The organism is Cryobacterium sp. TMT1-66-1, from assembly GCF_004403435.1.
GTDB classification, from domain to species: domain Bacteria; phylum Actinomycetota; class Actinomycetes; order Actinomycetales; family Microbacteriaceae; genus Cryobacterium; species Cryobacterium flavum.
Genome location: NZ_SOGP01000009.1, coordinates 461,374 through 509,230, shown reverse-complemented (window position 1 = coordinate 509,230; position 47,857 = coordinate 461,374). Strand labels below are relative to the sequence as shown.

51 protein-coding genes, 3 tRNA genes and 2 pseudogenes (1 of these 56 cut by a window edge) are annotated in these 47,857 nt (G+C 61.7%); 21 read left to right on the top strand and 35 right to left on the bottom strand.

Annotated features, from left to right (window positions below; all coding sequences use genetic code 11):
* Positions 1–242 precede the first annotated feature (242 nt).
* The 6 genes from E3T29_RS08210 to E3T29_RS08180 all read right to left on the bottom strand — a co-directional run bounded on the left by E3T29_RS08210 (position 243) and on the right by E3T29_RS08180 (position 5,904).
* Positions 243–893: a recombinase family protein gene (locus E3T29_RS08210; RefSeq protein WP_134344984.1), complete on the bottom strand. Its 651-nt coding sequence runs from the start codon at positions 891–893 to the stop codon at positions 243–245.
* Between the two features lie 202 nt (positions 894–1,095).
* Entirely contained in the window at positions 1,096–2,100 is a 1,005-nt protein-coding gene (locus E3T29_RS08205; RefSeq protein ID WP_370449129.1) for a YhcG family protein, read from the bottom strand.
* 270 nt (positions 2,101–2,370) lie between these two features.
* Positions 2,371–2,961: a recombinase family protein gene (locus E3T29_RS08195; protein WP_134344983.1), complete on the bottom strand. Its 591-nt coding sequence runs from the start codon at positions 2,959–2,961 to the stop codon at positions 2,371–2,373.
* A 589-nt stretch (positions 2,962–3,550) separates the two neighbouring features.
* The gene (locus tag E3T29_RS08190; protein WP_134344982.1) at positions 3,551–4,246 is read right to left on the bottom strand and encodes a GntR family transcriptional regulator; all 696 of its coding nucleotides are present in this window, start codon (positions 4,244–4,246) and stop codon (positions 3,551–3,553) included.
* Between the two features lie 33 nt (positions 4,247–4,279).
* Entirely contained in the window at positions 4,280–4,972 is a 693-nt protein-coding gene (locus E3T29_RS08185; RefSeq protein WP_134345026.1) for an N-acetylmannosamine-6-phosphate 2-epimerase, read from the bottom strand.
* 2 nt (positions 4,973–4,974) lie between these two features.
* A complete protein-coding gene (locus tag E3T29_RS08180) occupies positions 4,975–5,904 on the bottom strand; it encodes an N-acetylglucosamine kinase (protein ID WP_134344981.1) in 930 nt (309 codons plus the stop codon).
* A gap of 150 nt (positions 5,905–6,054) precedes the next feature.
* Between E3T29_RS08180 and E3T29_RS08175 the strand changes: the two genes are divergently transcribed.
* Genes E3T29_RS08175 through E3T29_RS08160 form a run of 5 tightly spaced genes read left to right on the top strand, consistent with a single transcriptional unit; the run spans position 6,055 to position 10,360 of the window.
* The gene (locus E3T29_RS08175) at positions 6,055–7,386 is read left to right on the top strand and encodes an ABC transporter substrate-binding protein (RefSeq protein ID WP_134344980.1); all 1,332 of its coding nucleotides are present in this window, start codon (positions 6,055–6,057) and stop codon (positions 7,384–7,386) included.
* 60 nt (positions 7,387–7,446) lie between these two features.
* Complete coding sequence (locus E3T29_RS08170) at positions 7,447–8,277, top strand: carbohydrate ABC transporter permease (RefSeq protein ID WP_166790006.1); 831 nt, start codon at positions 7,447–7,449, stop codon at positions 8,275–8,277.
* Positions 8,277–9,146, top strand: a complete 870-nt coding sequence (locus E3T29_RS08165; RefSeq protein WP_134344978.1) for a carbohydrate ABC transporter permease — start codon at positions 8,277–8,279, stop codon at positions 9,144–9,146. The genes E3T29_RS08170 and E3T29_RS08165 overlap by 1 nt, the downstream gene beginning before the upstream one ends.
* A 21-nt stretch (positions 9,147–9,167) precedes the next feature.
* On the top strand, positions 9,168–9,338 hold the full coding sequence (locus E3T29_RS19615; RefSeq protein ID WP_166790007.1) for a hypothetical protein: 171 nt from the start codon (positions 9,168–9,170) through the stop codon (positions 9,336–9,338).
* A gap of 23 nt (positions 9,339–9,361) precedes the next feature.
* On the top strand, positions 9,362–10,360 hold the full coding sequence (locus E3T29_RS08160; protein WP_134344977.1) for a Gfo/Idh/MocA family protein: 999 nt from the start codon (positions 9,362–9,364) through the stop codon (positions 10,358–10,360).
* A gap of 246 nt (positions 10,361–10,606) precedes the next feature.
* Here the strand turns inward: E3T29_RS08160 and E3T29_RS08155 are convergent, their stop codons facing one another.
* Entirely contained in the window at positions 10,607–11,167 is a 561-nt protein-coding gene (locus tag E3T29_RS08155; RefSeq protein WP_134344976.1) for a recombinase family protein, read from the bottom strand.
* Positions 11,168–11,363: 196 nt separating this feature from the next.
* Between E3T29_RS08155 and E3T29_RS08150 the strand changes: the two genes are divergently transcribed.
* Entirely contained in the window at positions 11,364–12,107 is a 744-nt protein-coding gene (locus E3T29_RS08150; protein WP_134344975.1) for a DUF5677 domain-containing protein, read from the top strand.
* A gap of 517 nt (positions 12,108–12,624) precedes the next feature.
* On the opposite strand, the gene E3T29_RS08145 is transcribed toward E3T29_RS08150, so the two are convergent.
* The 3 genes from E3T29_RS08145 to E3T29_RS08135 all read right to left on the bottom strand — a co-directional run bounded on the left by E3T29_RS08145 (position 12,625) and on the right by E3T29_RS08135 (position 15,969).
* Positions 12,625–13,383 carry a GNAT family N-acetyltransferase gene (locus tag E3T29_RS08145; protein ID WP_134344974.1) on the bottom strand — a complete coding sequence of 253 codons (759 nt, stop codon included), beginning with the start codon at positions 13,381–13,383 and terminating at the stop codon, positions 12,625–12,627.
* A 229-nt stretch (positions 13,384–13,612) separates the two neighbouring features.
* Positions 13,613–14,953 (bottom strand): SNF2-related protein, encoded by a 1,341-nt coding sequence (locus E3T29_RS08140; RefSeq protein ID WP_370449132.1) that lies wholly within the window; start codon positions 14,951–14,953, stop codon positions 13,613–13,615.
* A gap of 943 nt (positions 14,954–15,896) precedes the next feature.
* Positions 15,897–15,969: transfer RNA gene (locus E3T29_RS08135), tRNA-Arg, on the bottom strand.
* 453 nt (positions 15,970–16,422) lie between these two features.
* Here E3T29_RS08135 and E3T29_RS08130 point away from each other — a divergent pair.
* From E3T29_RS08130 to E3T29_RS20180, 3 genes and pseudogenes are all read left to right on the top strand, one after another.
* Positions 16,423–16,665, top strand: a complete 243-nt coding sequence (locus E3T29_RS08130) for a hypothetical protein (protein ID WP_134344972.1) — start codon at positions 16,423–16,425, stop codon at positions 16,663–16,665.
* A gap of 125 nt (positions 16,666–16,790) precedes the next feature.
* The gene (locus E3T29_RS08125; protein ID WP_134344971.1) at positions 16,791–17,528 is read left to right on the top strand and encodes a flavodoxin family protein; all 738 of its coding nucleotides are present in this window, start codon (positions 16,791–16,793) and stop codon (positions 17,526–17,528) included.
* 123 nt (positions 17,529–17,651) lie between these two features.
* Positions 17,652–17,939: pseudogene (locus E3T29_RS20180) on the top strand (carboxylesterase family protein); the annotation flags it as partial.
* Positions 17,940–17,987: 48 nt separating this feature from the next.
* Here the strand turns inward: E3T29_RS20180 and E3T29_RS20175 are convergent.
* Complete coding sequence (locus E3T29_RS20175; RefSeq protein WP_241987709.1) at positions 17,988–18,158, bottom strand: hypothetical protein; 171 nt, start codon at positions 18,156–18,158, stop codon at positions 17,988–17,990.
* A gap of 23 nt (positions 18,159–18,181) precedes the next feature.
* Between E3T29_RS20175 and E3T29_RS20170 the strand changes: the two genes are divergently transcribed.
* Both E3T29_RS20170 and E3T29_RS08115 read left to right on the top strand, forming a co-directional pair.
* On the top strand, positions 18,182–18,457 hold the full coding sequence (locus E3T29_RS20170; RefSeq protein ID WP_241987708.1) for a hypothetical protein: 276 nt from the start codon (positions 18,182–18,184) through the stop codon (positions 18,455–18,457).
* 16 nt (positions 18,458–18,473) lie between these two features.
* Positions 18,474–18,872 carry a DUF1294 domain-containing protein gene (locus E3T29_RS08115; RefSeq protein ID WP_134344970.1) on the top strand — a complete coding sequence of 133 codons (399 nt, stop codon included), beginning with the start codon at positions 18,474–18,476 and terminating at the stop codon, positions 18,870–18,872.
* Here E3T29_RS08115 and E3T29_RS08110 read toward each other — a convergent pair.
* Entirely contained in the window at positions 18,869–19,438 is a 570-nt protein-coding gene (locus tag E3T29_RS08110) for a hypothetical protein (RefSeq protein ID WP_105035441.1), read from the bottom strand. The genes E3T29_RS08115 and E3T29_RS08110 overlap by 4 nt on opposite strands.
* A gap of 235 nt (positions 19,439–19,673) precedes the next feature.
* Here E3T29_RS08110 and E3T29_RS08105 point away from each other — a divergent pair, with 235 nt between their 5' ends.
* The gene (locus E3T29_RS08105; RefSeq protein ID WP_134344969.1) at positions 19,674–20,156 is read left to right on the top strand and encodes a pyridoxamine 5'-phosphate oxidase family protein; all 483 of its coding nucleotides are present in this window, start codon (positions 19,674–19,676) and stop codon (positions 20,154–20,156) included.
* A 51-nt stretch (positions 20,157–20,207) separates the two neighbouring features.
* Here E3T29_RS08105 and E3T29_RS08100 read toward each other — a convergent pair whose 3' ends face one another.
* From E3T29_RS08100 to E3T29_RS08090, 3 genes are all read right to left on the bottom strand, one after another.
* A complete protein-coding gene (locus tag E3T29_RS08100; protein ID WP_134344968.1) occupies positions 20,208–22,736 on the bottom strand; it encodes an MMPL family transporter in 2,529 nt (842 codons plus the stop codon).
* A gap of 109 nt (positions 22,737–22,845) precedes the next feature.
* Positions 22,846–23,490: a TetR/AcrR family transcriptional regulator gene (locus E3T29_RS08095; protein WP_104088132.1), complete on the bottom strand. Its 645-nt coding sequence runs from the start codon at positions 23,488–23,490 to the stop codon at positions 22,846–22,848.
* A gap of 312 nt (positions 23,491–23,802) precedes the next feature.
* The gene (locus E3T29_RS08090) at positions 23,803–24,810 is read right to left on the bottom strand and encodes a TerC/Alx family metal homeostasis membrane protein (RefSeq protein WP_134344967.1); all 1,008 of its coding nucleotides are present in this window, start codon (positions 24,808–24,810) and stop codon (positions 23,803–23,805) included.
* A 658-nt stretch (positions 24,811–25,468) separates the two neighbouring features.
* Between E3T29_RS08090 and E3T29_RS08085 the strand changes: the two genes are divergently transcribed.
* On the top strand, positions 25,469–26,218 hold the full coding sequence (locus E3T29_RS08085) for a GntR family transcriptional regulator (protein ID WP_166792356.1): 750 nt from the start codon (positions 25,469–25,471) through the stop codon (positions 26,216–26,218).
* A gap of 620 nt (positions 26,219–26,838) precedes the next feature.
* Here E3T29_RS08085 and E3T29_RS08080 read toward each other — a convergent pair.
* The 6 genes from E3T29_RS08080 to E3T29_RS08055 all read right to left on the bottom strand — a co-directional run bounded on the left by E3T29_RS08080 (position 26,839) and on the right by E3T29_RS08055 (position 30,560).
* Complete coding sequence (locus tag E3T29_RS08080) at positions 26,839–27,042, bottom strand: hypothetical protein (protein WP_134344965.1); 204 nt, start codon at positions 27,040–27,042, stop codon at positions 26,839–26,841.
* Positions 27,039–27,878, bottom strand: coding sequence for a cytochrome c biogenesis CcdA family protein (locus E3T29_RS08075; RefSeq protein WP_134344964.1), 840 nt, complete (start codon positions 27,876–27,878; stop codon positions 27,039–27,041). Before E3T29_RS08075 ends, E3T29_RS08080 begins: the two co-directional genes overlap by 4 nt.
* A 2-nt stretch (positions 27,879–27,880) precedes the next feature.
* Positions 27,881–28,816, bottom strand: a complete 936-nt coding sequence (locus E3T29_RS08070) for a DsbA family protein (RefSeq protein ID WP_241987702.1) — start codon at positions 28,814–28,816, stop codon at positions 27,881–27,883.
* Between the two features lie 274 nt (positions 28,817–29,090).
* Positions 29,091–29,465, bottom strand: a complete 375-nt coding sequence (locus E3T29_RS08065; RefSeq protein ID WP_134344963.1) for a rhodanese-like domain-containing protein — start codon at positions 29,463–29,465, stop codon at positions 29,091–29,093.
* Positions 29,462–29,923 carry a hypothetical protein gene (locus tag E3T29_RS08060; protein WP_134344962.1) on the bottom strand — a complete coding sequence of 154 codons (462 nt, stop codon included), beginning with the start codon at positions 29,921–29,923 and terminating at the stop codon, positions 29,462–29,464. The genes E3T29_RS08065 and E3T29_RS08060 overlap by 4 nt, the downstream gene beginning before the upstream one ends.
* 61 nt (positions 29,924–29,984) lie before the next feature.
* Entirely contained in the window at positions 29,985–30,560 is a 576-nt protein-coding gene (locus E3T29_RS08055) for a hypothetical protein (RefSeq protein ID WP_241987701.1), read from the bottom strand.
* Between the two features lie 116 nt (positions 30,561–30,676).
* Between E3T29_RS08055 and E3T29_RS08050 the strand changes: the two genes are divergently transcribed.
* Entirely contained in the window at positions 30,677–30,967 is a 291-nt protein-coding gene (locus E3T29_RS08050) for a metal-sensitive transcriptional regulator (RefSeq protein WP_104088176.1), read from the top strand.
* A 15-nt stretch (positions 30,968–30,982) separates the two neighbouring features.
* On the opposite strand, the gene E3T29_RS08045 is transcribed toward E3T29_RS08050, so the two are convergent.
* The 3 genes from E3T29_RS08045 to E3T29_RS08035 all read right to left on the bottom strand — a co-directional run bounded on the left by E3T29_RS08045 (position 30,983) and on the right by E3T29_RS08035 (position 33,861).
* On the bottom strand, positions 30,983–31,747 hold the full coding sequence (locus E3T29_RS08045; protein WP_092338706.1) for a sulfite exporter TauE/SafE family protein: 765 nt from the start codon (positions 31,745–31,747) through the stop codon (positions 30,983–30,985).
* Positions 31,744–32,304, bottom strand: a complete 561-nt coding sequence (locus E3T29_RS08040) for a rhodanese-like domain-containing protein (RefSeq protein ID WP_255575141.1) — start codon at positions 32,302–32,304, stop codon at positions 31,744–31,746. Before E3T29_RS08040 ends, E3T29_RS08045 begins: the two co-directional genes overlap by 4 nt.
* A 180-nt stretch (positions 32,305–32,484) precedes the next feature.
* Positions 32,485–33,861, bottom strand: coding sequence for a rhodanese-like domain-containing protein (locus E3T29_RS08035; protein ID WP_134344960.1), 1,377 nt, complete (start codon positions 33,859–33,861; stop codon positions 32,485–32,487).
* 125 nt (positions 33,862–33,986) lie between these two features.
* Here E3T29_RS08035 and trxA point away from each other — a divergent pair, with 125 nt between their 5' ends.
* Positions 33,987–34,343 carry a thioredoxin gene (trxA, locus tag E3T29_RS08030; protein WP_134344959.1) on the top strand — a complete coding sequence of 119 codons (357 nt, stop codon included), beginning with the start codon at positions 33,987–33,989 and terminating at the stop codon, positions 34,341–34,343.
* Positions 34,344–34,750: 407 nt separating this feature from the next.
* Here the strand turns inward: trxA and E3T29_RS08025 are convergent, their stop codons facing one another.
* A complete protein-coding gene (locus E3T29_RS08025) occupies positions 34,751–35,173 on the bottom strand; it encodes a DUF302 domain-containing protein (RefSeq protein WP_104131199.1) in 423 nt (140 codons plus the stop codon).
* Between the two features lie 47 nt (positions 35,174–35,220).
* Positions 35,221–36,735, bottom strand: coding sequence for a multicopper oxidase family protein (locus E3T29_RS08020; protein WP_134344958.1), 1,515 nt, complete (start codon positions 36,733–36,735; stop codon positions 35,221–35,223).
* 461 nt (positions 36,736–37,196) lie between these two features.
* Between E3T29_RS08020 and E3T29_RS20685 the strand changes: the two genes are divergently transcribed.
* Both E3T29_RS20685 and E3T29_RS08005 read left to right on the top strand, forming a co-directional pair.
* On the top strand, positions 37,197–37,682 hold the full coding sequence (locus tag E3T29_RS20685; RefSeq protein ID WP_198417732.1) for a DUF2243 domain-containing protein: 486 nt from the start codon (positions 37,197–37,199) through the stop codon (positions 37,680–37,682).
* A 72-nt stretch (positions 37,683–37,754) separates the two neighbouring features.
* Complete coding sequence (locus E3T29_RS08005; RefSeq protein ID WP_134344956.1) at positions 37,755–38,450, top strand: hypothetical protein; 696 nt, start codon at positions 37,755–37,757, stop codon at positions 38,448–38,450.
* Between the two features lie 957 nt (positions 38,451–39,407).
* Here the strand turns inward: E3T29_RS08005 and cynR are convergent.
* Entirely contained in the window at positions 39,408–40,280 is an 873-nt protein-coding gene (gene cynR, locus E3T29_RS07995) for a transcriptional regulator CynR (RefSeq protein ID WP_206750606.1), read from the bottom strand.
* 115 nt (positions 40,281–40,395) lie between these two features.
* On the opposite strand from cynR, the gene E3T29_RS07990 reads away from it, so the two are divergent.
* The 3 genes from E3T29_RS07990 (at position 40,396) to E3T29_RS07980 (ending at position 41,981) form a co-directional block, all read left to right on the top strand.
* The gene (locus E3T29_RS07990; protein ID WP_134344953.1) at positions 40,396–41,055 is read left to right on the top strand and encodes a carbonic anhydrase; all 660 of its coding nucleotides are present in this window, start codon (positions 40,396–40,398) and stop codon (positions 41,053–41,055) included.
* Between the two features lie 34 nt (positions 41,056–41,089).
* On the top strand, positions 41,090–41,560 hold the full coding sequence (gene cynS, locus E3T29_RS07985) for a cyanase (protein ID WP_092452497.1): 471 nt from the start codon (positions 41,090–41,092) through the stop codon (positions 41,558–41,560).
* Between the two features lie 193 nt (positions 41,561–41,753).
* The gene (locus E3T29_RS07980; protein WP_166792355.1) at positions 41,754–41,981 is read left to right on the top strand and encodes a transposase; all 228 of its coding nucleotides are present in this window, start codon (positions 41,754–41,756) and stop codon (positions 41,979–41,981) included.
* 10 nt (positions 41,982–41,991) lie between these two features.
* Here E3T29_RS07980 and E3T29_RS20165 read toward each other — a convergent pair whose 3' ends face one another.
* The 3 genes and pseudogenes from E3T29_RS20165 to E3T29_RS07970 form a co-directional block, all read right to left on the bottom strand.
* Complete coding sequence (locus E3T29_RS20165; protein WP_241987700.1) at positions 41,992–42,183, bottom strand: hypothetical protein; 192 nt, start codon at positions 42,181–42,183, stop codon at positions 41,992–41,994.
* Positions 42,184–42,294, bottom strand: a pseudogene (locus E3T29_RS20680) (integrase core domain-containing protein); the annotation flags it as partial.
* A gap of 60 nt (positions 42,295–42,354) precedes the next feature.
* Positions 42,355–43,713 (bottom strand): IS256 family transposase, encoded by a 1,359-nt coding sequence (locus E3T29_RS07970; RefSeq protein ID WP_370449127.1) that lies wholly within the window; start codon positions 43,711–43,713, stop codon positions 42,355–42,357.
* On the opposite strand from E3T29_RS07970, the gene E3T29_RS07965 reads away from it, so the two are divergent.
* Positions 43,706–44,587 carry a hypothetical protein gene (locus tag E3T29_RS07965; RefSeq protein WP_134344949.1) on the top strand — a complete coding sequence of 294 codons (882 nt, stop codon included), beginning with the start codon at positions 43,706–43,708 and terminating at the stop codon, positions 44,585–44,587. The genes E3T29_RS07970 and E3T29_RS07965 overlap by 8 nt on opposite strands.
* A 230-nt stretch (positions 44,588–44,817) precedes the next feature.
* Here E3T29_RS07965 and E3T29_RS07960 read toward each other — a convergent pair.
* The 5 genes from E3T29_RS07960 to serS form a co-directional block, all read right to left on the bottom strand.
* Positions 44,818–44,908, bottom strand: a tRNA-Ser gene (locus E3T29_RS07960).
* 102 nt (positions 44,909–45,010) lie between these two features.
* The gene (locus tag E3T29_RS07955; RefSeq protein WP_134344948.1) at positions 45,011–46,294 is read right to left on the bottom strand and encodes an LCP family protein; all 1,284 of its coding nucleotides are present in this window, start codon (positions 46,292–46,294) and stop codon (positions 45,011–45,013) included.
* Between the two features lie 83 nt (positions 46,295–46,377).
* Positions 46,378–46,462 (bottom strand) — tRNA-Ser (locus E3T29_RS07950).
* 119 nt (positions 46,463–46,581) lie between these two features.
* Positions 46,582–47,397 carry an HAD family hydrolase gene (locus E3T29_RS07945; protein ID WP_255575134.1) on the bottom strand — a complete coding sequence of 272 codons (816 nt, stop codon included), beginning with the start codon at positions 47,395–47,397 and terminating at the stop codon, positions 46,582–46,584.
* On the bottom strand, positions 47,394–47,857 hold the final stretch of the coding sequence (gene serS / locus E3T29_RS07940; protein ID WP_134344947.1) for a serine--tRNA ligase. It continues 817 nt past the right edge of the window; the window shows 464 of its 1,281 coding nt (coding positions 818–1,281); the start codon falls outside the window, past its right edge — the gene reads right to left on this strand; its stop codon occupies positions 47,394–47,396. Before serS ends, E3T29_RS07945 begins: the two co-directional genes overlap by 4 nt.

The following is a 47,857-nucleotide window of genomic DNA, read 5'->3' as shown; positions in this document are numbered from 1 at the left end:
GCCCAGAAAGGCTACTGGGAATAACCCCAAGGCGGCCCGGGCACCACTCCCGGGCCGCTACCACCTCGTCAGAACTTTGTTACCAACTACCTGGACTGGCGCTACCATCAAGCGCTACTCGCCAGTACTGTCGGCGGAGCCGCGATCGCGCTTCATAACTTCGAACGTGATCTGACGGTAGGAACAGTCAGGAAACTATGGGGCGCTGGGGTCGAATTCTCGATTGACACCCGGCCGAGAGCCTAGAGCTGACCTGATATTTGGACCGCAGCGCGCACCTTAGCTTTGCCCAGTAGCTTCGCACCATCAGGTCGAAGCTCCCCCGTCGGGAAGACATGGCGGTACAGCGTTTGCCGGCTGATCCCGAGTTCCTTGCTGAGTTCGCCGACCTTCGTTTCTTTTTGACCCATCGCGGCCATCGCCAAGCGAATCTTTGCCGGCGTCATCTTGAACGGACGCCCACCGGTCCTTCCCCGTGCTCGCGCGGCGGCGAGCCCAGCAACGGTGCGCTCAGAAATGAGTGCTCGCTCAAATTCGGCCAATGCGGCGAAGATCCCAAAGACGAGCTTGCCGGATGCGGTGGTGGTGTCGATCGCCGAACCCTCGCCGGTGAGCACTCTAAGGCCGATGCCTCGGTCGGTGAGGTCATGAACTGTGTTGACCAAATGGCGTAGATCACGACCCAGCCGGTCAAGTTTCCATACAAGAAGAGTGTCACCGTTGCGAAGTGCTTTCACGCATGCCAGCAACTGAGGACGGTCGTCCTTCTTGCCGGAGGCGTGGTCTTCGTACAGGTGGTCCGGGTCGACGCCGGATGCAACAAGGGAATCGCGTTGCAGGTCGGTGCTCTGGGAGCCGTCAGTTTTGGAAACGCGCATGTATCCGACGAGCATGCTCAACCCCTGTCATTTATACGTTCGATTACGTGACACCACGATCAGATCTTCGTAAGAACTCAAAGTTGTCACTTATCCAGTCATCTATTCTGCGTGTCCCAAAGGTCACTAATTGAGCTTGCGTGATGGAAACCGAGAGGGGTCCACATCAAGCCTGTTTACTGATGGTTACGCCGACTCTGGGGCGTGGTCGTCGAACTCAAGGGCGACCGCGCGCGTGAGAGCGTCCTCGGCGGGGAGCGCAGCCTGCTCGGCAGGCGAGTAGATCGTAACGAGAGACGGCGATCGGCTGGCTGGTGCCAGCGAGTGCGTACCGCACAACGGACTCGTTCTTGTCGGCAACCAGCAGCATCCCGACCGTGGGCTGGTGCTGTGACCCCCGCAGCCGGTCCTCGACGAGGGCGACATAGAAACCGAGCTGACCGGCGTCGCGCGGCTCGAATTTCGTGGTCTTCAACTCGATAACCACATACCGAAGTTGATCGACGTGAAAGAACAGCAAATCCACGAAGAAGTCATCGCCGTCGACATCGAAGTGGACCTGGCGGCCAACAAACGCAAACGCAGGGCCGAGCTCACGGAGCGTGTCAATGATGCGCTCGCCGAGCCGGTCCTCCAGCTGTCGCTCGGCAGCGTCCCCGTCGATGGCGAGGAACTCGAGCGTAAACGGATCCTTCGTGATCTGCTGAGCGAGCTCCGAGTCGGCGCGTTCGAGAGCGTGCGGAAAGTTGGAAGGGGCTGCCCCCTCACGAAGGTGAAGGAGGGACTTGATCTGGTGTGCCAGGACGGGTCGGCTCCAGCCCTGCGCGACGTCCTTAGCGCTATACCAATTGCGCAGCTCGGCGTCGTTGAGCTTCTCGATCAGCTCGATGACGTGGCCCCAGGGCAATTGGCCAACGGATCGTTGACCGATTGCGTCCTGATCGGGCCACGCCTCGGCGAACCTCCGCATGTACTTGAGGTTGGCCGGCGAAAACCCTTTCGCGGTGGGGAACTCTGCACGCAAATCCACGGACAGCTGAGAGAGGACCTTGCTACCCCACGGAGCTGTCTTCTGTCGCTCGATGATCATCGCTCCGATCTGCCAGTAGAGCCGGAGCAGTTCAGTGTTCACTCGGCGCTGGGCGATGTAGCGCGCCTCATGCACGAGCCGCTTAATGCTCTCGAGTGTGGTGGCGTAGTCCGTGGGAACGAGAGAGCTCATTCTTCAACGCTAATGGAGGCCAGCTGGCCTGCTAGTTAGCTTCTCGGAATCCTTCGTTATCGAGCGAGCGCCGCGGTGCGTCGCGTTCCCGTGTCGGCGCGCGGGCGAGGGTCAAGCGCCACGATACCGCCGACCCGGTAGAGCTGGTGCCAACGTTGCAACGTCCGCGCACTGACCCAGTGTCGCGGGCGACAGCCGCAAGCGGTACCTGGTCCTCGACGTGAAGTCCAGGAACCCGCCACCGCTCGTCGCCGTCCACGGTTGGCTACATCACTGGCCCTCGCGGGCGGCGAGGGCATGTTGGTGGCGATAGAGGGTCGCGCGGCTCCATCCGACGAGGTGGGCGGCATCGGCGGCAGTGCGTCCGCCCTTCCGTGCGGCGTTGACGATCCCGAGCTTGTCGGCGATCACTGTCGGGTCCACGGCTGGGCGGCCGAAGCGGGTGCCGGCAGTGCGTGCGGCGGCGATGCCCGCATTGACGCGTTCGACGATGAGTTCGCGCTCATACTCCGCCAGTGTCGCGAGCATATTCAGCATCAGCCGACCGTTCGTCGTGGCGGGGTCGATCCCATCCGAGATCGAGCGGACGAGCACACCACGCTCCCGCAGCAGGTTCACCGTGTTGAGGACATCGATGAGCGACCGGCCGAGCCGGTCCACCCGCCACACGACAATAATGTCGCCGGGTTCGGCGTAACCGAGGAGCTTCTTCATCCCTGGACGCTCAATGGCCGTCTTGCTCCCCGAGGTGATATCCGCAAACACGTCGCGCTTCTGCACCCCGGCGGCAACCAGAGCATCGAGCTGCAACTGCGCATCTTGACTCGCCGTACTCACTCGCGTGTAACCCAGCATCCTCATAAACTCATTCTGCCTCAAAAAATCCCTTCGAGGATAGTGAGACACCACGAATGGCGAGACGACTTTCCGAGACAAAATCGGAGCCCGCGATTCCGCGCCTTTCTGCACTTTTCCCACGACTCGATTTGGGTAGGTCTCGTGTCTTGTAAACCTTTAGTTTTCTAAGACACCAAGTGGTCTCCGTTACGGACCCACACAGAACCGGCGACGCCGGCAGACCTCCCGAACTCCAACCCTCCTTCTCCCTGCCAAGTCTCAACCCGGCGACGATACGACGGACGACGCAACCACAATCACCGGCGGCGTCATCGGAAATAGGGACACAGAGCGATCACAGAACGCCGCCAAAGAGCGCCGAAGTCCACAGTCCAAGCCGACGCAAATGATTTCGACCTACTTTTATCCGTGCTTCCCCTCGGCGCCTGGACAGTCGACACCTGCGCCCACACAGCTGGAGCGGCCAAAGATACTGCCGCGAGGACGCAGTCATCGACAAACTAACCGATCAGGTCGCTTGCTCGCCATTCGGATCCGGTTCGCGGCTAGACGTACGTCCACGAGATGCGGGCGCAGCGGAAGAGTTGGGCACTCAGCGTTGCACAGTAAAGCTGTAATCGTATCGGTCCCCGCGATAGATGCTCACCGCGTACTCAACGAGACGCCCCTTCCCGTCCACTCCTTGGCGGCTCACGACGAGGGCTGGCGCGCGATGCGGAACGCCCAGGAGGTCCGCGTCGGCGCCGGAGATAAGCGCACTCGACACCCGTTGAGTGGCGTTCTCCACCCGTACACGGAATTGCTCTGCCATCAATTTATACAACGAGCTGCTTAGGTCAAACTGAAGCAGATGGGGGAACAAGTGTGCGGGAAGGTAGATCGTTTCTCGGCACATAGGAACACCGTCCGCGAGCCGAAGGCGCTCGATCGCGAAGACTGCGGACTTCGGTGCGAGCTCGAGCTTTAGCGCGACTTCGTTGGTCGCGATCATCTCTGTGGCACTCAGAACTCGCGACGACGGCTCCATGTCGCGGCCGCGCATATCCTCGGAGAATGACGTCAGCTTGAGTCCCTTCGAAATTCGACCGCCGGAGACGAATGTGCCCATTCCTCGAATGGAGTAGATCAGACCGTCTTCGGCCAGACCTCGCAACGCCTGCCGCACAGTCGTTCGGCTCACGTCAAATCGTTCCGCGAGCTCGCGTTCCTGCGGAAGTGCGTCGTCTCTGTGCATGGCGGATATTTCGGCCAGCAGTTGCTCGCGGATGAGAAGATGTTTGGGCGCCATCGTCGAACTCCTGGGGTGGTAGTGCGGGGCTGGTTACTGTGCTGAACGCGGGGTCACGGCGACCATGCGGCGGGTGATCATCATCGGGTTGGTGACGGCACTGCCAACCACTACAGAGTAGGCCCCCACAGCGTAGGCCGCGGCGACATTTTCACGCGTCCAGTATCGACCCTCTGCGATAACCGGGCGGTCGAGCCGGGCAACAAGGGACGCCACTAGGTCGACGTCGGGGACGTCGGGTATGGGGCCGGCGGCCGTGTATCCAGAAAGGGTGGTACCGATCACGTCAGCTCCCGCGTCCTCCGCGTAGAGGCCGGAGTCGACGCTGTCCGTGTCTGCCATCACAGGGAGTCCGAGGTCGTCATGAATTCGCGTGATGATCTCGGCGAGGGTCTGACCGCCCGGGCGCGGTCGCGGGGTACCGTCGAGCGCGATGACGTCCGCGCCTGCCGCCGCCATCTCGGTCGCCGTTTCGAAGGTCGGTGTGATGAAGACGCCGCCGGCCGCCGAACGACTGGTCTTGCGGATACCGATAATCGGCAGCGCGGTAGTGGCGCGGATAGCGGCGATATCGATCGCTCCCTCTGCGCGGAATCCGACAGCCCCGCCCGTCGCAGCGGCAATCGCCATGAGTGTCATGGATTCGGGGCCCATCACTGGGTTGCCGGCAGAGGTTTGGCAGGAAACGACGAGACCGTTCTTGATGGACAGGAGCGAAGGGTGCATGGTCACTTTTCGTTACGGTACGCGCGGGTGACCTCGCCGTACAGTGGATGGGTTGCGGGAAGGTTGATGAGAGCGCGGGCGCCGTCAAGCGGTGTCCCCACCGGGGCGACGAGGCTGGCAGCGACGGGGAGTGACGCGAGTTCCGTGCGGATGAGGCGTCGCACGTAATTGCTGCCTTGAATGAGGTTGCCTGACCAGGACACGACACGGCTGTCCTCCGCGAGGCCGACGGCTTCCAATGCTGCCTGGGCCGAGCGGGCGAGCTGGCGTGCGCCTTCCGTGAGTATCCCGTCAGCGAGCGAGTCCCCGTGTTCCGCGCAGGCGACGACATCGATGCAGAAGGCAGCGACCGCGGCGACGCGGTCGGGGTTCTCGTAGACGATGCTCGGCAGGGTGTCGATGGCGCCGAAACGTGCAATGGCCGCGGCAGTGAGACTTGTCGATAGTGCTCGACCGTCCTCCGCCTCCAATACTGCGGTGAGGCCTCGTGAGCCGATCCAAAATCCGCCCCCGGCGTCGCCGAAGAGGTGGCCCCAGCCGTCGACGCGTGCTGTGGTCGCCGCAGCGCATGCTGTTACGACGACTCCGGTTCCGACGGCTAGGACCGCGCCAGGTGCATTGCCCAGAGCTCCGAGATAACTTGTCGCCGAGTCGTGTCCGATGACCACGCGCGTGACGGATGTCGGCAAAGCTAACAACAGGGTATTGGCGCCGCCGTGGATCGCGGTGAGCCCGGTGATTCCCGCCGCGACTGTCCAATCATCATGGCTGCCAAAATTGCCGATCGATTCGGCGACAACTTGCGCGACCTGGAGGAGGACGTTATCGTGCGCGCGAACGCCGGGAAATTCGAGCGATACATCAGTTCGACCCGCCTTCGAGAGATAGACGCGGATGCCGCTTTGCCCGGCATCAACGATGGCCTGGCCCATAAACCGCCTCCAAAATCTGTAGTGAGAATCGTCCTAACTCCTGCTAGGCTACAGTATCAGGTCTAGACCTGCGTAACGTTGGTTTGAACCAAAAGCTAAATTGTCAAAAGTAAACAGTTCCCAAACGCGCCACTTCACCTTGGAGATCTCATGACATTTGCATTACGGGCGGTCAAGCCCGCCATCGCCGTTGGAGCGGTGACCGCCATCGCACTCATCCTCTCGGGATGCGCTCCGGTTGCAAGCGAGGGATCGGACACTACGACGCTCAAAATGGTGTTCGAACCCGGACCGGAGGCCGACGCGATGAGCGTCCTCGTCGACGCGTTTAACGCCGGGGCAGGTAAAGACGATGGCATCTCGGTCGAGATAACGCAGCTCAGCCGCACCGACACGTATGCCAAGGAGGCTGCGGTGATGTCCACAAAGTCGTCGGACTACGATCTGTACCGCACCGCCAGCTATCTCGTCGCACAGCATGCTCCCTATCTGGAGCCGATCGATATCGACGAGTCGCAGTACTTCACGACGGCCGTCGACTCGCTCAAAGTGGACGATAAGCTCTACGGCGTGCCGCTCGATGTCAGCAATCACTTCCTTTACTACCGTATCGACTTGATCGACACGATGCTGGCCGACGAAGCGGGGTTCGAAGCGATCAGCCTGGAGGCATTCGGGACCGCGCTCCAGCCAAAAAGCCCGGACGACTGGACCTGGGAAGACTACCTCGCATCGGCGGCGTACTTTACGAAGAAGTACAACGCCGACTCGCCCACCGAGTACGGCACGATTCTCCAGGCCAAGAACCTCGTCTACAACGCCATGGTCTGGGATGACGTGCTCTGGAGCTTCGGCGGAGGATGGCTCGACTCCGACGGCAAGCCCGACTTGAACAGCGATGCGGCTAAGAAGGCCGTGGCCGTGTACTCGGACGCTTACACGGCGGGTGTCGTCTCGGCCGACTCCTCACAGGCGGAGTACCCGGAGACGCAGGCGGCGCTCACATCGGGTAACGCGGCCTTCGCCATCCAATGGGGCGCGGCGTTCGCCGGACTGAACGATCCCGACCAGTCGCCGCTTACCGCGGGCAAGATCGGCGTGGCGCCGATCCCCGGCGACATCCACCAGACCCATGTACACACTCTGTCCGTGGGTATCAATAAGTACGGTGAGAACAAGGACGCTGCGAAAAAATTCATCGAGTACCTCGCCATGGCAGATACTATGACGACCTACGTAGGGGCAGGAGGCATCGCGGCGATGCCGACAGTGCTCGACGCCAACGCTGAGGTGAACCCGCTGTTCCCGTACCTGTCACGCGACATGACTGAAAATAGTTTCGCGGAGCCGAATGTGCCTCGCGCGTTCGACATCTACACGATGATCGCCGACAAGCTATCGGCCGCATGGGTGGGCGAAGCGGACATTGACGACTCCGTCGACGCGGCCGACGACGCGCTAGCCGACCTGATCAATAAGTAGCGAGCAATGTCCTCTCCTCGCTTCTCGACGGGGAACAAGGGGGCGCGTTGGATCCTCAGCGTGCCCCTTCTAGTGTTCCTGGCGATCCTCGTTGTCTACCCGATCATCACTGGTGTGCAAACGGCGCTCCTTGACCGCACACTGCTCAACCCCGAGCCGGGCTTCGTCGGACTCGACAACTTCGCCCGCGTGCTCGGCGACGGTGGGTTCTGGATCGCGCTGCGCTTTACCGTGATCTACACGGTCGTCGTCACCGCGATCGAGCTCGTGCTGGGCTTCCTCCTCGCGCTAGTCTTCGATCGCGCTTTCCCTGGCAAGAAATGGTTGCTGAGCGTCATCATCCTGCCAGTCATGATCGCTCCGGCTCTTATGGGCATCATGTTCCGTCTTATCCTCAACCAAGATATCGGGCTGGTGCCGGCGATCTTCAGCTCGCTCGGGCAGAGCGTTTCGCTTTTCAGCTCCGACTCGATCATTCCGGTCCTAGTGATCCTTGACTTGCTGCAGTGGACCCCGTTCACGTTCCTGCTCTTCTATTCCGCACTGCAGTCAGTGCCTGAGGAACTCTACGAGGCGGCTTCGCTTGACCGTGCTCGGTATGCGCGTGTCATCACATCGATCGTCATACCGTTGCTCATGCCCACGATCTTCATCGCAGGCTTCCTTCGTGCCATCGACGCCTTCCGAACTTTCGACACGGTATACGTGCTCACGGGCGGCGGACCCGGCAACTCCACAACTACTCTCAGCATCTACATCTACAAAATCCTCTCCGGCGGTGACTTTGGTACTGCCTCAGCCGCAGCGGCAATTGTCGCGATCGTAATGCTGCCTCTAGTGCCCATCGTCGTGCGCCGGTTGAACGGCGATGTAGTAGCGAAGAAGAAGTGATGAACGCGACACTGAGTTCCCCCCGACCGATCACACAGGACCGAGCGCGTCGCCGCACGAAAAGAGGCTGGTGGCGTACCGCGATTGTCGTGGTCGTTGGCCTGTTGATCAACCTGCCTCTCTTCAATGCCGTCATCACCTCGTTTAAGACCGACGGCGACATTGCAACCTCGCCATTCTCGTTCGAGCGCGGCTTTACCTTGGACCATTACGTCGCGATCTTTGGCGGCTCAGGCTACGACTTCACCAAATTCCTCATGAACTCGGCGTTCACGGCGCTTGGGACGGTCGTGCTTGTCATGGTCATCGCAGTCCCCGCGAGCTATGCAATCGTGCGACTCGGCTTCGGCGGAAGCGCATTACTGAACTTCATCACCTCTCTCCGGCTCGTGCCGGCGATGTTTTTCGCTATCCCGTTTTTCCTAATGCTCTCTGCATTTGGTCTCTACGACTCAATTCCAGCGCTTGTTCTGGCGAACACATTCCTGAACCTGCCGCTCGCGATGCTTATCATCTGCGGTGCCGTGCGGGAAGTGCCGATCGACGTCGAGGAGGCGGCGGTGATCGACGGGGCAAGCGCTTATCGCACGCTCGGATCCATCGTTCTTCCGCTTTTGGCCCCAGGACTCGTCGCAGTGGGAATCCTTGTCTTCCTATTCACGTGGTCCGACTACCTCTTTGCCGTCATCCTTTCGAGCTCCCAAGCCACGCCGGTCACTGTAGGAGCGGCGTTCTTTGTGACGAGTGCAGGGATTGCGTGGGGCAATGTCTCCGCTGTCGTGGTCGTGTCGCTCGTCATTCCACTCTCGTTCGCGATCTTCGCGCAGCGTTATCTAGTACGAGGTCTTTCGGCTGGCGCGGTTAAGTAACGGGCTCTGTTCGCATCAAGGATGAAGGTTCAGACCGTCCCGATCACCATCTCCGGGTTCCTCAGTTTCTACGGCACCAATTGGGCCCGCCTCACCGCGGCCGGTGTCATCGGAGCGCTGCCCATCGTCATCTTCGCCATCGTCGTCCGCAAGCACATGGCTCACGGGTTGTCGTTCGGCGGCGTCAAATAGATCAACCTAAGGAGATAACCATCATGGTCCGTGTAGGAGTCATCGGTCTCGGCGCTATTGGCCGCGAGCACCTCGACATTTACCGCAACATCCCCGGCGTCGAAGTGACCGCTGTGGCAGATTTTGTCCGCCATGTCGCTGACGACGTCGCGGCTGAGATCGGCTGCGCAGCGTTCAGCAGCGCAACTGAGTTGCTCGAGGCAGGCGTCGTCGACGCGGTCACGCTCAGCACCCCCGACCATTTGCATCACGACGACGCCGTGAAGATCATGCAGGCCGACGTCCACCTCCTGCTCGAGAAGCCGATCGCGACCAGCGTCGAGGAGTCCGACAATCTGGTGCGCGTCGCGGAGGAATCCAACGTCATCGCAATGCCGGGACACACGCTCCGGTTCGCCAACCAGTACATCACCGCTAAAAATCTGGTCTCCTCCGGTTCGATCGGTTCCGTCATCCACGGCAACGTCCGCTGCAACAACAAGGTCGGCGTCGCGCGCCGAGTCAACGGCCGCACATCCGTGACGTTCTTCCTCGGCATCCACGACATCGATGCTCTGACCTGGATCGCCGGCGAACGCGTCGTCGCGGTGCAGGCGTTTGAGTCCGAACAGCGCACTCCGGACGGCGGACAGGCCGTAGCAGTCACCGGAAACCTCCGCCTCGCCGGCGGCGGAGTAGTGGCACTCGAGGCTGCATGGGGGCTCCCCGAGGAATATCCCACCGACATCGACGCCCGGCTACGCTTGATCGGGAACAGCGGCGAAGTGCGCATCGACGTCCACGATTTCGGAATGAGCTCCTACAGCAGCCGCCTCACCTATCCGGTGCCCGCCGGCGGGTCGGTGTACGGAGCCCCGCAAGGCATGCTCTACGAAGAGCTGAACGCGTTCCTGCGCGCGGTGCGCGGAGAGATCGAGATTCCGGTCACGATGCGAGAAGCCGCGGATGCGGTGCGCGTCGCCACCACGATCGATAAGGCGATCATCTCCGGCAACACGGAGCAGGTCGTCTATGCCTCGTAATACCTAGGCTTGTGGGCGCGAGCGCGGATAGCCCACGCGCCCACAAACGTGACCGCGGCTGGGCAGCAGCTCAGAACTCCGGTACTTCGCCTTAGCGGACCCGGAGTTTTTCATTAGTCCTGCACTTTTCGGCGGTGCCCTGCGCGGCGTTGGCCCTGGCGCGTTTTCCGCGCCAGCAGACGAGGCACCGCGAACTCGCCCACTCCCCCAGCTGCAGGCATAGCATCTGCGTCAGGGGAGAGTCCTTCAGGCCTCGGCGCGGAGGTAGGCGTAAACGGTTTCTCGGCTGATCCCAAAGTGTCGAGCGAGCGCAGCTTTCGGCACTCCAGAGGCGGCCTTCTCGCGCAGCTCCGCGGCGCGGGCCGCGTCCAAGGATGGGGTGCGGCCGCGGTACACGCCACGCTTCTTAGCCAGGGCAATGCCCTCGCGCTGACGTTCACGGATCAAGGAACGCTCGAACTCAGCAAAGGCTCCCATGACGCTCAAGAGCAGGTTTGCCATCGCGTTGTCATCGCCAGTGAAGGTGAGCTGCTCTTTCACGAACTCAACCCGGACCTTCTTCGCGGTGAGTCGGCGCACGATCACGCGAAGGTCATCCAAGTTGCGGGCCAGGCGGTCCATGGAATGCACGAGAACAGTATCGCCATCTCGGACGAACTTGATCATCTCCTCCAGCTCGGGCCGGTTCTGATCCTTTCCCGACGCCTTGTCCTCGAACACCCGGTCGACGTCGACGCCAGCAAGCTGGCGGACGGTGTTCTGATCGAGAGTGCTGACTCGCACATATCCAACTCGTTGACCCGTCATGAGGATCTCCTACCTGTTTTGTCAGGTTGAACTCTAAGACCTGGCGAGAAGGGCTGTCAACAAATAAGAATTGGACCCTATCCTGACGGCGCAAAATATATACGCTTGACGCCTAGTTGGGGTACACCACAACTAGGCACTGTCTGCTGGTGCGGAAGCCCCCGTGCGGTCGCGGTCTTGTTGTACCTTTTCAACCGTGAGCCTCGAACAGAAAATCCCACCAGTCGAAGATCTCCTTGCGTTCATCGAGGAGCAGGAAGCACGGCTGCTCAACCGTGCTTACGACATCAAAGGAACGGATGCAGGCGAGTTCCAGGTGATCTACGGTGTTTGCGCACAGGCGATCCGCTACTCGGCTGCCTTCGCCACGTTGCATAGGGCCGGCAGACCGCGCGAAGCTGTCGTCCTCGCGCGGCAGGCCATCGAGCACGCAGCAACAGCACAATGGGCGCGCTTCACAGAAGGCGGTCTGGAGAAGCTCGTCGCGACTCTCCAAGCCACTCACATCGACTTTTACAGCAAGATGTCGGCCTGGCTCAAGAACACGCAGCTCATTGACGCTGTGGAAGCAGAGACCGAACGGCTCGGCAGACTCGGCAAAGGGATGCCACCAGTGGCAGACAGGCTCAGAGCGATCGATCAGAGCCAGATGCTGGAAATGGTTTACAAGCAGCAGTCTCAGCTGGTCCACGTCACGAGCAGCTCGACGACGGGTTTCGTCAAGATAGACGGCGACGAGATGACGCTGGCGCCCGTGCCGGACGACCCGCACGGCGTGAACACGACATACGTGGCAGCAATGGCCGCCATGTTCGCCGCCTGGCTCATCGAAGACCTGATTGTGGGCAAGCCTGGGATGCTGAGGCTTGACAAGCAGTCCGACCAACTGTTGCTGCCGATCAACGTCGAGACGTCAATTCCTCGTGGAAACGATGGCTGATTGCCGGCAACGGTAATTCGCAGCCTGCCTACGTCCGGCTCATAGACGGCTCCATCGGGATCCTCCTTGGTGTCATCAGGCAGAAATTACTTCCCAAGGGAGGCCGTATTCTCAGCTCATGCGAACGTGGGACCTCTTCTCTGTGAATCGCGGCCAGCTAACTCCGCTGTAAGAGGCGTTCCACTTCCAAGGATCTGGAACGCGTGCGTGGGATTCAGCCCCGTGCCCAACGGTTTATGAGTCCGCTGCTTCATCACTCATCAAGGCCGCCTCGAGTAGTAAAGGCGCAGTTCCGTGAACAGCACTTCCGACACGTTTGTGGGCGGCCATTCGGGGCCGCGTCCGCTGCCACTCAGAAACGATCGGTTCTGGATGCGAGCTGCGTCGTTGGAGGACCCCGACAGTTCTGTACCAAGCTTCAAACCGCCGCTGAGCATGTTGCACTTAGGGCACCCCCGCGAGCAATTAACGTGCGGCCCGGCCCACGCTTTTCTGGAATCCCGCCGATTCAGGGTAACTACCGTCGCCCCCTGGTGGACCCGAAGAAGTCGAGAACCTTCTGTGGCACCGGCCCCTTCCGTGCCAGGTCAACCATGGAGCGCGTGCCCTCGTCGAGATCGCGAAGGTCCACGTCGCCACTGTCGACTATATGCATCAGCTCGGTTGCCGCGTCATGCGTCGGGCGCCCGCTCACGATCGCGAAGTCGAAGGTGCGGCGGATCGCCCTCGGACGCAGCACCTTTGCGGCCATGAGCGGAAATCCGACGCTCGAATCTCCGATGTCCGCGCGGAGGTGGCTCCCGAACGGCAGCCACGCGTACCCGCGACCGTCGACAACCACCTCCCAGTCGATCGCCCGGTAGAAGTCCGACTCGGTCGGCGGCACGTGGGCGACGATCACGTTTTGCCGAGCGCCTAGAGCCCTACGCTCGATTTCCGCCACCCGAGCCTTGGCGATTCCGGAGCGGCGGTGGGCGGGACCCACCACGAGGTACTGCAATAGGATGTGCGCGGGATCGATCTGTCCGGTACCGGGCAATGACCAGGGCGCGGCTGCGGCGAAGCCAACGATCTTGTCATCCTTCTCCGCGACGATCGTGAACGCCCGGAGGGGCGCCGCGAGCTCCTCGGTCAGCATGATTCGGGCCAGCTCGGCGTCCGCGTACAAGTAGCCAGCGTGGTGCTGGCCAGGAACTGCGGGAAAGTAGGCCCGCTCGTAGTCGAGCAGAACAGGGGCGTCGGTCGGCTTGCCGAACCGGAGGAGGAAGTCGGTCATATGTAGAGGTTAGCCAGCACTCCCGATCAGTCAGCGCGTGAAGCTTCCGGGTGGCCTTGCTACCCCTGTTCATTTCAAAACCCTTGCTGAGGTCTTGCTTTTGACAGCAGTTGTGGCACGTTTTTGGCCACCCATCGAAGGGCATCTCTGCGGCCGCTCGCTAAGGATCGTTTCCGGCTCAAATTCTAGTTAACGCGAGGACGAACCCTCTGCACCGTCGCTCGATGTTCTAGCGAGGGTCGTAGAGATCGGACAATTTGTTACCGATCGCCCGCAACCGGTCTTCTGTGCCCTCATCGATCGTGTCCGGAGCAATTAGATTCCACCATTGAACTGACTCCAACTGGCCTGGTCTATCCAGACGCTCTCCAGCTTGAGTGTTTAGAAGAGCGTTTACGTGTTTAGAAAGCCAGACGCCATTGCTGCACTTGTGCTGCAGGCCGTCTAAGCCCTCTGCAACGGCAGCGATTCCCGCGACCAACACACGGAAGGAGCCTCCGAATTCGCGGAGAAGCCGTTCTCTTTCTTTCTGCTCGGTCTTCCCTGTGTACGCCTCGGCTGTTATGCCCGCTTTCCGAAGCCGAGAAATCACCACGGGGATAAATCGGGCGCTTGGCGATAATACGAAGTACGTCTCTTCTGGGGAACGATCCTCGATGATTTCAACTAGGGCATCTATCTTTGAAGACTTTGCATTTTCTGCAAAAGTCACCTGGTGGTCCACGATTATGGGAACGCCGAGTGTCAGCTGGCGAAGTCGCAGGCTTTGCGTGAACGGAACGGCAGCAAGCAGCGGATGCTCTCCCAACCAAACAAGAGCGAGCTCTTGGAATTGATTGTAAATTTTCCGTTGAAGGGGTGCCATCTCGCAGGATACTTCGATCGTTGGAAGCACCGGCGGCATGTCCCCGCGGTGGTCCTTCTTCAGGCGACGAATGAAAAATGGCATATCGCGGATCACGCCCCCCGGAATGATCTCTCGATCGAGCTTAGGGACAGCTCGGTTGCCGAGGGTGTGCCAGAAGGTCTTAACCCAATGGGTGTAGGACTTGTACCGCTCTGGCCATAGCCAGTTCATGGGCGGGAAAAGACCCTCTGGCTTATTTGCTGAGGGAGTACCTGACAATGCAATCTTGTAGTCGCTGGAGATCCATTGAAGCGTGTGCCTCGTCCATGATTCGCGGTTCTGAATTCGATGTACCTCGTCAGCAATAATCAAGTCCGCATGATTGCCCGTGATCGCGCCAGTTCGCATGAACTCCCAGCCGATGAAATACCAGCCAGGTTCACCTTTCTTCAGACGGGTGAAAGACCCTGAGCGAAAAGATTTCATGGAGTCCTCTAGGTGATAGAAAACAGCGTCGGGAATTTGCGACTTAACCGTCGCTTCCCAGGAACGACGCGTACTAAGCGGCGCAACGACAATAATAGATTTAAGGCCAAGGCGTTTGGCGAACTCGACGGCTGTGATGGTTTTACCCAGAGCCTGCTCGTACGCCAGGAAGATCGACTTCTGACCTTCGTCTATGGCTCGAGTAATGTCCATATCCTGGTAAGCAAATAGCTTGATAATCTTGCTCCGCCTTTGACTCCGCCAAGATTTGGCGGCCGGATGGTTGCGCCGGCAGAAATCAGGCTACCTAGTTCCAACCCCGGGTCTCTCCACTTTCGATGAGACCAGCGGCCGGCAAGGCCTCAAACGAACAATTCACCTCTGGTCACGTCCCGCCGGGTGTTGTAATTCGTCAACTCGGAGGTGTTGGCAATGGGCAGTTCGAAACCTGCCGACTACGCCGAGGACATCGACTCGGCAAGGGCGTCGCTCGACGTGGCTTCATCGGGCGGGCGACCTGTCCGTCGATCTCGGGACCCCCGGCGGTCTCGGCTCCGAGCCGATGCAGCAGGCTGCCGCGGTGATCGAAGCAGCCGGACGGGCGCTCCGTGAACCAATGTCCGCCCGAAAAACGTTTCGCATCTGACACCATCCAGTCCTGCGACGCGGGCAACCATGCCGCCATTTACTTCTGAAGAAATGCCGCCATCTCAATCGAAAAACCACAGCAGATCAGTCGTCAGCCGCCGCGGTCTCAGAATCGACCGTTTTAGCGACGACCGTTTCAGCATTTTCGAACCGCTCAGTTATGCACTCTTCGAACATCGACGCCTTCCGGGACGTTTCCCGGCCCGAGGACCCAAGAATCCAGAGCCAGGTGTGCCGCGGCCAACGTCAACAGCTGCCGACGTTCAACCACGAGAACGTGCGCCCTACCGAAAACTGTGACCTGCTCGGAGCTCCCACCAGGAATCCCGAGCACCCACATGTCATTTGTGGCGCCGGGAACCGAAAGCTCGACGGTGCAGGCGTTCGGTTCCCCGAAGACCTGAAACCAGCGGCCTGTCCTCCTGTTCCCACAGACAGCCCAGGGGAACCCGTGACCGTTGACGCCGGAAATGAGGTCGTGAAGGAAGGCGGCCAAACCCCCGCAATCCCAATGATTGCGGGGGTTTTCTTGTGCGCCCGAAGGGATTCGAACCCCCAACCTTCTGATCCGTAGTCAGATGCTCTATCCGTTGAGCTACGAGCGCATGCCAATCTCGCGAACTGTAACGCCCGGAGACAACTTGAAAACTATACCAGCTATCGAGGGCTTCCCGTTCCATCCGGGCGGGCAGCAGGGTGCCGGCGCCGATCTTTTAGCGCCATTGGGCTGTCGGTGTTCAAGAGATTTCTGGGAATGACTCAGATTCGATGGCGCTTTTCGGGGAAAAGTGTTCACCTGAGGCCAAGTCAATACCTACAAAGGGGGTCGTAACCGACCTGGTCGCGCCGACCACGACCGGCTCAAACAGCACGCTCGGCGGCACACAGATTCTCGCGAATCTGGCCGCGCCGGTCACGGTGCAGGGCAACGCGATCAGCGTGGGGGCGGTTCCGAGTCCGAGGGGGCAACGAACGCCTCATCGACCCCGGGCGGGGCTACCGTCTCCGTCGCTCCGACCACCACGGGAACCGACAGCTTTCTCGGTGGCACTCAGGTCGTGCCGCTCACGCTCCTCGGCACCGATTCATCCGCACGAGGCACGGGTAATTCTTCTCTCGCCGCGCTGCGACTGACGCCGCTGTTCGGGTCAACGCTGGCCGGTTCCACCCTGGCGAGCACGGGAACAACGCCACTGCCATTCCTCGCACTGGGCCTCCTTTTCGCCCTGGCCGGACCTGGCCGGACCTGGCCTGGCCGGATTGCACGCGGCCTGATTGCGCGTGGAGGTGGCACCGCCTAGCCAGCAGCATCCGCTCATAGCCGCCGGACGCTTCGACCACCAGGTAGAAGCGCCCGGTTGTGGCGCGCCCGCGACGTCAAAATCAACCCCTGTCATCCTTTCGAGTCGAGTGATTGAATAAGCCGGTGAACAAGACGAGCCCCGCCGAACGGGCACCCTTTGACTACTCCGGCCTGCGCGCCGTCTTCATTAACTGCACCCTCAAGCGCAGCCCGGAGGTCAGCAACACCCAGGGAATTGTCGACCTCAGCGCCCGCATCATGCGGGAGCAGGGCGTGCAGGTCGACCTGATTCGCGCCATCGACCACGACATTGCCACCGGCGTCTACCCCGACATGACCGACCACGGCTGGCAAACGGATGCCTGGCCGTCTCTGTTCACGACGGTGCAGGCTGCCGACATCCTCGTTCTCGCCGGGCCAATCTGGCTCGGCGACAACGGCTCGGTGACCAAACGCATCGTGGAACGGCTCTACGCCCACTCGGGCGAGTTCAATGACAAGGGCCAGTACATCTTCTATGGCAAGGTCGGCGGCGCCATCATCACCGGCAATGAAGACGGCGTGAAACACTGCACGTCGAACCTGCTGTACAGCCTGCAACACATTGGCTACTCGATTCCTCCCGCCGCCGACAGCGGCTGGATCGGCGAAATAGGCCCAGGTCCGAGCTATCTCGACGAGGGCTCCGGCGGCCCGCAGAACGACTTCACCAACCGCAACACCACCTTCATGAGCTGGAACCTCATGCACCTCGCCTCAATTTTGAAGAAGAACGGCGGCATCCCGGCTTTCGGCAACCTGCGCCAGGACTGGGACCGCGGCGAACGCTTCGGGTTTGAGCCGAACCCGGAATATAGGTAAGAGTCAGCAGCAAAATTCAACAGATCGGGGAACCCAGTGGCACTCCAAACACTTTCGACAGAGTCTTCCCCGGTTCCACCTGTACCCGCGCCGAGCGCGCTCGACGTGCGCGTCACCGGCGGCATGGTGCGCGGCATCCGTGAAGGTGCTGTTCTGGCGTGGCGCGGCATCCCCTATGCCGCTCCGCCGGTCGGTGATCGACGCTTTCGCGCTCCGCAGCCCGTCATGGTGTTCGTGCACGGCGGCGGCTACAGCACCGGTTCTGCCCAGGATTTTCCTGGCCAGGGCGAGGGCTTCGTGAGCAGTGCCCGCGTCGTCTACGTGAGTTTGAACTACCGACTCGGCGCCCTGGGATACCTCGACTTCAGCCGGTATTCCACGCCGGACCGCCCGATTGAGAACAATCTGGGGTTGCGCGATCAGGTGGCCGCCCTCGAGTGGGTGCGAGCGAACATCCGCTCATTTGGCGGCACCTTCCTGCCGGAGCATCCGTTCGACGCTTTTCGCGACGGCCGTGCCCACCGGGTACCGCTGATCATCGGCACGAATGATCGCGAGGGTGCGTTTTTTCGCGGCCGGGCCAACGTGCTCCCCCGCTCGCCGTGGCGCATCCAGGCCCTGTTTAACCACGCCCCCAAGATAGCCCCGACGAGATGCGGGCCGCCTATCCTGGTCTGCCGATCAGCCGCGCCGCCGCCGATTTCGGGGGTGACTATGCCTTGTGGTATCCGAGCATCGTCGTCGCCGGGTTGTACTCTCGGTTCGCCCCCGTGCATTTCCACCGCTTCGACATCGCTCCGCGGCTCATGCACCTGCTCGAGCTCGGGCTCGATGCCACGCACGGCATTGAAATGTATGCCCTGTTCGACCAGGTCGACCCCCGCAGCGAGCGCCGGCGCGTCTGGCAACGGTTTCTGCCGAACCTGTAGCACCTAGCATGGGGTCATGGCCATCACCCGCTCCCGCCGTGCTGCGGGACGCGGGAGCTACCTCGCGATTGCCGCTTTTGCCGTCGTCTATCTGGTCGGCGCCGTGTATTGGCCCCGGCCGCTCTGGGTGGCCGGGGCGTACCTGGTCACCAGCATGATTTGTTTTGCCGTCTACGCGATCGACAAGCGTCGCGCGCGGTTCGGCGGGTGGCGGGTGTCGGAACGCACCCTGCTGTTCTGGGGTTTCATCGGCGGTTGGCCCGGCGCCATCGTGGCGCAGCAGGTACTGCGCCACAAAACCCAGAAGAAGAGCTTTCGCGAGGCGTTTTGGGTCACGGTCTTCTTCAACGTCGTGCTCTTCGTCGCCGTCAGTACGCCCACGTTCGACCGGCTGGTCGCCCAGGCGATCAACTAGTATTCGTTGAACTCCGGGCTGGTCGCCGCGTCGTGTTTGGCCTTCAGAATGGCGAGGTTGATCAGCACGAACGCTTCCAGGCGTTCGCCGCGATGTTCGGCATAGTCGGGCTCGCGCTGGTCGACGGCCAGCTCGATGAGCTTCGACGAGACCGCCGAGCTGACCTCTTCGCTTGCTGACCGCTGCGCACTCGACACGATGCGGGCCACCTGGTCGTTGTCATCGGCAACAGCGTCGAGGGCGAGCGTCAACCGTTCGTGCACGCGAAATCTCAGGGCGAACTGCTTGAGATCGTGGCGTTGGTCATCGGTAAAGCTCAGGCGCCACTTCATCGCTGCCAGGTCGCGGCCCATTCGGCTGACCCGCCGGGCATACTCCTCGTTCTGCCGAGCCAGCCGATGCAGTTCGCTGCGGGCGTTGTCGGCGTACCGCCCGGAGTCGTAGTCGAAGTGCTCCCGCAGAGCCCCTACGATGATGTCATTCTTCACGGCCATTCGTACGGCCGACAATGCGATCAGCAGGCCTTCGTCAACCGTGCGCTCGAGGTCGGGCAGCTCAGCGTTCACGTCGGGTTCACTGACGTGTTCGTGAGCGTCAGCACGACGCCGGGACCGGTTCCAAATGATTGCGCCACCACTTCCTCGTGCAGGTGAATTTCATTTTATCCTGCCCCGCGAATCGCCTCCGACCGCCAGATCACTCGACTACTTCGCCATCCCCCGCTCTCGCGCAAATGCACAATCTGGGTACGGTGGACGCCGATGGCGCAGGTGCGCTACGACCGATGAAGAAGGAGCAACGATGAGTGACCCGCGTGATGTGCAGAAGGTAGCAAAACTGGTCAAGGAGTTTCGTTTCGCCATGCTCACCACGAAGAGCCCGGGCGGCAAGCTCGTGGCTCGCCCGATGACGGTACAAGAGGTCGAGTTCGACGGCGACCTGTGGTTTATCGCTACCCGCGATTCGCACACCGTGACGGAGATTGGTTCTGATCCGGTCGTGGGAGTGTCTTTCGCCTCCAACGACACCTGGGTTTCCCTCTCGGGAACCGCGGAGATGATCGACGATTCGCAGAAGGTGGCGGAATTGTGGAACCAGTGGGTCGAAGCGTGGTTCCCGGAGGGTCCCGAGGACCCCAACATTGTGCTCATCAAATTCACCGCAGACGGCGCGGAATATTGGGACACCCCCGGCGGGCGCATCGCCTCCGTGATCAGCCTGGTCAAGGCGAAAGTCACGGGCCAGCCCTATGACGGGGGCGAGAACGACAAGGTCGACCTCTAGACACCGTGCAGGTCGGGCGACAGACCTCAGGTCCGTCGCCCGACCGCCCGGCTAGACGATCGGTGTCGTGACGCGCTCGGGTTCGCTCGGCAGGGGCACCGGGTGCGTTCGCTCGAGCGACGCGCCCTCCACATCCACGTTGGGCAGGATGCGGTCGAGCCACTTCGGCAGCCACCAGGCCGCGTCACCGAGCAGATGCATTACGGCCGGGATGATGAGCAGCCGCACCACGAACGCGTCGAGGAGTACGCCGATGCCGAGCCCGAAGCCGATCGACTGAATCATCACCGAGTTCGAGAAGATGAAGCCGGAGAAGACCGAGGCCATGATGAGCGCGGCCGCGATCACCACGGTGCGCCCGGCATGAACCCCGCGCTGCACGGCCAGGCGCGACGAGGCACCGTGCACGTACGATTCCCTCATGCCGCTGACCAGGAACAGCTGGTAGTCCATGGCAAGCCCGAACAGAACACCCACGACGAGGATGGGCAGGAAGCTCAGGATAGGCCCCGGGTCGTGGATGCCGAACACCGGCCCGAGCCAGCCCCACTGGAAGACCGCCGTGATGGCGCCAAACGCTGCGAACAGCGACAGCACGAAACCCAAAGTCGCGGTGATCGGTACCAGGATCGACCGGAACACGAAGATCAGGATAATCAACGACAACCCGACGACAACGAGAAGGTACAGCGGAAGCGCCGCGGCCAGCTTCTCGCTCACATCGATATTTCCCGACGCATTGCCGGCCACACCGAGGGAGGTGACACCGTCGATGTCCAGACCGCGCAGGTCCCGCACGAGTTGCTCGGTCGATTCGCTGGTCGGCCCCTCAGCCGGAATGACTTGGAAGGCGAGCAGCAGGTCATCGTCGGAGGCTCCGATCGGCGCGACCGCGACCACGTCGTTCTCCGCCTTCAGCGCGGTTCCGATACGTACCTGTTCCGCGAGGAGCGCGTCATCCGTTATAGCGGTTTCGAGGTCTGCAACCACGAGCAGCGGGCCGTTCACGCCGGCGCCGAACTTCTCGTCAGCAATTTTGTAGGCCTGGTACGCACTCGAGCTCAGCGGTTCCGACGAGCCGGCGGGCAGTCCGAGGCGCATGGACAGCGCGGGCATAGCCACGATGAGCAGCACGATGATGCCCACGACCACGGTGACGACCGCTCGCACCGTATTCATGGGCTTGGACGGAACCTTGGCGTGGTGCTCGGCGTGACCGACCTTGGCGCGGGCTTTCCTAGTGAGAATCTTCGCGCCGACCAGGCCCAGCACCGCCGGCGTCAACGTGATCGCAATGAGAATGGCGACGAAGACGCAGACGGCGCCAACCGTGCCCATGAGGCCGAGGAAGGGGATACCGGTGAGGTTGAGTGCGAGCAGGGCGATCAGAACGGTGGCACCGGCGAACACGACCGCGTTGCCGGAGGTGCCGTTGGCCAGCCCGATCGATTCCTGCACTGGCAGGCCGTTGCGCAGCTGGGTTCGGTGCCGGTTGAGTATGAACAGTGAGTAGTCGATGCCGACCGCGAGCCCAAGCATCACACCCAGAACAGGTGTGACCGAGAGCATCTCGACGGTTCCCGACAGAGCGAGCGAGGCGAGCACTCCGACGCCCACGCCCACGAGGGCATTCAGCAGCGGGAGTCCCGCGCCGATCAGCGTGCCGAGCATGACCCACAGCACGATGGCCGCAACGATCACGCCGCCGATCTCGCCCGGACCGAGAATCTCGGGAATGCTGGAGGCAATGTCGTTGGAGACTTCAGCCGTGACGCCGTCGATCCCCGCGTCGGTCATCTCAGCGACCACGGCTTCCTTCGACTCGGCCGGAATCAGGTTGAGCGGGGTGTCGAACTGCACGCTCGCGACCGCCGTGGTCGCGTCGGTCGATACCTGACGGATGCCGGAGGCCAGGTCGAGCAGGTCGGCTCCCTGCTCGAGCGTGGTGCTCTGGGAGGCGAGTGCGGTGCGGCTCGCCGTGAGTGTCGTCTGCTGGGCAGCAATCGCGGCTGTGCCCGCATCGATCTGCGCCTGCTGCGCGTCCAGCGTCGACTGGGCGGCGGCGAGTTGTCCCGCTGCCTCGGCCTGCGCGCGACTGGCATCGAGCTGCGTCTGACCGGCCTTGGCCTGGGCCATCGCCGCGTCGATCTGCGCCTGCCCCGCGTCGAGCTGCGCCGTTCCAGCAGCGATCTTCTGGCGACCGTCGACGACCTGCTGGGTCTGATCGTCGATCTGGGCCTGGGTATCGAACGGGTTCGTCGCCGCTTTCACGTCGGCCAGGTCGACCGTGCGCGTGAGCAGGTCGCCGATTGCGGTCTTTTGCGCGTCCGTGAAGGCGGAGTCATCCGTCGTGGTGAAGATGACGGTGCCACGGCCGCCGCTGGCGGAGGGAAACTTGGCGGCAAGTTCGTCGCTGACCTTCTGAGTCGCGGTGCCCGGGATGCTGACGGACGACGTGAGGGTTCCGCCGAAGAGGACGAATGCACCCACAGCGAGGCCAAGAATGACCACCCACGAAACGATGACTAACCACGCTCGGCGGGCGGAGAACCGACCGAGTCGGTAGAGAAGCGATGCCATATTCTCAAGTTCTTTCTGCAGGTCGGGTTGTGGTCGGGTGACCGGAGTGGCGTCTCGCGTCGCATCATCGGGAATCGAGCTGTGGGGTCGAGCAGGGAAGTCGAGTACTTCAGTTGGAAGGTGCGTAGCCGGTGCGGACGGTGACCATGAGGCGGTCGAGCAGTTCGTTCCACACTGCGCGCGACGAGGCGTCGAGTGCGCCGCCCGTTCGGACCAGCCAGTGGGCGGATACGATGGCGATGCCGTTCATCACCGAGCTGACCAGAATCGCAACTTCGAATTCGTCCATTGCGCCCGTACGAGCGGCGATCTCGGTCGAGAGCTGTTCGGTGGTGCGCGTGAAAACATCGCTGATGCCGTGTTGGGATCGACCGTTCTCGCCCTCCGCGTTGAGTACCCCCGCTAGATACGCGACGACCGGCGGCAGATCGATGTTGCGAAGGGCCGTCGTGAGTTCGTCGAACAGGCCTTCGCGGCTGCCATCGCCTGCTGGAGTCGATGCTGTCGCTGCACGGAATTCATCAACGGTGGCGCTGAGAACCCGGGTGCAGGTGGTCATGATCACGTCGTCGAGTGATGCAAAGTGGTTGAAGACGGTGCGCCTGGAGACGTCGGCGCGCTCGGCAAGCTCGTCAACGCTGAATTGCGGTTTACCACGTTCGCGGATGAGCGCGTCAGCGGCATCCAGAATCGCCTGGCGGTACCGTGCCTTGAGTTCGGCACGGCGGTCGGGGGCGGTGTTCTGAAACGTCACGTGCTTACACTAAGTGCAACGACGCACATAGTGCAATCAGCGTGGCAAGCTCCCAGCTTTGGCAATTATCTCGCCATTGTTGGTCGAGATCTTCGACCGATGACCCAGACACGGATGCTGGTTCGGAGCCGATGTCGACCTCCGTGCAGGGATCGGGAGAACATCATTGGAATGCCAAACATTTTCTCTTCTATTGAGGGTGGCATACCGTGCCTGCTGCCCACATGGCGTAGTCCAGCGAATAGAAGGCGGATGTGCTCAACAGGTTGGGGTAGCGGGCTCGCTGGCAGGTTTTGCGAGCTGCCTAGGTGCTCAACGGTCGCTCACCTCGGCGGCAACGGGTTCGGTGACGGGGGCTCGCTGGCCTCTGGTCTTCACGAGACTTGCGACGGTAGCCACCGCAATCGTGGTGCCGATGAACACTAACGAGAACCAGATCGGGATGTCGAAGGCCCAGGGCACCGGTTGGCCGCCGTTGATGAACGACAGCTCGTTGAGCTTGAGCGCGTGCAGCACGAGCTTCACTCCGATGAATGCGAGGATCACCGCGAGTCCCTGAGCCAGGTAGACCAGGCGCTGCAGCAGGCCGCCGATGAGGAAGTACAGTTGGCGCAGACCCATGAGGGCGAAGGCGTTCGCGGTAAAGACGATGTACGCCTCGTCGGTGAGGCCGAAGATCGCTGGGATCGAGTCGACAGCGAAGATCAGGTCGACGAAGGCTATCGCGACTAGCACGAGCAGCAGGGGGGTCACGAACCGGCGGCCGTCCTTCAGGACGGAGAGTTTGTCGCCGTGATACTCGTCGGTCACGGACAGGTGACGCCTGACAAACCGCATGAGACGGCCGTTGGCCGGGTTCGACTCGCTATGCGTGAAGGCCTGGCGGTAGGCCAGCAGCAGCAGCAGCGCGCCGAAGAGGTAGAAGATCCAGGAGAAGTTCGCGATCAGGGTCGCGCCGACCGCGATGAAGACTCCGCGCAGGACAAGTGCGAGCGCGATGCCGATCAGTAGAACCTTCTGCTGATAGGCGCGCGGGACGGCGAAGGCCGTCATGACGAGCAAGAACACGAAGAGGTTGTCTATCGAGAGGGCCTTTTCGGTCAAGTAGCCGGCGAAGTACTCACCGCTGAAGGTCCACCCCGAGACGATGCCGATTCCGACACCGAACATCAGCGCAAGGCCGATGTAGAAGGCCGACCACCAGGCGGACTCCCGGATCGTCGGCTCGTGCGGGGTTCGCACATGTGCGAAGAACTCGAATACGAAGAAGGCGATCGTGACGAGGATAGTGATGATCCAGATGAGCAGGGACACGTTCATCAGGGGGCTCCAATCTTGACGCTGATACGACGTCAAGGTCTTTTCCATTCCCGCGAACGAGAACCGGTGGCCCGGGATGCACCAAGCATCCGTAATGACGAGCCGACCGTGTCGGAATACTCCCCTTGCTGATATGAGGATACGGGGATCGACTGACCCGAGTCTGAGGATTTGCCGCAAGCAACGCATTTCGGTGAGCGTGAACAGGGCAAAGGAAAACCCCTGAGTCCCAGTGTTCACGGGATTCAGGGGTTCGAATGGCTGCGGGTAGTTCACGTAATTCCTAATTCGCATTGTTGGCGCGGGACTCGGAGGTCGTGCCAGATCACTTTTCCATCACATCGCGGAATTAATTCCACGGGCGCGGCCATCCAAAGCGCCCGATGCCGGTTGTGGAAAGTCCGGGGACCAGCGGGCTGCAAAACCGGACCCTAAGGCAGGCAACCCGCGGCAGCGGCACGGCACTGGCCCTGTTTTCGATCCGCACGAGATCGACGCAGAGCTCGAAGCCCGTGACGCCCACCCATCCAATCCCACGATATTGACCGGCATTTCGTGGCAGCAACGTCGAATAGGTGTTACCGACCCACACTCGTAGTGCACGCAAGGGATAATGGCATTTTGGCGCACCTATTGCCCGAGGAGAAGCGGAACTCACATGTCAACTGCGGCTGAAGCAGACCGGGCACGACTGGCCAGATTGCCTGGCCAGCCACTCTGGTTGCGCGTCCATGACGACATTCTCAACCGGATAACCTCGGGCGAATTCGCGGACACGTTCCCCGGTGAAATTCAACTAACCGTGGAATATCAGGTGAGCCGCAGTACCGTTCGACTTGCGCTGAACCCTCTGCGGCGAGAGGGGCTGGTTTCATCAAGTCGGGGTAAACGCCCGGTGGTGCACGTCAACCACGGCGAAGAACATCGCTTTGGGCCGGTTTACAGCTTGTTTGCGGCAGTTGAGGCCTCTGGGATGAGGCAGCACAGCGAGTTGATCCGGTGCGAGATCCGTGTCGACGCGCGGATTGCTGACCGGCTCGACCTGCCCGGCGACGCTCCGCTGGTCAATATTGAGCGCCGTCGTTTCGCTGACGACTATGTCTTTGCCGTTGACAGCGCCTGGCTGCCTGCCGATCGCGCTGCCGGTCTTCTCGACGTCGATTTCAGCAACACTGCTCTCTATCAGGAGCTGACGCTCCGGTGTGGGATCACGCTGGATGGCGGACAGGAAACCCTGACAGCGATTACCGTTACCGCCGAACAGGCGCGAGTTCTTGACTGCCCGGTCGGCACTGCCGCTTTCTTCATTGAACGGTGTGGTCGTGCGGCGGGACGTCCGGTGGAATGGCGGGAGACTGTCGTCCGTGGCGACCGTTTCGCGGTCACCACATCATTCTCACCCCGGTGATCTTTAGTCTTATCGGTTCTCAGCCTCAAGACCGTCGAGCTGAGGGATGGCCAGGACGTACTCGTAGGGGTCCCGGGTGGGGAAGAGCCCGGTTCCGTTAGGAAAAACAGCCATCGGAATTCGTTCCTGACCGCGTTGCTGCTGGTGACCGTCGGACCAGGTGATCGTAACGTTTCCCATCCCGCCACGAAGGTAATCACTTTGTCAGGGGCAGATACCGGGGCAGTGGCGCTCTCCAGAACATGCTCCCAGAGCGTTCCGGAGTCCGGATCAATTGCGGTGAGCATCGTCGCCCCGTCCGGTGGACGGAAGGAGGACACGGCGAGGTTTTCTGATGACTCGTTACTGATTGACGGTCCGGCCAGATGTCCCGAAAATTCCGCGAGAATAGCGCCAGTTCTCGGATTGTGGGCGCTCACGACTGTGTCGCCCGCGGGGTTGACCCAGTCCAGAAAGACGATATCGCCCTAAGTTGCGTTGACGGCACCCGAGACCGCTGAGGAAGATTCGACGTCCGTGGGGCGTGAGAGTGTGTTCGCGCCCCAGCGTATTTCTCCGGTGGTGGTGTCGACAGCCGTGAGTAAGCCTGCCGTCTCGATGAGGCCGGTGCCATTGCTTCCCTACTCTATCGCTGACGCTCCCGTCGCGTCTTCGGCAACACTGACAGTACCGTCGTGCGCGCTGAGCATGACCGCGGGCGAGACGTCGTCGGAGACACGATGAGCGCCGAGCTGCGACGAAGGTCCGGAACACGCGGCCAGCAACACAACGCGAACGAGCATGGCGGCTCCGGCTCCGGCTCCGGCTCCGGCAGCGCGTCTCATTCTTGCTTTTGAGGTATTCGCTGCCGGCGCGTGCGACGGTTCCGAGCCGCGTAGGCCAGCGCGATGAGGCCCAGCACGACGATCGCGGCGATCCCGAATCCCAAATTGGTCACGAGTGAGGACATATCGAGTACCCAGGCCTCGGTAGCGAACTGATCTCCGATGGTCAAAATTCCGCCAAGGCTCGCGGTACCGTCGGTGAGGAACAGGAAGGCTCCGATCAGGATTGACAGGACCCCGGATACGATCATCAACGACGAGTTCTCCCATCGTCCGATAGTGAGCATCCGGGGGCGCAGCCAGCGGCTCTTCCCCAGTGAAAGTCGGTCCCACAACAAGGCGAGCACGATCAGGGGCGCTGCCATGCCGAGCGCGTAGATCGCTAAGAGCACTCCCCCGTAGACGGCGTTACTGCCGAGGGCGGCCACCGTAAGCACCGAGCCAAGGATAGGACCTGCACACACTCCGGCTACTCCGTAGACAGCGCCGAGGAGGTAGACCGATACCGCCGAGGTCCCTTCGGCCGCGCCGCCGCGGGTGAAGGCGGGAAAACGTAGTCCAGAAATTTGGATAATACCCATCAACACCACGAGCAATGAGGCGATCCCGACGAAAGCCGTGCGATTTTGCGTGACAAACACTCCGACCGTGCCAGCCAGCACTCCCAGCGGCACCAACGTGGTAATCAGACCCAGATAAAACAATCCGGTACGGGCAAGCAGCTCGGACGGCTTCGCGAACGCGTAGGCGAAGAACGCAGGAAGGAGCATGACCGAGCAGGGGCTCAAAAGTGTCAGCATCCCACCAATCAGGGCGCCGGCGTAGCCAATATCCATGTCTAGCGGCCGGCCTTCGCCAGTTCGCTGTCGATCGTGTCGCGAAACACCTGCACCGGCATCGCGCCGGAAATCGGCGTTTCGTTCACCACGAACATGGGCGTGCTGGTAATTCCGAGGTACCGTGCCTCTGCCGCGTCAATGTTCACTTTCTCCAAAAGTTCAGCATTGTCCAGGTCGGAGACGAACTGCTCAAGGTTGGGAACACCAATTTCCGTCGCGATTTCCAAAAGACGTTCCGGGGGCAGTGCCACATGTCCGCGTTCTGGGGCACCCGCAAAGACGACCTCCGCAAACTCCCAGAAGAAACCTTGCTCGCCGGCCGCGCGGGCAGCCACAGCCGCAGCCGTGGATTCCTCGCCGAACACCGGCAGATCCCGCCATTCGATGCGCACTTGACCGCTGTCCACATACTCCTCGACAAGGACAGGGAGGGTATCGCGCGCGAAAACCCCACAAAACGGACACCGGAAATCGGCGTATTCGACCAAAACGACCGGCGCGTCGACCTCTCCGAGTGCCGTCACCTCGCCATCGACACGTCGGGCGAGATCGAGCGTCTGCTCGCCGCTTTTTTCCCCGGATTGTTCAGTGGGGGCCGAAGTGGATTCTTCGACAGGTTGTTGCACAACCACTCCGACGATGACGACTGCGAGAACTGCCGCCGCTCCTAAAAGCATCAGGAGCGTGCGTCGCCGCACCTTGACTCGTCGGATCGGCCTATTTTTTGTGAAGTTCTGTTGTGTCGGCACCATCTTAAATGTACGCACATTAGGGTAAAAAAGACAGTTATAGCCGCCTCCCCGTCCGAGCCTGGGAACATTCCCGGTTTTCTGATTGAAAAGAGTCCAGTCATGCTCCAAGCAACCACCGCCCCGCCACCAATTGCCCTCGCTGCTGACCGCATCGTTGCCCACGCCAGCGAAGGGAATCTCCACCTTGGTGAAGCCAAGGCGTACCGCCGCGTCATGAACGAAGCGCCTCGGTTAGAACCCGCGGGCGGTTAGGAATTCGAGCGCGTGGCGCAAGTGCACTGCTCACTCGTTGGGACGTCGGCCATAACCTCATCGACGTGCATGCCGCATCCGGTCCAAGTGGTTTTTCCGCAATTGTTGCATCGCATGGGACTGCACATAGTGACTCCTTAGTTGGTCGAGCTGAAGTCCTCAGTATACCCCGTGGGGTATTAAGTTAAATGCGAACAGAGGAAACTTATTTGTCGACGACGATGGCCAGTCCGGTGGCGGCAGACGCGTCCGTGATGCCACCAGCATCGGTCAGCGTGGTGAACCCGAGGTCGGCCATGCGGGTGACTGCTGCAGCCGACCGGTTTCCGGTGGCGCAGTAGATGATGTAGTCCCCGTCGATTGGCAGCGCCGCGATCAGCGTGTCGAAGTCCGGGGATTGCACGTCAATATTGATGGCGTCCTGAAGGTGTCCACCGACATACTCTGGTGTGGTGCGCACATCGACGACGACCGTACTGGAGGTGACAGCGATGGAGGTCGCCGGCGCGGGGCTCGCGCAGGCGACCATGCTGAGCAGTGCCGCCACGGCGATTGTGATGCCGGTGAGTGCTTTCCTCATGGCTGGGTATCCTGACCGGTGCGTGGAGTGGGTGGCAGTGTGATCGGCTTGGGACCGACTTTCCGGGAGCGCGGGAACAAGGGCATGCAGGTAGTGCAGACCTCACCCTCAGTGGACTCTGACGATTCGCGGCGGGTGGTGGCTCGGCGTTCGCTGACCAGTCTTTCGCGCAGGGCCCAGATCAATAGGGCGAGGGCGGCGGCGGCCAGGGCCGGGCGCGCAGCACCGCTCACTATCGGGTCGAGGGAGCGGACTTCGGTGGTCAGATACAGCGCGATCAGACCCAGAGCTGGCCACCGTGTGTCACAGAGAGTTACGTCGGCGCCGATGGGGGTTTCGACATAACTGGCAACGATCAAGCCGATCAAGCTCGCTCCGAGCGCGGTGGCCGCGACCGTCCACCACAGGGCGCCGTCTGCGTCGTCCGCCCGGGGCGCGTAGCCCGTTACAAAAGCCATGAACGCGGCTGCGGCTGCGGCGGCCGTGATTATCCAGCGTCGAGTCGACCAAGTTTGTAGGTCAGAGAACACGATCAAGGACTTCCGTCGCGGCAGTGGTCCGAGCGGGAAGACCGCAAGAATTTTCTCGAGTCATGCGCGCATAGAGAGCCCAGCTGAGCAAGACGATCGACGCGGCGGCCAGATACGGCTGGACCGGCTCGAAGAATTGCATCGCTCCGGTTGTGCCGAGAGCGAGGAGTACCAGTTTGTTGCAGACGGGGCATCCCACCGCGAAGAACGTCACCAGCCAACCGGCCATGCCCAATCGTCCGGCCGCCCTACTGGGCGGGGCGCCTTCCGGGTGCGCCACATAGGTGGCAGTGACCATGCCCGTCAAGACCGCGCTGAGGGTGAGCACCGGCCACGACCAGGCGGTCGGCGGGATCTGTCGCGAAAAGAATGGCGTGTCAATCAAGTCCGTCGGAATGGCAATGAAGACCACCGTAAACAATGCCGTCGCCAGGGCAACCCACCAGCGGCGAGAGGGCCAGCGACGCAGGTCCCCGCCGAGCCCGGCCAGCTTGCCGCGCCAAGGGGCACGCCGTGATGATTCGTCCCTGCTGGTGCGCTGGTCACGCATTCGAATAGCCCTCATTTTCTTTTCATCGCGAAACGCTTGCTGTCATATTTGAATATACTGATACCCTAAGGGGTATCCTGGTCTTAGACAAAACCAGCCTCGCATCCGCCTACGAACAGGAGCACACCCTCATGGGGATCACCGAACCCGCGACCCACGCCAGCGACGACCTCCGCAAGACCCTCAATCGGCTCAAGCGCGCGCAGGGGCAACTCGGCGCCGTCATCACAGCCGTTGAGTCCGGCGCTGATTGTCGTGCCGTGGTCACCCAGCTGGCTGCTGTCTCGAGTGCCATTGACCGGGCAGGGTTCACGATCATCTCGTCGGCGATGAAGGAGTGCCTCATCGATAACGGCGCGGATGGAGAAACCAAGCAGCTCAGCGTCAATGAGCTTGAAAAGCTTTTCCTGTCCCTCGCCTGACCCCATTCGCGAGAGCTAGCCGGCGACGGCGCGAATCGCGACGTACACGGCGATGCAGAGCACAAGGATCGCGAAGCTTGTTTTGAGAACGCGGTCGGGGAGTCTTCGGCTGAGTCTGCCCGCGATTAGGGATGCCAGCATAGCGGTGCCCGCGAAGGCGCCGGTGACGGCCCAGTCGATCTGCACGTCGCTCAGGTGGGCGCTAAAGCCGGCGACCGAATTGATGACGATGATCACGAGGGACGTGCCGATCGTGACGCCCATGGGGAGTCCGAGCACGAGGGCCAGTGCCGGAACGATCAGGAACCCGCCGCCGACGCCGAGCAGCCCAGTCAGGAACCCGACCACGGCGCCCGTTGCCAGCGCACGGGGCAGACAACTGCGCCACCGGGTTCCGCCGCCTGGCAGCGCACAGGGGCCGGTTGCGGCGGGGGTGGCAAAGAACATTCGCACGCCGGCGATGACCATGATCACGCTAAAAGCGCCGAGCAGAAGCTGAGGGTCAACCAGTCGGTTTACGAGGGTGCCGAGGTAGGCGGTGGGAATGCCGGCGGCGCCGATGATGCCGGCCAGACGCCAGTTCACGCCGGTGCGCAGCCGCGGAAGCACGGCGACCGCCGACGCCGCTCCCACGACGATCAGCGAGGTTGGTATCGCCTCCTCGAGGGGTAACCCGACACCATAGACCAAGGCCGGAACGGCCAGGATTGACCCGCCCCCGCCGACCAGGCCGAGCAGCGCACCCACGATCACTCCCAGAAGCAGCGCGGCCACGATCATGCGTGCGGCGCCAGCTGCGCGAGGATGTCACTCTTCGTGGGTTCGGAAACCGGGCGGTTCCAGCGCATCCACGACAGAATTCGCCCCAGCGTGCAACTGTTGGTGGCGGCCGACACCGTGAGACCGGCACCGATGACGCCGGCGAGAAGACGGAACTGCGGATGGATGAACCTCCCCGCCAGCACGCTCGCCAACACCAGGCATCCGGCCGTCATGCGTACCTGTCGATCCATGGCCCACGTGGAGCGACCGCTGGTGATATCGCCGCCGGCGGCGGCATAGCCCGCCACACCACCGGTCAATACCCGAGCACCGTTCAGGCCGGCTGCGTCAAGATTCTTTCGCGCTTCTTCCGCGCGTCGACCCGACTGGCACACCAGCACCACCCGGGGGGCCATCTGCGCCGCAAACTCTTCAGTGTGTTCTTTGAGCAGGTGGAGCGGCACGTGATACGAACCCCGGATATGCCGGGTTTCAAATTCCGAGCCATCCCTCACATCGATGATCATCAGGTCGTCATGATGGAGAACCCACTGATGGAATTCGTCTGCCCCAATTGGTGCCGGGGAGGGGTTGACGGTGTGCGTGGTGTCAGAGATAGTGGATCCGTTTCAGTTTGGTGCGGGAGCGGAGCAATGCCGGGCAGCCCGGAGGCCTGCCCCTGGGGCAGGCCTCTGACAATCGTGTCTGCCGTGAAGCCAGCGTTGGTTAAGTGTTCGGCGGCGGCGTCTTTTCTATCAGGCTTTCACCGCGTATTGGGCGGCCCATGCGTTGTAGCCGCCGATGAGGTCGGTGACGTCCGAATGGCCCAGATTCCGCAGTGCACTCGCGGCGACGCTCGAACGCCAGCCGCTGGCACAGTGGATGAGCACGGGTCCGGCGGGCACTTCGGCGTGGCGCTGGCTCAGCTCGGCCAAGGGAATGCGCAGCGAGCCCGGGATCGCGCCCTGCTCGACCTCGCCGGGGTTGCGTACGTCGAGGATCGTTGCGGCGGTGTCCCGGCGCAGAGCTTCGAAGTCGTCGAGCTCGACCCGTGCACCGACCTGCACCAGCGGGCCGAGGTCGGTGAACGCCTGCGCCGGGTTTGTCAGATATCCGGCGACCCGGTCGAAGCCGATGCGGGCCAGCCGCATTCCGGCCTCGGCTTCGCGGCCGGAGTCGGCGATGATCACGATGCTGTCGTCGTGCTCGATGACCATTCCGGCAGTCTCGGAGAAGCGTCCGTCCAGTCCCACGTTAATGGACCCGGCCAGGTGCCCGAGGGCGAAGTTCTCGGGGCTGCGGGTGTCGAGAACGCGGGCTTTGTTTTCAACGGATCTGCGAACATCCGTCAAGGTGAGCGGTGCCAGTTCACGGGTGGAACCGATGATTTCGTGCGCGCTGCGGTTGATCATCGCGTCGACGGCGAAATAGCCGGGGATTGCGGGCTGGCCGCTGCGGATCATTGTCACGAAGTCGTCTTCACTCATCGGCTGCACGGATGAGTTGGTGAGGCGCTGGGTGCCGATGGTGGATTCGAGCTCGTCGGAGAGGTTCTTGCCACAGGCGGAACCGGCGCCGTGGGCGGGGAGAACACGCACCGCATCGGGCAAGGCGAGAAGCGTCGCGTGGATCGACGCGTACAGGGCGCGGGCCAGTTGGTCGGGATCGGCGCCGACGGATGCGGCCAGGTCGGGACGGCCCACGTCACCGATGAAGAGGGTATCGCCGGTGAGAACAGCATGGGGAACGGCGTCGCCGGCGTGTTCACGAACAACGATGCTGATGGACTCCCAGGTGTGTCCGGGGGTGTCGAGAATTTCCAATTCCACCTCTCCGAGCGAGATTTTCTCGCCATTGGCGAGGTGGCGGATCTCATACTCGGTCTCGGCGCGGGTGCCGTAGCCGATCCAGGCGCCAGTGGCTGCGGCCAGCTCGAGGTGACCGGCGACGAAGTCGGCGTGGAAATGCGTGTTGATCACGCCGATGATGGTCAGGTTGTTCGCCTGGGCGTCGACGAGGTATTCGTCGATGTCGCGGCGGGGGTCCACGATGACGGCTTGACCGCTCGTCGGATCACCGACGAGGTACGAGCCATGGGACAGGCAGTTGAGGTAGTACTGGGTCAAAATCATCGTGGCCTCCAAAGGTCGGGGCCCACCACGCCGACACGAGTTGGGGCGTGTAGTGGGTATGCGCCCCAGTCTCGCACATACCCCACATGGTATGCAAGATACCCCTACGGGTATAGTCTGTGTGTATGGCTACTATCAATCTCACCGAGACCACCTTTGACGCGACCATTGCCCAGAGTCCCATCGTGTTGGTTGATTTTTGGGCCGAGTGGTGCGGCCCGTGCCGCAGTTTCGCCCCGACATTCAGCGCGGCGTCTGAAAAACACCCCGCAATCACCTTTGGAAAAGTCGACACCGAAGCGGAACAGGGACTGGCCGCAGCCGCGGGCATCCGTTCCATCCCCACGCTGATGGCGTTTCGGGACTCCGTACTCGTCTTTTCCCAAGCAGGCGCCCTGAACGCGGCCAGCCTGGAAGAGCTCATTGCCGGCGTCGAGAACCTCAACATGGACGACGTGCGCGCCAGTATCGCCACCCGCTAAACCTCGCGCCCCCGCGAAACCGCTTCGCAGCAGGCTCACAGTCGGCCCGTCCTGTCACCACCCGGCCAGAATACCCCCTGGTGTATTATTTTATGATTAGTTCACCGAATTGAATGGAGATCCTTATGTGTCGTGCCGTAACGTGCAAAGTGTGCCAAAAGACAACGTGGGCGGGCTGCGGTCAGCACATTGATCAGGTCATGCGCGGTGTGCCACGCAACCAACAATGCGCCGGGCATGTCAAAGAAAAATCGACCGGATCATTCTGGTCCCGGTTACTCGGACGCTAACGGCACCCGGCCCATCTTTTAGTGAAGCCTGCCAGATCGCCAATCGGACCATCAGCGCGGCTAGCGCCTGACACGGCCATAAAATTCTGGCCGTGCTTCAGCGGGCTAGACCGCGTATTACTTGCTGCTGCTTTCTCCTTGGAGAGCGGCTAGCGCGGCGAGAAGACGCTGATCGGCTTGATCAGCAACGTTCTGTATCCCCGGGGAATTGCTCAGCTGGACCATGGTTTGTGGGTTGATAGCTTGAACCGTGGTGGTAGTCGCTGACGGGCTTCGTCGAATGACGACGTTACACGGAAGCAGCAAGCCCATGTCGGGCTCTGCAGTGAGCGCCTGTTCGGCGAGGGCGGGGTTACAGGCACCCAAGATCAGGTAGTCGCCCAGTGCCTGCGCACTTTCCACGCCGAGTTTCGTTTCGAAGGTCGCGTGGACGTCGATTTCGGTAAGAACGCCGAATCCTTGGTTGGCTAGTTCTTCCCGCACCCTGGAGACGGCTACTTCGTAGGGCAGCGAGACGGTGATGGTGTGTGCGTAGTTCATTGATTTCTCCTAATCCATTTTTTTCGAATTGATGGTTGCGGCTACTGTCAGTTTGCGGTGATAACTCCCATCATTCCTCTGTCTTCGTGGTCAAAAATGTGGCAGTGGTACACGGTACGTCCGCTGAAGTCGTCAAACGCGATACGTACTCGCACGGTGCTGCGTGCCGGGATGTTCACGACGTCTTGCCACATGATGGTTTTGACGGGCTGGCCTGACTGTTCGATAATCTGCATCGGCCACACGTGCAGGTGCATGGGGTGATCGAGCGGGCTGGTATTTGTCAGCAACCAATCCTCCACACTGTCGAATTGCACGGTCGTGTCGACCCGGGTGGCATCGAATACCTGGCCGTTGATCGTGGCTGACATCATGCCCCCACCCACTCCTCCACCCATTCCGCCATCCATGTTTCCACCCATGCCACTGCCCGTGTCCCCGCCCATTCCCATCGCGAAGATCAACTCGCGTCGAGCGGTTATGGTAGCCGTGCGAAGGTCTCGTATAACGGGCTGGCCGGGTATGGCGGCGACTGTCGTGACGTCGTCACCGGTCACGATAAAGGAGGCCAGCGCGACGTCGTCGGCTCCAGCGGAGCTTCCGCCTCCCATCATCATTCCGCCGGACATACCTCGGTCATAGGTGTGCGTACGCAGCACGGAGGTGCCGGCCGTGCCGGTGACGAGAAGGTCGGCCCGGTTCCCCGGGGCCAGCACGACCTCGTCGACGTCGTGCGCGGCTTCGAACCGTCCGGAGTCAATTCCGAGGAGGGACAGCTGCTGCCCGTCGAGGCGCAGCCGCAGATAGCGGGACACGCAGGCATTTACGATGCGCCATCGTTCCCGCTCACCAGGGCGGGAAGTCATACTGGGGGTGAGCTGACCGTTGACCAGGACGAGGTCTCCCTCGCGTCCGGACATTTTCTCCATCGCTGTGGCCGCTGGAATTGTTCCCGCGGAATCAAGGGTGATGTCGGAAATGACGAGGACACGTTCCCGGCTGGCCGGGATGGGGTCGGGGTCTTCGACAATAATGGCGCCGTAAAGCCCGCCGAATACCTGATCGGCCACGAAACCATGGTGGTGCGGGTGATACCAGTACACGCCCGGCGGGTGATTGGCGGGCAATTCGTACTGATAATCAAAGGAGGCGCCAGCTGCGACGGTGACGAACATGTTGTCGCTGTTGTTCTCGGGCGAGACATGGAGACCGTGCACGTGCAGGTTGCTCGGATCAGCCAGCCCATTGCGAAGGCTGACGTTGAGGGTGTCTCCCGCTCGAACGCGCAGTGTGGGGCCGGGCACGCCACCGTTGTAACTCAGCGCACGCACATCACGACCAGCAATGGTCACCTGTTGGGGGGAAGACTCGAGATCAACGGTGAGAGTACCGCTGACGCTTCGTAGCTCCGGGGGCTCGACGAGGTCGCTCCCGGACGGTATAGCCGGTGACGTCGTCGAGGAGATCCGTTGATTGACAAAGAAACCCGCTCCGCCCACAGCCGTCGACGCAATCCCGACCCCGCCGAGGATCAGGGCGCTACGGCGACTAAGACCGGGCACTACCGGCCCTCCTCGAGCACCCGCAGCTGATCACGCAGCTGCTCCGCAGTGAGCTCCCCCCGAGCGAACCGCTCCTCAAGAATCTGCCTGGCACCGGCCGAATTAGCTTGCCTCGGAGCAGATCGCGTGTCATCGCTTCCGGATTTGTTCGACAAAAAACGAACAATGACATAAGTAAGCACGGCGACACCGGCAATAGCTAGTAGGCCGAACCCCCAGGACCATCCCATACTTCCGTTACCCCACATCATCTGAGTTACTTCCTTTCGTTTACTGATCCGCATCTCCACTATACCCCTAGAGGTATAAGTCTTGGCTGAGTAGATCGTCCGCGCACGTGAAACGGCACGTACCTCACACACCGGTGCAACCGGCTAAAACTCACGCAACAAAAAGGGCCCAACGCGAGGACTTGACAGCTTCGAACTCGGCCCCGGCGTCGCGGGATATAGCGTGAAGCCATGACGAACGGGTGGAATCGGAAGGCCATTGTTAGCGCCAAGCTCGTCACCATCTCGACCCCGATCGGGGGGACGCGCGCACAGCCCCGCGGGATCGGTCTACCCGGCACCATCTTCGGTATCGGATTGGGTGAATTCGTGGATGGGAGCCTGCTGCATCAGATCCTGCAGTGGCACCACATGCTCCCCAGCGCCGCGACGCCGGCAACGTCTGAGAGGTCGCCCACCGCCGATCGCGCGCTTTGTGTTAGCGCTGAGTTCTCTGATGACGAGATCTGGATAAACAGCGACGTCACACAGAGATACCGCGGGCCGACACGGAGCAGGGTGGGGCAAGACCCGTGCGGCGAGGAGCGGCAAGGGGCATGCGCAAGCATGCGTACAGAGTCAGCAATCACCACTGTCCGGAAACCCGATTTGCGGATACTCTTCGCCGCAGGCATGCGTGCGTGCGTACGTTCGAATAATGCCAAGGCATTCGGCTGAGGGTTACGTATCAACGCTGTCGCATTTACCGTCGGGATCGTCCCGATGGGCGAGGACACATAGGAGTGAATCGTGAAGAAGAACATCAGACTGGTGCTGAGCGCGAGTGCAGCTGCGCTCATCGCCATGTCACTGGGCGCTGCGCCGGCATCAGCGCATGTCCCAAAATCGGTGCGCGGCAACGTGGTGCTGACCGCCCACCTCACAGAGCTTAACGGCTCAGGAGCGTCTGGAACGGCGGTCGCGGTCGTTCGCGGCGAGACGATCCGGGCGATCGGGATCCGCGCGAGGGGTTTGACGCCCGATGCTCCGCACGCACAGCACATCCACTACGGCGAACAGGCCTTGAAGGAGTGTCCCACGCTCGCGTTGGACAGCAACGGTGACGGACGACTGAACACCGTTGAGGGTGTTCCGGCGTACGGCCCCGTTGTGGTGTCCTTGAACACCAGTGGAGACACTACGCCGGCCAGTTTTCTGGACGTTTCCCGATTCCCTGTCTCGAAAAATGGCTCCTATAACTACCTCCGGACCAACATCAGATTCACGGACGTGGCGGGAACAGGCTATCCGGGAGCCGAAGGGATCGGCACCGCCGCGCAGATTGCCGAGGCCGTCCGCGACGGTGAAGGTGTTGTCGTAATCCACGGAAACGACTACGACGGCAACGGAACATACAACCTCAGCGTTCCCGAGGGTGCAAGTGAGCTCGACCCCACCCTCCCTGCCGAGGCGACTGACCCGGTTGCCTGCGGAGTCCTGCACTAGCTGCGAGCGAACGGCTCAAAACTGAGGTCCAGGCGCCGTGCGAGCGCGCACAGTGCCGCACGGTCCTGGACCTCATCCGTCGACAGAATGATCAAGATCGCCCGGCCTACTCAAATGCGCTCAAGCGGGTAGCGGTGTAGTCCGCTTGAGTCGCCCATCTATCCGGTATCGCGGATGTCCATTCTCTCTGAGAAGGCTAGCCCCGGTGCCACGAGTGGCCTACCTCGGATCAGTGGCATGCCCCGGAGGCCAATTCATACCGACGGATGTCGGTGGGCACCGCTATCGAGGGAGGGCGCTTACCGTGGCATACAACGTGTCACAGAAACTCATCGCATCGCACCTGGCCTCCGGGGAGATGGTGCCGGGTACCGAAATCGGCCTGCAGATCGACCAGACCCTCGCCCAGGACGCGACCGGGACCTTAGTCATGCTGGAGTTGGGACGCGGAGGACCGCGACTTTCTTCGCTCCGGCTACCAAGGGTTCGGCCTGTGGTTTTTGAAGGCCAACAAGGGGGTGTCACACCCCACGTGTAAAGTCTCGTTGCCAATCTGACAGTTCTGTCTCAGCACCTCGCTGACTTTCGTTATTGCACCCCGTCTCGAGGGCTTGGTTCGGCAGCGGGACGCGGAACCCGCACGATAGGGAATGACACATAACCCATCCCGCACCGACCTCCGCCTCATCATCGCTTTCTGGCCCAACGACGCCCCTCGAGGGGCTGTGACCCGATTCTGCCGCGAACACAACGTGTCCCGGAAACGCCAGAAACGACCTAAGAAATGAGTGTCAAGGAGGTCCCGAGACATAAAGTTCAGGGACGTCCCGAGACAGGACATCCCCGCGATGATGTTTCGTGCCACCCAGCGCCCTCGTTGGTTTTCTCTGTGACGTATCGGTGGTGTTGGACAGGTCTTTTGAGGGTGGCTGCGTTGGCCGCGGCAGGGTCAGGCGGCTAGCTCCACGTCGATATCAGCTCGGTGAAGGCCCGGCTGGCTGCGCTCATGTACGCGCCTTTTCGTCTGAGCAGGGCTGCGGTACGGTGTGGAATGGCTGGCAGTACGGCAACCGGGTTGAGCCCGTGCTGTTCGCGGGCAATGCCTTCGGGCAGCATGGTGGCGAGCTGGCCGCGGCGAACGATTTCCATGATCGCGCTGACGGAGTCAACTTCGATCGCGATGCGCGGGGCAACCCCGTGGTCCCGGAAGTACCCGTCGATGTGGCGCCGAGTCGCAAAATCGCTTCTAAGCAGCACAAGCTGCTCCTGTTCCAACTCCCGCAGGGTCATGGGTGCCTGCTGTCCGGCATGGGGGTGGTTGTTGCCGACAACTAAGCCGAGGGTTTCGACGAACAACGCCTGGGCCTCGATCTCGGACGAACGCACCTCGGCAAATGCGATGCCTAGATCGAGGGTGTCCTCGGCCAGCGCCACCTCGATGCGGTCCTGGGTCATCTCCTGCACGCTCAAGTTGATGCCGGGATAGCGGGTGCGGAAACGTTCGACCAGTGGACCGATCAGGTACGCGGTGAACGTGGGAGTCATCGCCAACCGGAGCGATCCACGGCTCAGGTCCTGCACGTCGTGGATGGCCCGGGTTCCGGCGTCAAGTTCCCGCAGCGCGCGTTGGGTATAGCGCAGGAAGGTCGCGCCAGCGTCTGTCAGCCGCACGGTCCGTCCGGACCGATCCAAGAGTTGAACGTTTAACGAGTTCTCCAGTTGCTTGATCTGTTGCGACAGCGTCGGTTGGGAGACGTGGAGCGCCTCGGCCGCACGAGTGAAGTTCTGGTGTTCCGCGACCGCGGCCAGGTAACGAATGTGGCGCAACATCACAATTCTCCAACTATAGAAATTACTTATTGACTCCATCATAAAGAGGTCTTGGACACTATATATAGTTTCCGTCATCCTTGAGTTATCCCCCAAAACATCGAGGAGACAGCCCATGCAAGACATCATTAAAGGCTTTCTGAAATTCCAACGGGAAGCCTTTCCGGCGCGCTCTGGACTCTTCAAGGAGCTGGCCACCGGCCAGAACCCGAAGGCCTTGTTCATTGCTTGCTCGGATAGCCGGGTCGTGCCAGAGCTGCTGACCCAACAGGAACCGGGTGACCTGTTCGTGATCCGCAACGCCGGCAACATCGTGCCCGCCTACGGCCCGGAGCCCGGCGGTGTCTCCGCGACAGTCGAGTACGCGGTCGCCGTCCTGGGCGTCACGGACATCATCATCTGTGGCCATTCCGACTGCGGAGCGATGACTGCCATCGCGACCGACACGAACCTGGACCACTTGCCGGCTGTGGCCAACTGGCTTGCCCACGCCGACGCGGCGAAGGCCGTCAACGCCGCCCGCACCCACGGATCGGCCCAGGATTCGTTGAAGGCCATGGTCCGCGGCAACGTCATCGCCCAGCTGACCAACATCAGGACCCATCCCTCCGTCGCCCTAGCCCTGGATCAAAACCGGCTAAACCTCCACGGCTGGGTCTACGACATCGAAACCGGCTCCATGGACACCCTGCACGGTGGCACCGGCCATTTTGTCCCACTTGCGGGCAATACGCAGGACCATGCCACGCCAGCCGTCTCCGGCCTGGCCGCCTAACCACCTCACATCACCAAAAGAAAAGGAAAACACCATGATTCATTCCCAGAACACCCAGGCTCCGCGCGAGGAACTGACCGCCGCCATCATCGACGCCAAGATGCGCAAGGACCTCTCCTGGCAGGAACTGACCGATGGCACTGGCCTGAGCCTTGTCTTCGTCACCGCCGCCCTGCTCGGTCAGCATCCGTTGCCCGAAGCCGCTGCGGAAATCGTCGCTGATCGGCTGGGTCTGGGCAAGGACGCCGCAATTTTGCTGCAGACTATTCCGCTGCGCGGCAGCAACCCCGGCGGCATCCCGACCGACCCCACCGTTTACCGGTTTTACGAAATGATGCACGTTTACGGCTCCACTTTGAAGGCCCTGGTCCACGAACAGTTCGGTGACGGCATCATCAGCGCCATCAACTTCAAACTAGACATCAAGAAAGTTGAAGACCCCGAAGGCGGTTCACGTGCCGTGATCACCCTCGACGGAAAATACTTGCCCACCAAACCCTTCTAAACCAGGCCTGGCGGCGGCCTCGCGATCGGGGCCGCCGTCTATCCCATGAAACAACCTCGCAGGCAACGACAAATCATGGATTTCGTCCGACGCACCATCGACATCGCACGCGCAACGTCGAGGCGGGTGGGCGGCCGTTTGGCGCGTTGCACTGTTCTTGGACACGGCATCGTGATCTAGGAAGTTGAACGAATTGACCAGTAACGAGAAAAAGCCCAAGCGCTCGTTCTCCCCTCAATTTCGCGCGGAGACCGTGCAGCTCGTCATCACGACGGGCCGGCCGAACAAGCACGTCGCCGACGAGCTCGGCATCACGGATCAGCCTTTGGGCCTGTGGGTGAAGCAGTTCAACGCCGAGAACGAGGCCCGCTCTGTCGCCGCCGCGGCTGAGCCGATGCCGGGAAGATGTCAACCTTTGTGAGTCAGTTTCTTTAGCCGGTCATTGAGTTCGTTCCTTCCTTTTCGGGTTCGTTGAGCCAGGTCGTCGTCGGGAACGTTGGTGGCTGCGGGTGCTGCCGCACAAAGCGTTCAGGATGCTCGGCATATGCGGTCGTGAGGACGCGGGCGCGGGCGTGATGGATAGCGGGTGCGCGGCCGTGGTGAACGTTGAACGGGGTATGCATACCAGTGCCCGAATGACGATGTTCGCCGTTGTACCAGTCGTAGAATTCGGTGCAGAACGAGCGTGCTTCGGCGAGGCTGTAGAACCGGTCGGGGAACTCGGGCCAGTTCAGACACCCTTCAGGCCACTCTGGGAGCCTGTCAAGTGTTTTGTGTAAGTGTTGGGAATTTTGTTAGAGGTGGGGGTTGATTCGGTCTGGATAGACCAGGGCGAGCTTCCAGTTCGTCACGATTTGGCCTTCGACGAGGCGGCCGGCGGCCTTGCGTGTGGTCTCGCGGGTGCCGCCGCGCTCCTTGGCTCGGGCTCGGGCGCGTTTGTCTTCGATGTTGCAGATCGCGAGCCACAGCATCTTGATCGCGGCTTCATCGCTGGGGAAGTGACCGCGGTTCTTGGTCACTTTGCGCAGCTGGTAGTTCAGCGACTCGATGCTGTTCGTTGTGTAGATGACGCGGCGCAGGTCGGGCGGGAAGGCAAGGAACGGGGTGAAGCGTTCCCACGCGTCCTCGAACGTTTTCACCGTCGCCGGATACCTCACGCCGAGCGGCGAAGCCGCGAACATGGTGAGCTCGTCCCAGGCCGCGTCGGCGGTGGCCGCGGTGTAGATCGGCTTCAACGCGGTCGCGATCTGCTTACGATCCTTGTAGCTCACGAACCGCATCGCGGCGCGAAGCAGGTGCACGACACACGTTTGCACGGTCGCCTGTGGCCAGGTCGATTCGATCGCTTCGGGGAACCCGGTCAGGCCGTCGCAGCAAACGATGAGGACGTCCTTCACGCCACGGTTGGCCAGCTCGGCGCAGACGCCGGCCCAGAACTTCGCGCCCTCGGTCTGCTGCACCCAGATACCCAACACGTGCTTGATGCCGTCCATGTCCACGCCGACTGCGATGTGCGCGGCCTTGTTCCGCACGTGAGCACCATCACGAATTTTGATGATCAGCGCGTCGAGGAAGATCACCGGGTAGAGGGCCTCCAGCGGCCGCTGCTGCCACTCCAAGACCTCGTCGAGCGCCTCGTCAGTGATCTTCGAGATCGTCTCCGGTGACAGGTCCGTGCCGATCGTCGAGACCAAGTGCTGTTGAATATCGCGGATCGTCATCCCGCCGGCATAGAGCGAAATGATCATGTCATCGAGGCCACCCAGACGGCGTGACCCCTTAGGCACCAGGCGCGGCACGAAGCTCCCACTCCGGTCGCGGGGAATGTCCAAATCCAGTTCGCCGACCTCGGCCGAGACCACCTTGGGCGACGAGCCGTTCCGAGAGTTCGGGTAGAACCGTGCTTCCGGGTCGCCCTTCTCGTAGCCGAGGTGCTCGGTCAGCTCGACCTGCAAGCCCCGCTCGAGGGCCGCTTTGATCAGGCCGGGAACGAACCCGCCTTCTCCCGTGAGTTGCAGCTCGCCGGCATCGATCTTTGAGAACAGGGAATCCAAGGCGCCGCTGTCGCGGAGCTCATCGATCGCTTTCGCCGCCGCCAACTGCGACGGGGACCGCGGTGCCTTGTGCAACTCGCTTCGATTCGTCATGACCATCAGTGTCACTCCTTCGAGTAGATCCGCAACCCCTTACACAGACCATCTGACACCCTCCACTCTGGCCGAAATTGGCGCCAAGCCGGTCTTCGACTACGACAAAGACGAACAAGGCCAGACAACCTTCTACGAGGACCTCATCCAAGTCGGCGGCCAGTGGTACGTGCACTACATGCCCCAGGACCTGATTCACGCCCTCGACCTGTACCGAAAGGACCGGAAGGCTGCTGACACCGGCGTGCCCGTTGACGAGGAAACGCCGGAAGACGACGCCATCCTCTCCAGCGACTCAAACCCCGTGCGTCAAGCCAAAGAACTGCGAGACCAGCGAATCGCCGAACGTGAAAAGTACCGCGCCAAGCCCAAGGGCAAGCGCCGGCCCGACGGCTCACGCCAATACCTCTACCCTGACCCTAAGAACTACGACGATTTGGCCTTCGACCACAAGACCGGTGAACTCATCGAGCCCATCCGCAAGAAGACCGTCGTGATACCCGCCGGGAAAGACCCCGCCAAGGACAAAGCCCTGAAGTACGGGCAGACCTACCCCCACAAAAGTCCAGTGTGGAAGGGTTTCTACGCACTGCGCAACACCGTCGAATCGCAGAACGCATTCATCAAGGACTCCGCAACCGAAGACATCGCCTCCCCCATGAAACGGCGCGCACGTGGCAATACCTTTGCGTCGCTGGCCGTGACACTCGCACTCGTCTCAGCCAATATCCGAAAGATTTTGACGTTCATTCAGAGCGAGCTCGCCCGAGTGCCCCTCACCTCGAAGAACAAGTCCTTCGCGAGCACGTACTATTCCAGCGCTGAAATCACGGCGGCGACGCCACCCACCGACACGGCGCCGTCACCACCACCCAGCTAGCCGCCCGGTCGTCAACAATTCTGTTACCTGCAGTAAAAGTCGCTTCGCCCTGCCAAAAACAGGGCGAAGCGGTGTTTAACCGCCGACCGCGCGCCGATCACAGCGTTTCTTGGGGCTAGCACTCTCGAAATCGGCGCCTTAACGCAGAAAACCGGCGATGCGATCGCCGGTTTTTTGTTGCCGCAGGAATTTCGTAAACTAAATGCCGGAATTACGTAAACTCCTCGCTGCGGAGACGGTGGGATTTGAACCCACGGTACCCCGTAAAGGGTACTCCACCTTAGCAGGGTGGTGCACTAAGCCGAACTATGCGACGTCTCCTTGGCATCTGCTTGCGCAAACACACTCATCCATCCTAGCCGCAGGCGGGCATCCGCTCTGACCATGCAAACCCTGGCAGGCAAAACGGATGCCCGCGCCCGGTTATTGGTTCTCGAGCGTGCGCCCTCTGGTGCAGGTATAGTCGCCGGCCGTTTGGCCCGTCACCGACTCCGACAGGACGACTCCGGGGGCTTCCGTGGCCACGGGGGCCTCAGTTGCCGCCGGATCGGCCGCGGCCGAGGGGTCGGTGGTTGCGACGGGAACCGGCGCTGCCTCGACGGGAGCGTTCGGGTCAGCCTCGGTACCGCGGCCGGTCGTTCCGCTGAGGGTCAGCGGCTGATCGGCCGCAACCGCCTCGAACAGGTTGTCAAAGGCCGGTTGAACGGCCTTGACCCCGCCGGTCGTGCTGCCGGTGGGCACCTGGGCGAAGACGACCTGATTGAGGTCGATGTCTTTGAGAGCGATGGCGATGGACGCGAGCGTCGTGACGCTGTTGAGGCTGTCCGAGAGGCGCATATTCGCTGTCACGGCCTTGGCCAGGGCGTAGACCTTGGTCGGGTCGGAGAGGGTGTCAGCGCTCTTGATCGTGCGCACGAGCGAGGACATGAACAGCTGCTGGTTGTTGATGCGGGTCAGGTCGCCACCATCGCCGAGGCCGTGGCGGGTGCGCAGAAACTGTAGCGCGTCATATCCCTCGAGCACGTGCTCACCCGGGTCGAGAAAGGTACCGGTGTACTCATCTTCGATGCGGCTGGCTACGCAGACCGGAACGCCGCCAACAGCGCTGGACATGGCCATGACGCCGCTGAACTGCACCTCGGCCGCGAACGGGATGGAGAGGCCGGTGAGCTTCTCCACGGTCAGCACGGTGCAGGCCAGGCCACCGTAGGTGAGCGTGGTGTTGATTTTCTGGCTGCTCATCGCACGGAACGAGCCACCCGTGGGGTCGGGGCACGAGGGGATCGCCACGAACATGTCGCGCGGAAAGCTGATGACCGAGGCGTTGCTGTGGTCTTCCGAGATGTGCAGCAGCATCGTGACGTCGTTGAGGTCGCCGGTGGAGTCGTCCGGGCCGAAGGCCGCGTCCTGGCCGACGCGGCTGTCGCTGCCGACGATGAGCATGTTCACGCCGCCGTCGATGGCACCGATCGAGGGAACCGGGCCGTTGGTCTCATTGGTGAGGTGAACGCTGGGCTGCACGCTCGCGGCGACGTCGTAAGTGGCAATCGCGCCGACCGAGAATCCGCTGACCAAAACGACGGCCAGGCTGCCCGCGATGAACCTGGCCACGGTGACGGCGGCGTTCGACTTCTTCAGGCGGCCGTGACGGGCAACGGTTTTGAGGTTCTTGGAACCGTTCGAGCGGGGGCGAAGTTGGTCGCTCACTCATGTCCTCTCATCGGGTTGCTGGCTGGTCAGCCTGAGGCGACAATCGTTGTGCGCCGGCGATTTGCATTGTGCTGGTACTGCGGAGGGCGTGGGATTCGAACCCACGAGACATTTCTGCCCACCAGTTTTCAAGACTGGCTCCATCGGCCGCTCGGACAGCCCTCCCGGTTGCCCACTCCCCGCGCGAATTGCAGCGCGGAAAGAATTGGGCGAACTGGCCCGATTCTAGCCGATGGCAGACTACACAGGCTGACAGAGGGGCCTGATAAACGGCTGGATGCGAGTCAGAGTGTGCGCAACACCGTGGCGAGGCCGTCGATCTCCACATTGCCGGTGATCTCGGACCCGGCGGCGAGAACGTCGTCGGGCGACTCGCCCATGGCCACGCCGCGACCGAATTCGGCGGCCCACTTCAGCATGTCAATATCGTTGCGCCCGTCGCCGACGGCCATCACCCGCTCGCGGGGAACGCCGACCGCCACACGTACTCGCTCCATCGCGGTCGACTTGTTGACGCCGTCCGGCGCGATGTCGAGCCAGGCGGTCCACCCGATCGCATAGCTCACCCGATTCAACCCCATGCGCTCGACCACCTGGAGAAAATCCTCCATGTCGTGGTCGGGCGAGATAACGACCACGCGGGTCGCCTTGTGCTTCAACAGCTCGTCGAAGTCGACCCGCTCGCTGTCCATACCGATCGTGGCATCGGGAATCGGTTCGGTGTATCGGTAGAAGCCGTGCTCGTCTTCAACTGCGAAGCGGGCCGAGCCGAGGTGCGCCCGAATCGAGGTGAGCACGTCGCTCGGGTCGAAGGTTTCGACCCATTCGCGTCGGTAGCCCAGGGGCGCTGAGGCATCGCGGTGCATGGTGATGGCCCCATTGGAGCAGACCACGTAGCGCGGTGAGATGCCGAGGCGGTCGAGCACCGGCAGGGCTGCAGCTGCGGACCGGCCGGTGGCGAGCATGACCTCGTGCCCGGCCTCGGCGAGCCGCACGACCTCGTCGATCACGGCCTGGCTGATCGAGCCGTCTTCGTGCATGGTGGTGCCGTCGATGTCGAGGGCGACGAGCCACGGCTCGGTCGTGACCTGTGACGTCACTTCGCCCCCTTCAGGGGAAGCGGCGTCAGCACCTCGAGGCCGCCGAGGTAGGGTCGCAGTGCCTCGGGGACGCGCACCGAGCCATCCGCTTGCTGGTGCGTTTCGAGCATGGCGACGAGCCAGCGGGTGGTCGCGAGCGTGCCGTTGAGAGTGGCGACCGGCGCGGTCTTGCCCGTGTCGGTGCGGTAACGGATGTCCAACCGTCGCGCCTGGTAGGTGGTGCAGTTGCTCGTGCTGGTGAGCTCTCGGAAGGCGTTCTGGGTGGGCACCCAGGCCTCGATATCGAACTTGCGGGCGGCGCTTCCGCCGAGGTCACCGGCTGCGACGTCGATCACACGGTAGCTGAGGCCGAGGGACTGCAGCATGCCCTCCTGGAGGGCGACGAGGCGGTCGTGCTCGGCCTCGGCGTTCTCGGGCAGCACGTAGGTGAACATTTCGAGCTTGTTGAACTGGTGCACGC

Coding starts and splice junctions, on each gene's coding strand:
- E3T29_RS08210 (WP_134344984.1), bottom strand. CDS start 893: ATGCTCGTCGGATACATGCGCGTTTCCAAAACTGACGGCTCCCAGAGC.
- E3T29_RS08205 (WP_370449129.1), bottom strand. CDS start 2,100: ATGAGCTCTCTCGTTCCCACGGACTACGCCACCACACTCGAGAGCATT.
- E3T29_RS08195 (WP_134344983.1), bottom strand. CDS start 2,961: ATGAGGATGCTGGGTTACACGCGAGTGAGTACGGCGAGTCAAGATGCG.
- E3T29_RS08190 (WP_134344982.1), bottom strand. CDS start 4,246: ATGGCGCCCAAACATCTTCTCATCCGCGAGCAACTGCTGGCCGAAATA.
- E3T29_RS08185 (WP_134345026.1), bottom strand. CDS start 4,972: ATGCACCCTTCGCTCCTGTCCATCAAGAACGGTCTCGTCGTTTCCTGC.
- E3T29_RS08180 (WP_134344981.1), bottom strand. CDS start 5,904: ATGGGCCAGGCCATCGTTGATGCCGGGCAAAGCGGCATCCGCGTCTAT.
- E3T29_RS08175 (WP_134344980.1), top strand. CDS start 6,055: ATGACATTTGCATTACGGGCGGTCAAGCCCGCCATCGCCGTTGGAGCG.
- E3T29_RS08165 (WP_134344978.1), top strand. CDS start 8,277: ATGAACGCGACACTGAGTTCCCCCCGACCGATCACACAGGACCGAGCG.
- E3T29_RS19615 (WP_166790007.1), top strand. CDS start 9,168: ATGAAGGTTCAGACCGTCCCGATCACCATCTCCGGGTTCCTCAGTTTC.
- E3T29_RS08160 (WP_134344977.1), top strand. CDS start 9,362: ATGGTCCGTGTAGGAGTCATCGGTCTCGGCGCTATTGGCCGCGAGCAC.
- E3T29_RS08155 (WP_134344976.1), bottom strand. CDS start 11,167: ATGACGGGTCAACGAGTTGGATATGTGCGAGTCAGCACTCTCGATCAG.
- E3T29_RS08145 (WP_134344974.1), bottom strand. CDS start 13,383: ATGACCGACTTCCTCCTCCGGTTCGGCAAGCCGACCGACGCCCCTGTT.
- E3T29_RS20170 (WP_241987708.1), top strand. CDS start 18,182: ATGCGGGCCGCCTATCCTGGTCTGCCGATCAGCCGCGCCGCCGCCGAT.
- E3T29_RS08115 (WP_134344970.1), top strand. CDS start 18,474: ATGGCCATCACCCGCTCCCGCCGTGCTGCGGGACGCGGGAGCTACCTC.
- E3T29_RS08105 (WP_134344969.1), top strand. CDS start 19,674: ATGAGTGACCCGCGTGATGTGCAGAAGGTAGCAAAACTGGTCAAGGAG.
- E3T29_RS08100 (WP_134344968.1), bottom strand. CDS start 22,736: ATGGCATCGCTTCTCTACCGACTCGGTCGGTTCTCCGCCCGCCGAGCG.
- E3T29_RS08090 (WP_134344967.1), bottom strand. CDS start 24,810: ATGAACGTGTCCCTGCTCATCTGGATCATCACTATCCTCGTCACGATC.
- E3T29_RS08085 (WP_166792356.1), top strand. CDS start 25,469: ATGTCAACTGCGGCTGAAGCAGACCGGGCACGACTGGCCAGATTGCCT.
- E3T29_RS08080 (WP_134344965.1), bottom strand. CDS start 27,042: ATGAGACGCGCTGCCGGAGCCGGAGCCGGAGCCGGAGCCGCCATGCTC.
- E3T29_RS08075 (WP_134344964.1), bottom strand. CDS start 27,878: ATGGATATTGGCTACGCCGGCGCCCTGATTGGTGGGATGCTGACACTT.
- E3T29_RS08065 (WP_134344963.1), bottom strand. CDS start 29,465: ATGAGGAAAGCACTCACCGGCATCACAATCGCCGTGGCGGCACTGCTC.
- E3T29_RS08060 (WP_134344962.1), bottom strand. CDS start 29,923: ATGGCTTTTGTAACGGGCTACGCGCCCCGGGCGGACGACGCAGACGGC.
- E3T29_RS08055 (WP_241987701.1), bottom strand. CDS start 30,560: ATGAGGGCTATTCGAATGCGTGACCAGCGCACCAGCAGGGACGAATCA.
- E3T29_RS08050 (WP_104088176.1), top strand. CDS start 30,677: ATGGGGATCACCGAACCCGCGACCCACGCCAGCGACGACCTCCGCAAG.
- E3T29_RS08045 (WP_092338706.1), bottom strand. CDS start 31,747: ATGATCGTGGCCGCGCTGCTTCTGGGAGTGATCGTGGGTGCGCTGCTC.
- E3T29_RS08035 (WP_134344960.1), bottom strand. CDS start 33,861: ATGATTTTGACCCAGTACTACCTCAACTGCCTGTCCCATGGCTCGTAC.
- trxA (WP_134344959.1), top strand. CDS start 33,987: ATGGCTACTATCAATCTCACCGAGACCACCTTTGACGCGACCATTGCC.
- E3T29_RS08025 (WP_104131199.1), bottom strand. CDS start 35,173: ATGAACTACGCACACACCATCACCGTCTCGCTGCCCTACGAAGTAGCC.
- E3T29_RS20685 (WP_198417732.1), top strand. CDS start 37,197: ATGACGAACGGGTGGAATCGGAAGGCCATTGTTAGCGCCAAGCTCGTC.
- cynR (WP_206750606.1), bottom strand. CDS start 40,280: ATGTTGCGCCACATTCGTTACCTGGCCGCGGTCGCGGAACACCAGAAC.
- E3T29_RS07990 (WP_134344953.1), top strand. CDS start 40,396: ATGCAAGACATCATTAAAGGCTTTCTGAAATTCCAACGGGAAGCCTTT.
- cynS (WP_092452497.1), top strand. CDS start 41,090: ATGATTCATTCCCAGAACACCCAGGCTCCGCGCGAGGAACTGACCGCC.
- E3T29_RS20165 (WP_241987700.1), bottom strand. CDS start 42,183: ATGCATACCCCGTTCAACGTTCACCACGGCCGCGCACCCGCTATCCAT.
- E3T29_RS07965 (WP_134344949.1), top strand. CDS start 43,706: ATGACCATCAGTGTCACTCCTTCGAGTAGATCCGCAACCCCTTACACA.
- E3T29_RS07970 (WP_370449127.1), bottom strand. CDS start 43,713: ATGGTCATGACGAATCGAAGCGAGTTGCACAAGGCACCGCGGTCCCCG.